Below are 56459 nucleotides of genomic sequence, written 5' to 3' on the forward strand. Positions count from 1 at the left end.
GGTCCGTGGCCCACCCGAGCACCTTCGGCCCGACCACGCCGAGCCCCACGCTGACCACCGCCAGCGCGATCACGGCGACGAGCTGGAGGCGCTGCGGGCGCAGCCGGCCCAGCAGCCGCCGGGCCGAGGGCCCGAAGTTCATCGACCGCTCGGCGGGCATCCCGATGTTCGCGTGCGGACCGCCGCGCTGCCCGCCGGGCGGCAGCCGCGTCGGCGTCCGCGCGTCGGCGGCCGGCTTCTGCTGCGGTACGGCGCTGCCGTGCCTGTCGCTCCGCTCGCTCACGCCGCCACCTCGCTTCGCTCCGCGGCGGCGCGAGGCGCCGCGCTGCTGTGCCTGATGGTTCGCTCGCTCCGCTCGCTCACGCGACCACCTCCGTGGTGTTCTGCGACGCCACGATCTCGGCGTACGTCGGGCAGGTGAGTAGCAGTTCGTCGTGTCGGCCGATCCCGACCACGCCCCCGTTCTCGAGCACGACGATCTGGTCGGCGCCGACGATGGTGGAGACCCGCTGCGCCACGATCACCACGGCGGCGTCCGCGGTGACGGGGCGCAGCGCCGCCCGCAGCCGCGCGTCGGTGCCGAGGTCGAGCGCGGAGAACGAGTCGTCGAAGAGGTAGATCTCCGGCCGCCGGACCAGGGCCCGCGCGATGGCCAGCCGCTGCCGCTGCCCGCCCGAGACGTTCGTGCCGCCCTGCGCGATCGGCGACTCCAACCCCTCGGGCATCGCCTCGACGAAGTCCCGCGCCTGGGCGATCTCCAACGCGTCCCAGAGTTCCGCGTCGGTCGCGTCCGGGTTGCCGTAGCGCAGGTTGCTCGCCACGGTCCCGGTGAACAGGTACGGCCGCTGCGGCACCAGCCCGATCCGGCGCCACAGCTCGTCCGGCGCCAGGTCCCGTACGTCGACGCCGTCGACCAGCACCGTGCCGGCGGTCGCGTCGACCAGCCGGGGGACGAGCGACAGCAGGGTGGTCTTGCCCGCGCCGGTGCTGCCGATGACCGCCGTCGTCGTCCCCGGCGTCACCCGGAACGACACGTTGCGCAGCACCGGCTCGGCCGCGCCCGGGTACTGGAACCCGACGTCGCGCAGTTCCAGCTCGCCCCGGGCCGTCACCTCGGTCACGGGGTGGGCGGCGGGCACCACGGAGGAGTCGGTGTCGAGCACCTCGACGATCCGCTCGGCGCAGACCGCCGCGCGCGGCACCATCATCAGCATGAAGGTGGCCATCATGACGGCCATCAGGATCTGCATCAGGTACTGCAGGAAGGCGGTGAGGGAGCCGACCTGGATCGCCCCGGCGTCCACCCGCTCGGCGCCGAACCAGAGCACGGCGACGCTGGAGACGTTGAGCACCAGCATCACCACCGGGAAGATCAACGCCATCAGGCGGCCGATGCGCAGGGCGGTCGCGGTGAGGTCGGCGTTCGCCGTGGCGAAGCGTTCCGTCTCGTACGGCTCCCGGACGAACGCCCGCACCACCCGGATGCCGGTGATCTGCTCGCGCAGCACCCGGTTGACCGTGTCGATGCGGGTCTGCATGAGCCGGAAGCCCGGCACCATCCGCCGGATGACCAGCCACAGGGCGACGGCCAGCACGGGCACGCTGACCAGCATCAGCCAGGAGAGCCCGACGTCCTCGCGCAGCGCCATCACCACGCCGCCGACGCTCATGATGGGCACGGCGACGAGCATCGTGCAGCTCATCAGCACGAGCATCTGCACCTGCTGCACGTCGTTGGTGTTGCGGGTGATCAGCGAGGGCGCGCCGAACCGGGCGACCTCGCGGGCGGAGAAGCGGTTGACGTGCGCGAAGACCGACGACCGGACGTCGCGGCCGAAGGCCATCGCCGCCCGCGCGCCGAGGTAGACGGCCGCGACCGAGCAGACGATCTGGACCAGGCTGACGGCGAGCATCCAGCCGCCGGTGCGCAGGATGTAGTCGGTGTCGCCCCGGGCCACGCCCAGGTCGATGACGTCGGCGTTCAGGCTGGGCAGGTAGAGCGACGCCATCGTGCCGACGAACTGGAGCAGCACCACCGCGGCCAGCGGCCGGTGGTACGGACGAAGGTGCGTACGCAGCAGCCGGGTCAACACGCCGGGCCCCCTTCCGGGGCGCCGTGCTCCCCGTTGCCGATGACCTCCAGGAGGAACTCGCGGATCACCGCCGCCTTCGCCGGGTCGGCGTCGACCGAGGTGAGTGGGGCGGCGGAGCGGATCACGGCGGCCAGGGCCTCGACCCGGGCCCGGCCGGCCGCCGTGATCGCGATCTTGACGCTGCGCCGGTCGCTCTTGTCGCGCTGCCGTTCGACGAGGCCCTCGCGGGCGAGGGTGTCGACGATGCCGGTGAGGGTGGCCGGCCGGACGAAGCAGTGCTCGGCGACCGTGCGGTGCGACAGTTCGCCGTGCTCGGCGAGGGTCATCAGGGTGACCATCCCGGCCTGGGTGAGGCCGTGCGCCTCGGCGAGGTAGCGGTTCCACCGCTGCCCGGTGACGTGCCCGGCGACCACGAGCAGTCGCCCGATCGGCACGTCCCGTAGCGTGATCAGTTCCATGGCCGATAGATTAGCGTCCTGAACGTCAGGCCCCAAACGAAATGGCGGCGGCCACGGCGACGAAGGAGACCTGTTCCACCGTGCGCGGGCCGAGGGGGGTCGCCGGCCTGCCGGCCAGGGTCAGCCCGCGCCGGGCCGCCGAGACGTTCGCCGGGAACATGGCCAGCATCAGCAGGGCCAGCCCGGCCGCGGCCCAGCGGGCGGTCGCCGGCACCAGCAGCCCCGCCGCGCCCACCAGTTCCAGCACCCCGGTGAGCGTCACCAGCAGGTCGGGTCGGGGCAGGTTGGGCGGCACCATCGCGATCATGTCCGCCCGGTAGGCGGGGGCGAAGTGCGCGACACCGGTCACCACGAACATCAGCGCCAGCCCCACCCGCAGCGCGGGGTGCCAGCCGTCGAGGGCGGCCACGCCGACCAGTCCGGCCAGTCGGGCGAGCGCGGTGCCGACCAGGAGTGCGATCAGCGGGGCCATCCGGTACCTCCTCGGGAGCAACTTGTCGCCGACAAGATTGCGGCCCGAGGTGTCATCTTGTCAATAGCAAGATACGATCGCGGCATGACCGGAACGCGCGGCTACCACCACGGCGACCTGCGTCGCGCCCTGCTCGCGGCGGCGGTGCGGGTGATCGAGGAGTCGGGCCCGGCGGCGCTGAGCCTGCGCGACCTGGCCCGCCGGGCGGGCGTCTCGCACGCCGCCCCCGCGCACCACTTCGGCGACAAGTCCGGGCTGCTCACCGCCCTCGCCGCCGAGGGCTTCGAGCTGCTGGCCGAAGCGTTGCACGAAGCCGGCGGCGACCTGCTCGACAGGGGCGTCGCGTACGTCGACTTCGCGGTCGGCCACCGCGCGCACTTCGAGGTGATGTTCCGTCCGGACCTCTACCGGCCCGACGCCGACGAGCTGGTGGCGGCCCGCCAGCGGGCCGGCGACGCCCTGCACTCGGGCGTCGCCGCGCTGCCCGGGGGGCGCCCGACGGCGGCGGACCCGCAGGGCGACGCGCTCGCGGCCTGGTCCATCGTGCACGGCTTCGCCACGCTCTGGCTCTCGGGCGCGCTGCCGCCCCGGGTCGGCGACGACCCCCGGGCGGCGGCCCGCGAGGTGATCCACCGCCTCTTCCCGAAGCCGCCCGCGCCGGTCCCGGGCCCGCCGGCACCCGCCGTGCCCTGACGGAGCCGGGCGCCCCGGCCGCCGACGGCGCGCCGCCGTCCACGCGCCCGGTGCCGCGCGGGGCCGGTCACCAGCTGGTGGGCAGCGGCATCCCCTCGGTGTAGCCGGCCGCGCTCTGCACGCCGACCAGGGCCCGCTCGTGGAACTCGGCGAGGTCCCGCGCGCCCGCGTAGGTGAAGGCGCTCCGCACCCCCGCGATGATCTCGTCGATCAGGTCCTCCACGCCGGGGCGGGCCGGGTCCAGGTACATCCGGGCCGAGGAGATGCCCTCCTCGAAGACCGCCTTGCGGGCCCGGTCGTACGCGCTGTCGTCGGCCGTCCGCGCGCTGACCGCCCGCGCCGAGGCCATGCCGAAGCTCTCCTTGTAACGCCGGCCGTCGGCGTCGGTGTAGAGGTCGCCGGGGGACTCGTAGGTGCCGGCGAACCAGGAGCCGATCATCACGTTCGAGGCTCCGGCGGCCAGCGCCAGCGCCACGTCGCGCGGGTGGCGTACGCCGCCGTCGGCCCAGACGTGCCGGCCGAGCTGGCGGGCTGCCGCGGCGCAGTCGAGCACGGCGGAGAACTGCGGCCGGCCCACCCCGGTCATCATCCGGGTGGTGCACATCGCGCCCGGGCCGACGCCGACCTTGACGATGTCGGCTCCCGCCCGCACGAGGTCGCGTACGCCCTCTGCGGTCACCACGTTGCCGGCCGCCACCGGGACCGCCGGGTCCAGCGCGCGCACCGCCCGCAGGGCGGTGATCATCCGTTCCTGGTGGCCGTGCGCGGTGTCCACGACCAGCGTGTCCACCCCCGCCTCCAGCAGCGCCGCCGCCTTGCCGGTCACGTCGCCGTTGATGCCCACCGCGGCGGCGATCCGCAGCCGGCCCCGGTCGTCCACCGCCGGCTTGTAGAGGGTCGCCCGCAGCGCGCCCTGCCGGGTCAGCACCCCGACCAGGCGCCCCTCGTCGTCGACCACCGGAGCGAGGCGGCGCCGGCCCGCCGAGAGCCGGTCGAAGCCGGTACGCGGGTCCGCGTCCGCCGGCACCGTGTGCAGCTCGGTGGACATCACGTGCCGGAGCTGGGCGAAGCGGTCCACGCTGACGGTGTCGGCCTCGGTCACCACGCCGACCGGCCGGCTCTCGTCGTCGATCACCACCACGGCGCCGTGCGACCGCTTCGGCAGCAGGTGGATCGCGTCGCCGACCGTGTCGGTCGGGCCCAGCGTGATGGCGGTGTCGTGCACGAGGTGCCGCCGCTTGACCCAGGCGACGACGTTCGCCACCACCTCGATGGGGATGTCCTGCGGGATGACCGCGATCGCGCCCCGCCGGGCGACCGTCTCGGCCATCCGGCGGCCGGACACCGCCGTCATGTTCGACACCACCAGGGGAATGGTCGTGCCCGTGCCGTCGCTGGTCGCCAGGTCGACGTCGAGCCGCGAGCCCACCTCGGAACGGGCGGGCGCCATGAAGACGTCGTTGTAGGTCAGGTCGTGCGCGGGAGCCGCGCCGTGTAGGAACCGCACCCCGCCATCATTCCCGCCCGCCGGCACCCGCGCGCCCGGCGGTAGCGGAAAACACCCCGGCCAGGTCGTACGCCCACCCGGTCAGCCCAGCACCAGCCCCACCGCGACCGCGGCCATCACGAGGGCGACCACGCTGTCGACCACCCGCCACGCCGCCGGGCGGGCCAGCACGGGCGCGAGCCGGTGCGCGGCGGCGCCGAGGGTGGTGAACCAGACCACGCTGGCGAGCGCCGCGCCCGCGCCGAAGACCCAGTGGTGCGGGTGCTGGCGGGCCACCCCGCCGAGCAGGAGGACGGTGTCGAGGTACACGTGCGGGTTGAGGTAGGTGAAGGCGAGGCAGGCCAGCACCGTCGCCCCGAGCGTGGCCGGCGGTCGGTCGGCGGGCGAGAGCGCGCCGGGGCGCAGCGCGCGGCGGGCCGCCAGCACGGCGTACCCGAGCAGGAACGCGGCGCCCAGCCAGCGGGCGGCGGCCAGGGCGGCGGGGTGTTCCGCCAGGGCGCCGCCCATCCCGGCGATCCCGACGCCGATGAGCAGCGCGTCGGAGCCGGCGCAGACGACGATCACGGGCACCACGTGCTCGCGGCGCAGGCCCTGCCGCAGGACGAAGGCGTTCTGCGCGCCGATGGCCGCGATCAGCGCGATCGCCAGGGAGAAGCCGGCGGCGGCGGAACCGGCCGGGGAGCTGCTGAGGATGTCGGGCACGACTCGACGCTACGAGGCGCAGCCGATGCAGCCCAGCTAAAGATTCTCATGACGGATAAGCTGGGCTTCATCATGCTCGACACCACGCAGCTCCGGACGTTCGCCGCGGTGGTCCGCGAGGGCAGCTTCGAGGCGGCCGCGCACGCCCTGCACGTCACGCCGTCGGCCGTCAGTCAGCGGATGAAGGCGTTGGAGCAGGCCGTCGGGCAGGTGCTGGTCCGCCGGACGAAGCCGTGCCGGGCCACCGACGCGGGCCGGCCGCTGCTGCGACTGGCCGGGCAGGTGGCCCTGCTGGAGCGGGAGGCGCTGGACGCCGCGCGCCCGCCGACGACGGGCGGTGCCGCCCCCACCCGGGTGACCGTCGTGGCGAACGGGGACTCGCTCGGCACCTGGTTCGTCGGCGCGCTGGCGCGGCTGCCCGCCGAGCTGGCGCTCCTGTTCGACGTACGCCGCGACGACGAGGACCACACGGCGGAGCTGATCCGCGACGGCACCGCGATGGCGGCGGTGACCGCCCAGCGCGAGGCCGTCCAGGGCTGCCGGGTGGAGCGGCTGGGCGCCATGCGGTACGTCGCGCTGGCCCGGACCGAGTTCGCGGCCCGCCACTTTCCCGACGGTCTCACCGAGGCGGCCCTCGCGACGGCGCCGGTGCTGGCTTTCGACCGCAAGGACCAGCTCCAGCAGAGGTTCGCCCGCACCGTGACCCGGCGTCGGATCGACCCGCCCGTCCACTACGTGCCGTCCTTCGACGGCTTCAACGAGGCCGTGCGGCTGGGGTTGGGCTGGGGGATGGTCCCCGAGCGGTTCGCCCGTGCCGACATCGCGGCCGGCCGCTGCGTCGACCTCGGCGTCGGGCGCCACCTGGACCGGCCGCTGTACTGGCAGCACTGGCGGGTGGACTCGACCACGCTGGACGCGCTGACCGCCGCCGTCCGCGCGGTCGCCGCCACCGAGCTGCGCTGACCCGCGCGCCGGCGGGCAGCGAGCCGGGGCCGGGCAGCGAGCCGGCGGGGCGCCCGCCGGGGATCAGGCGAGCGGCGAGCGCAGCCGGGCCGGCGATCGGGCGGTGACCCCGGGCAGGGTCAGGCGATGGTGCAGATCGCCGCGCCGGCGGTGATGACGGCGCCGACCTCGGCCGCGAGGCCGCTGACCGTGCCCGCCTTGTGGGCGTGCAGCGGCTGCTCCATCTTCATCGCCTCCAGCACCACGACCAGGTCACCCTCGGCGACGGTGTCGCCGTCGGCGACCGCGATCTTGACGATGGTGCCCTGCATCGGGGAGGTGAGCGCGTCGCCGCTGACCGCGACGCCGGCCTTGGCCCCGCCGCCCCGGCGGGCCGGCTTGCGTGCGGCGGGCGCGGCGGGCGTACCCCCGCCGAGGCCGGCCGGGAGGCTGACCTCCAGCCGCTTGCCGCCGACCTCGACCACGACGGTCTCGCGTTCGGCCGGCGCGTCGGCGGGGCCGGCGGCGGCGGTGAACGGCGGGACGGTGTTGTCGAACTCGGTCTCGATCCACCGGGTGTGCACGGTGAACGGCTCGGCGGTGAACGCCTCGTCGCGGACCACCAGCCGGTGGAACGGCAGCGCGGTGGCCATGCCCTCGACGACCATCTCGTCCAGGGCGCGGCGGGCCCGCTCCAGCGCCTCGGTACGCGTCTCGCCGGTGACGATCACCTTGGCCAGCAGCGAGTCGAAGTTGCCGCCGATCACGTCGCCGGCGGAGATGCCGGTGTCCACCCGGACGCCGGGACCGGAGGGCAGCCGCAGCGCGGTGACCGTGCCGGGAGCGGGCAGGAAGCTGCGGCCCGGGTCCTCGCCGTTGATCCGGAACTCGATGGAGTGCCCGCGCGGCGTCGGGTCCTCGGTGAACCGCAGCTTCTCGCCGTCGGCGATCCGGAACTGCTCGCGGACCAGGTCGATGCCGGCGGTCTCCTCGGTGACCGGGTGCTCGACCTGGAGGCGGGTGTTGACCTCCAGGAAGGAGATGGTGCCGTCGGCGCCGACCAGGTATTCCACCGTGCCGGCGCCGTGGTAGCCCGCCTCCCGGCAGATCGCCTTGGCGCTGTCGTGGATCTGGGCGCGCTGCGCGTCGGTGAGGAACGGCGCGGGGGCCTCCTCGACCAGCTTCTGGTGCCGGCGCTGGAGCGAGCAGTCCCGCGTGCCGACCACGATCACGTTGCCGTGCCGGTCGGCCAGCACCTGCGCCTCGACGTGGCGGGGCTGGTCCAGGTAGCGCTCGACGAAGCACTCGCCCCGGCCGAACGCGGCGACCGCCTCGCGGGTGGCCGACTCGAACAGGTGCGGGATCTCCTCCATGGTGCGGGCCACCTTGAGCCCGCGCCCGCCGCCGCCGAAGGCGGCCTTGATGGCGACCGGCAGTCCGTGGTCGACGGCGAACGCCAACACCTCGTCGGGGCCGCCGACCGGGTCGGGGGTGCCGGGCACCAGGGGCGCGCCGGCGCGCTGGGCGATGTGCCGGGCGGTCACCTTGTCGCCGAGGTCCCGGATCGCCTGCGGGGTGGGGCCGATCCAGGTCAGCCCGGCGTCGATGACGGCCTGGGCGAAGTCGGCGTTCTCGGAGAGGAAGCCGTAGCCGGGGTGGACCGCGTCGGCGTCGGCCTTCGCGGCGACCTCCAGCAGCTTGTCGATGCGCAGGTACGTCTCGGCGGCGGTGTCCCCGCCGAGCGCGTACGCCTCGTCGGCCAGCGTGGCGTGCAGGGCGTCCCGGTCGGAGTCCGCGTAGACGGCGACGCTGCCGAGGCCGGCGTCGCGACAGGCGCGGATGACGCGGACGGCGATCTCGCCGCGGTTGGCGATGAGTACCTTGCGCACCTTGCTGGCTCCTCCCGGAGGGTCACTGACCGGGAGTGTATCGGCCACCGTGGCGGCCCTAACGATCGCTCAGTGTGGGATGCCGCACTGTTCCCCGCGCCTTAGTCAAATTTGCTTATTACGCTCGTCCGGTGTCTGCCACGCGAATGATGATCCTCGGCCTGGTGCGCTGGATGCAGCCCGTGCACGGCTACGACGTGCGCCGCGAGCTGCTCAGTTGGAGCGCCGACAAGTGGGCGAACGTGCAGCCCGGATCGATCTACCACGCCCTGCGCAAGCTCACGCAGGAAGGGCTGTTGCGCGAGGTGGCCACCGAGCAGGTGGGCGCCCGTCCGGCCCGCACCACGTACGAGGTCACCCCGAAGGGGGAGGAGGAGTTCGAGTCGCTGCTGCGCGGCCTGTGGTGGCAGCTGCACGAGCCGCCGGACCCGTTCGCGGCGGCGTTCTCCTTCCTGCCCGCGATGCCGCGCGAGGAGGCGGCGGCTGCCCTGCGCAACCGGGCGAACCTGCTGCGTGCCGGTGTCGAGTGGATGCGTACGTCGTTGAGTTCTGGCTGGATGCGTGAGACCAAGCCGGTGCACGTGGGGTGGATGTTCGAGCTCTGGACGGCCCGCTCCGAGGCGGAGATCTCCTGGTGCGAGCGGATCGCGGAACGGATCGAGTCGGGGGTCTCGTACCTGCCGGAGGGGCTGGAGCGGGCGCAGGGGTGGGAGGGCTGGGAGGAGCGGCTGCCGCCCCACCCGTCGCCGGGGCCGTCGGCCGAGGCGTCGCCCGGGCCGTCGCCTGGGCCGTCGGTGGAAGAATAATCAACGTTGACCATAAGAGCTATATCGCGTTAGCCTGCCCGGGGCGCCACGGGGGAGCCTGCCGTCCGGCGTCGTCTCCGAGGGACAGGCAGGCGGCCGGTGGCACCGGCCCGGACGACCAGGAGCAGAGATGATCGAGACCAGAGGGCTGCGGAAGTCGTTCCGTTCCCGGGAGGGTCGCCAGACGAAGACCGTCGACGCGGTGCGCGGCGTCGACCTGAAGGTCGCCGAGGGGGAGATCTTCGGCTTCCTCGGCCCCAACGGCGCCGGCAAGACCACCACCCTGCGGATGCTGGCCACGCTGATCGAGCCGGACGGCGGCGAGGCCACCGTCGCCGGGGCCGACCTGCGCCGGGACCCGGCCGAGGTGCGCCGCCGCATCGGCTACGTCGCCCAGGGCGGCAGCACCTGGGACGAGTCCACCGCCCGGGAGGAGCTCGTCCTGCACGCCCGGATGTACGGCATCGGCAAGGCCGAGGCGCTGCGGCGGGCCGCCCGCGCCCTCGACGCCTTCCAGCTCAGCGAGTACGCCGACCGCAAGTGCAAGACCTACTCCGGCGGTCAGCGCCGGCGGGTGGAGATCGCCCTCGGCATCATCCACGGGCCGAGGATCGTCTTCCTGGACGAGCCGACGACGGGCCTCGACCCGCAGAGCCGGGCGCACATGTGGGACGAGATCCGCCGGCTGCGGGCCGACGGCATGACCGTCTTCATCACCACCCACTACCTGGAGGAGGCCGACGCGCTCTGCGACCGGATCGCGATCACGGATCACGGCGAGGTGGTCGCGGAGGGCACCCCGGCGGACCTGAAGCGCGAGATCTCCGGCGACGTCGTGCTGGTCGGGCTGGACGCCGCGGCCACCCCGCAGGCCGCGCAGCTGCTCGACGGCGAGCCCTACGTCAACAAGCTGGAGACCGTCGAGGAGGGCGGGCTGCGGCTCTACGTCGACGAGGGGGCGACCGCCATCCCGCAGATCCTGCGCCGCGTCGACACCGCCGGCCTCGGGCTCGACTCCATCGAGCTGCACCGGCCCAGCCTCGACGACGTCTTCCTCACCAAGACCGGCCGCTCGCTGCGCGAGTCCTGATCCGGAGACCGGAGAGACCTCATGAAACTCGCCCGTGACACCTGGCTGATCTTCCAGCGCCAGCTCCAGCTGCTGCTGCGCAACCCCGTCTGGGTCTTCGTCGGCGTCTTCCAGCCGGTGATGTACCTGCTGCTCTTCGCCCCGCTGCTCAAGCCGGCGCTGAACGCGCCCACCCAGGCGGAGGCCTACAAGATCTTCGTACCGGGCCTGCTGGTGCTGCTGGCCATCTTCGGTGGCCTGTTCCAGGGCTTCGGCCTGATCGCCGAGCTGCGCGCCGGGGTCATCGAACGCTCCCGGGTCACCCCGGTCAGCCGCCTCGCCCTGCTGCTCGGCCGTTCGCTGCGCGACGTGGTGTCGCTCATCGTGCAGGCGGTCATCATCACCCTGCTCGCGCTCCTGTTCGACCTGCGCGTCTCCCTCGTCGACCTGCTGCTGGCGTACCTCATGCTCGCCCTGATCGCGCTGATGACCTCGGCCGTCTCCTACGGCATCGCGCTCAAGGTCAAGAGCGAGGACGCGCTGGCCCCGCTGATGAACACCGTGGCCCAGCCCGTGCTGCTGCTCTCCGGCATCCTGCTGCCGCTGACCTTCGCCCCCGGCTGGCTCCAGGGCATCGCCGAGTGGAACCCGTTCTCCTGGGCGGTCGACGGCACCCGGGCCCTCTTCGCCGGCGACCTCGGCGACGACAAGGTCTGGCAGGGGCTGGGCATCATCGCGATCCTCGCCGCCGCCGGCGTCGTCTGGGCCGCCCGGCAGTTCGCCCGCAGCGTCCGCTGAGCGGAGGTCTCCCTTCCTGGCGGCGGGGAGAGCTGCCTCTCACCAGGGGCGGGGCGCCGGCCCGACGCTTGTAGCGTGTGGCCGGTGCCCCGCCTCACCCGTGACCGGCTCACCTGGCTGACCTACGCCCAGCTCGGGCTGTGGGGCTTCTTCCTCTACGGCTTCGGGCCGGTCGTGCCGCTGCTCCGCGACGAACAGGGCACCTCGGCCGCCGTCGCCGGCCTGCACAGCACCGGCATCGCCGTCGGCGCGCTGGCCGGCGGGGCGCTCTTCGCGCCCCTGGCCCGCCGGCTCGGCCGGGGCCGGACGATCTGGACCGGGCTGGCGGGCGTGGCGGCCGGCGTCGCCGCCCTGGGCCTCGTCCGCGCCCTGCCCGCCACGATCACCGCCGTCGCGGTGATCGCCACCTTCGGCATGCTGGTGATCAGCGGCGTGTCCGTGGTGCTCACCGACCGGCACGGCACCGGCGCGCCGGCGGCGCTGACCGAGGCCAACGCCGTGGGCGCCGGCGCCGGCATCCTCGCCCCGCTGCTCATCGGCGCCAGCGTGGACGCCGGGTGGGGCTGGCGACCGGCGATGGCCGTCGAGATCGGCCTGATCACGCTGGTCGCGCTCGCCGCCCTGACCTTCCGCGTACGCCTGCCGCGGCCCGCCCCCGCTGCCGCGGCTCCCGGTGCCCCGCCGCCCGGCGACCGCCCCGCTGCCGGCCGGACGGCCCCTGCCGCTGCCGGCGGCCCGACGGTCCCTGCCGCCGCCGACCTGACGGTCCCTGCCGCTGCCGGCCCGAGGGTCCCTGCCGCTGCCGGCCTCGGCTCGGCCAGGGGCGGCGGCGCGACTACCGGCCTCGGCTCGGCGACGGGTGCCGGCGCGGCTGCCGACGCCCACCGGTCGGGCCGGCGGCTGCCGGCGGCGTACTGGATCGCCTGGGTGCTCATGGCGGTCACCGGCTCGATCGAGGTCTGCCTGTCGCTCTGGACGGCCGACGTGCTCCGCTCGCACGCCGGGATGGCGGCCGGCACCGCCTCGGCCGCCGTCGCCGCGATCGTCTGCGGCATGTTCGTGGGCCGGCTCGTCGGGGGCCGGTTCGCACTGCGGTACCGGCCCGTGCCGCTGCTGCTGGCCGCGCTGGGCGTGTCGCTGGCCGGATTCGCGCTCTTCTGGATCGCGCCGGTCGGCTGGCTCGCCGTCACCGGCCTGGTCGTCCTCGGCCTCGGTAACGCCCTGCACTACCCGCTGGCGATCTCGATCGCGCTCGCCGTGGCCGGGCCGGCTGCGGACCGGGCGGCCGGCTGGGCGTCGTACTCGATGGGGGTCGGCTTCGGGATCGCGCCGGTCGCGCTCGGCTGGGTGGCCGACGGCGTCGGACCGCACCTGGCCTTCCTGCTGCTGCCCGGCTTCATCGCGGCAGCCGCGCTGCTCGCCGCCCGCCTGGGCCGCGCCCTGCGCCCGGCCGGCGAACCCGCCCCCACCACCCCCGCGACGACGAACGCCTAGGCACAGACAGACCTGACCCTGACAGGCCCCTGCCTGCCCGCCGAGTGCCGTTCCCCGAGACCTGGCTGGAAGGGTCCCTGCCTGCCCGCCGAGAGGCGTTTCCCCGCGATCTTGGTAGGAAACGGCCCTCATAGGGGCCTTTTCCTACCAAGATCGCGCGGGGCGAGTCCTGCCCGGTCAGGTCAGTGCACCCGGGCCAGGGTCAGGCCGTCGGCGATCGGGAGCATCACCGCGTCGACCCGGACGTCGGCGAGCACCTCGTCGTTGAACGCCGCGATGGCCCGGTCGTCGGCGTTCTGCGGGGCGATCACCCGGCCACCGCGCAGCACGTTGTCGACCGCGATCATCCCGCCGGGACGCATCCGGGGCACCAACTCGGCCCAGTAGATCGGGTAGCCGGTCTTGTCGGCGTCGATGAACGCGAAGTCCAGGTAGCGCTCGTGGGGCAGCTCGCGCAGCGTGTCGCCGGCCGGGCCGATGCGCAGCTCGATCCGGTCGTCCACGCCGGCGCGGGCCCAGTACCGCCGGGCGATGCCGGTGAACTCCTCCGAGATGTCGAAGCAGGTCAGCCGCCCGCCCTCGGGCAGCCCGCGGGCGATGGCCAGCGACGAGAGGCCCGTGAACGTGCCCACCTCGACGGCCTGCCGCACCCCGAGCAGCCGGGTGAGGAAGGTCAGGAAGGCGGCCTGCTCCGGCGCGACCTGCATCTGCGCGTCGTTCGGCAGGGCCGCCCGGGTCTCCTCGGCCAGGTCCCGCATGATCTCGTCCGGCGGCGCACCGTGCGCGACCAGGTACGCGTGCAGTTCCGACGTGAGCGGGATCGACTTGGTGGTCATGAACGGACGCTAGCCGAGCGGCTCGACCGTCTGGTTGCCGGGCGCGACCTTCGTCCACAGATCGGTGATCCGCAGGTCCAGTTCGGCGAGGAGGTTACGCAGCATCGGCAGGGAGAGCCCGATGACCGTGCTCGGATCACCCTCGATCCGCTCCACGAACGGCCCGGCCAGCCCGTCGATCGTGAAGGCGCCCGCCACGGCCAGCGGCTCGCCGGTGCCCACGTACGTGGCGATCTCGTCGTCGCTGATGTCGGCGAAGTGCACGACGGTGGAGGCGACGGCTTCGGCCCGCCGCCCCGCCTCGACGTCGATTAGGCAGTGCCCGCTGTGCAGCACGCCGCTGCGCCCGCGCATCCGCTCCCAGCGCCGGGTGGCGTCCGCCGCGTCGTCCGGCTTGCCGAGAATCTCCCCGTCGAAGGCGAGCACAGAGTCGCACCCGATCACCAACGTCCGCTGGTCGTCGGTCGGTCGCAGCCGGGTGAGTATGGCCTGCGCCTTCATTCGGGCCAGTTCCAGGCAGAGCTCCTCGGCCCGCTCGGTGACCACGAGGGATTCGTCGACGCCGCTGACCAGCACGTCCGGTTCGATCCCGGCGGCCTGGAGAATCTTGCGGCGGGCGGGGCTCGCCGAGGCGAGCACGAGGCGGAGCGGCATGGATTTCGGCACGTCGCCGACGTTACCGGCTGGCCGGGGTGACGACGTCTCGGGTGGGACGTGTCCACCCTTGCCCGCCCGTCTCCGTCGTCCGGGTGCTCAGCGACTGATGCGGGGCGGCGGGTCGTCGCCACGACGACGCCGACGGGCGATGAACGTCCACGCGCCGCCGGCAGCCACGATCGCGCCGAGGGTGACCAGACCGCGGGTCGTCGCCCCGCCGTCCCCGTCGTCCGCCGGCTCCGCTACCGCCGTCGTGGCCGAGGTGGTCTGCGTAGGCGCGCTCGCCGTCGCCGAACCAAACCCCAGCGGCGGTACGTCTGCCGTCAACGCCGCCACCAGATCGATGACCCCGTGGCCGTACTCGTCGTCCCGCCCCGGAGCGCCCTTGTCGATCGCGGTGGCGGTTAGCCTGTGCGCCACCTCGGAGGCTGGGAGGTACGGATACTTGGACCGAATCAACGCTGCCGCCCCCGCAACGATGGCAGTCGAGTCCGAGGTTCCCGTGCCTTTTCGGTATTTGCCGTCCATGCTCGTGCTGTAAATATTGACCGCTGGAGCAGTCAGATCAACTTCCGCGCCTGTTACCGATACCGGCGCATGCCGTCCGGCTTGGTCTATGCCACCAACCGCAACCACCCCAGGCTCCCGGGCAGGGTATGCAACGGTCCTGTCCGTCGGGATGTTGCCTGATCCGGCAACGACTACAACGTTGGACGCAAGCGCTTTTCTGACCGCCTGCGTAAGGCGGGGGCTAGTGTCGCCTCCACTGGATATGCTGATCACATCTGCGCCTTTGGAAACCGCGAACTCTATTCCTAAGGCCAAGTTGTCGGCGTCGCCAAGATTGTTGGCCGAAGACGACATGATCGGAAGAATTTTAGCCTTAGGGGCGATGCCGAGCGCGCCTGCATTTGATGCCTGACCGTGCGCGGCGATCAACCCTGCCATTCCGGTGCCGTGTCCATTTCGGTCCTGTTGCCCGCTGCCGCTTCCGCCAGGGATGACGTCTGTCCCGACGAGCAGGTTCTTGTGAAGGTCGGGATGCGGATCGACGCCGGTGTCTGGTACTGCGACAATGACGCCTTCTCCGCGAGTTACTTGATGCGCTTGGTCTACTTTCAGATAGCGCAAGTGCCACTGGTCGCCTCGGATGCGGTCGACACCGTGTGGCTGCTGTGGGCGATCCGAAATGACGTTTCCTGCGGCAGGAGAGGCTGACATCGACACGCTTAGCGTTAGCGTGCCGAGCGCTGCGCGAAGCTTCACCTGTTGAAGCCGATAGCCGGCCCTGGGTCGATTGGTCCCTCCTCGTCAGGTGGGCCTACGACTGGGGGAACTCCCTGATCTGTCTCCCATGGGTGGTCCGGATCCCAGCGACGCGCTTCCTCGGTATCCCGACGTCGTCCGCCCCGCCCAGACGTACCGTTCGGGCTGCCCATTCCTACCGCACTCCCGTGCGGAGTGCCCCCGATGGGGGGCATGCCATGATTACCCCCGAAACCCCGGCCTCCGCCGGGTCGGGAGCCTGCTCCGCCTGTCGGCGCGGTGCCCGCGCCGCCGCCGCCGATCACGCCGCCGATTGGATTCACCCGCCGTGGTTGATTGTTAACCGCCCCGGGGTGACCGAACCCTGTTCCGGGCGCTCCCCCGATCATGCCACTAGGTGGCATAGCCCGGCTTGGAGATGGTTGCATCGGGTGGGCTTGGTTGCCAGTGCCGTTGGGGATGGGTCGGCCCAAGGTGCCATTTTGCGGCGTCGTTGCGCTAGGTCGACTAACCCCTGTCGATAACGGAGGAATCCCTGCGCCGCCTGGATATGGATTCGGCGGTGCGAGTGGCGTAGTCGTTGGCAGTCCAGGGCTGGCTGGCGCCGGTGCCAGACCAGTGCCGGCACCGCCCAAAACGGGACCCATTCCCGGCGCGGTGGGGACTTGGACGGCTCGAACAGGTCCGGACGGCCGGCTGAGCGATGGTGAACCGGTTGACGTTGTCATCGGTAGCGGGACGATCGGTGGAATGGCCGGTGCGACCCCGCCGCCGTATACGTCTCCGGATGCAGGATCAATCCCGGGCCGTGGTGGCCTGACAGGTGGCGGCTTTTGGAGCATTACTTGGGCGTGTTGGAGTTCGTTGCTGAGGCCGTACATGATGCCGCGCGCCTGGACGTTGAGCCGTTCCAGGTCGGCGTCCGTGACCGGGCGGTCGGGGACCCGGCTGCCCATGGCCGCCTTCGGGTCGGCGAGCGTCGCCTCGTACGTCTGCTTCTCCTGGACCTTGACGGCGTACGCCTCGTAGATCTTCTTGAGCTCGGCGCGGGTGGCGCCGATGGCCTGCGTGGCGGCGGAGAGCACGGTGTAGTTGGCGCTGGCGGCGTCGTGCGTGCGCTGCACCTTGTCGATCAGCTCGTCCAGCTCGCGGATGTACGCCCGGGCGGCCTCGTTGGTTCCCGGGGGCCATGCCTCCGCCAGCCCTCGGCGGTATTCCTGGAGGCGGCTCAGGTGGGCCCGGGAGAGGTCGCAGACCTTGCGCCAGCCGGCGACCTGCTTCCAGTGGTTGGTGGTGTCGTGGTCCTGGAGGCAGGCCCACATGTTGGCGACGTCCATCAGCCGCCAGTCGGTGAGGGCGGACGTGCGGCCGCCGGTGCCCCGCTCGATCACGGCAGCACCACCGGCCTCTGCCCCTGCCCCGGCACGGGCTCCGGCCCGGTGGGATCGGGCAGCACCGGCGGCGCGCCGCGGGGCGCTGCGGCGGCCGGGTTGGCGAGGGCCCGCTCGACGTCGGTCACGCGCGCGGAGGCGAAGGCGTCGGACCCGGTGTAGTTGGTGGCGACGGTGCCGGCGGCGACGGCCAGGTGGCCGGTGGCGTCGCGGACGCCCCAGACCATGTCGGCGGTGGCCTGCTGGGTCTCGTGGTGCGCGTGCAGGAAGTTGACCAGCTCGATGAACGCGTCGGCCGGGTTGGGCACCGGTGCGGTCATGTCCTCGGCGATGTACGACAGGTGCGGGGCGTAGTTGCGTTCGACCTCGGCCTGGAGCTTGTCGGCGAACTCGCGGAGCTGGCGGATGTCCGCCTCGATGCCACCGTAGCCGCGGAGCCAGGACGGTGGACCGTCCTCCTCGGGGATCATCGGCCCTCCCTACCCGTCACTGCGCCGTTTCCCTGAGTGAGATTAATGGTTCCCCGGGCCTGTCGGCAGCCCCACCCCGGCACCCGGCGGCCGCCCTGCGCGCGTGCAGGGGCGCCGAGCTGCGGTGATCCGTACGGAAATGGTCAGCGGGGCAGGCCGGACGCCCGCCAGGCGCCGGGGCCGGCGGTCGCCGCTCCGGCGGGCCGGCCGGAGCGCGCCCAGGCGGACGCGGCGACCGGAGGGGTCGCGGCGGCCGGGCGGGACCGTACGACGATCGCGCCCACCAGCGCGGCCAGTTCCTCGGCGGTGGGGACCCCGCGGACGACCCGGAACAGCGGCTCTTCGGCAGACATGGCGCCAGCGTACGCGCCGGAGAGGTTGACCTGAACCGCACAGTGGCGTGCCGGCGGTGTGAGCGTCGTCGGCTCCGGGTACCGTCTGGGCGATGTCGAACGCGCTGCCCCAACTCGTCGCTGACCGATACCGGCTCCTTTCGCCGCTCGGTCAGGGCGGCATGGGTCGGGTGTGGAAGGCGCGCGACGAGGTGCTGCACCGGGACGTGGCGATCAAGGAACTCGTTCCGCCGCCCAGCCTCACCGACGAGGAGCGCCGCGAGATGCGGGAACGCTCGCTGCGTGAGGCCCGGGCCATCGCCCGGCTCAACCACATCAACGTGGTCCGCATCTTCGACGTGCTGCGCACCGACGGCGACCCGTGGATCGTCATGGAGTACGTGCCGTCGAAGTCGTTGCAGGACACCCTCGCCGAGGACGGCCCGGTGACGCCCGCGCGCGCCGTGGAGATCGGCCTGGGCGTGCTGGCCGCGCTGAAGTCGGCGCACAAGGCCGGCGTGATGCACCGCGACGTCAAGCCCGGCAACGTGCTGCTCGGCGACGACGGCCGGGTGGTGCTGACCGATTTCGGCCTCGCCACGATCCCCGGCGACCCGAACGTGACCCGCACCGGCATGGTGCTGGGCTCGCCCGCGTACATCTCGCCGGAGCGGGCCCGCGAGGGCACCGCCGGGCCGGAGGCCGACCTCTGGTCGCTGGGCGCCACCCTCTACGCGGCGGTCGAGGGCAAGTCGCCGTACGCGCGGCCGTCGGCGATCGCCACCCTGGCGGCGCTCGCCACCGAGCCGATGCCGCCGCCGAAGAACGCCGGGCCGCTCAAGCCGGTGCTCAACGGCCTGCTGCGCAAGGACCCCAAGGAGCGGATCACCGCCGAGGTGGCGGAGAAGCTGCTGCGCCGCGCGGGTGGCAAGCGCACGCGCACCATCCCGCTGCTCGACGGCGTACGCCGGCCGGGGCCGAACGGTCCGCGGGAGCCGCGCCCGCCGCTGGTGCCGGCGCCGCGACCGGCCGAGGGCGCGTCCGACAGGCCGGTCAGCCCGCCGGCGCCCCGCGCGCCGCAGGCGGCGGCCGGGGCCGGTGCGGCGGCGGCCGCCGAGGACGCGACCGCGGCGTCCTCCTCGGACCTCGCGCCGACCGCGAAGGTCGGACCGTCCAGCTCGGACACCGCCCCGACGGCGAAGGTCGACCCGCCGAAGCCGGCGCTCGACGACACGAAGGCCGAGCCGGTGCAGCCCGCGCCCCGGCGCCCGGCGAATCCCACCTCGGTGATGCCCGCGCCGGTGAGCCCGCCGTCCGGCCGGGCGACGGTCGTGGCGTCCGAGGGTACGAAGCCCGACAACACCCGCCGCAACATCCTGATTGGCGTGCTGGTCGCGCTGCTGCTGCTCGGCCTCGTGGTGATCGTGCCGATGCTGTCCGGCGGCGACGGCGGGGACGGCGGCGGCACCCCGCAGGCCGACCCGACCGGCGCCGCGACCACGCAGGGGCAGCCGCAGTCCTCCGCGCCGGCCCCGCCCACGAGCGCCGCGCCGAGCCCGACGCCCTCGGCCACCCCCTCCCCGACGCCGGACGCGCTGCCGGCGGGCTGGAAGCTGCACAAGGACCCGGCCGGCTTCGCGCTGCCGCTGCCAGAGGGCTGGGTGCGTCGACAGGTGGACCGCAGCACGGTCGTCTTCGACCAGTCCAACGGGCCGGGCGAGCTGCTCGTCCAGTGGACCAGCAGCCCCCAGGACGACGCGTACGCCGACTGGAAGAGGCAGGAGTCGGGTCGCAAGAGCCGCGTCAACAACTACCAGTACCTGAGCATCGAGCGCTGTGACTACTTCAAGACCTGCGCGGACTGGGAGTGGCTGGAGACCCGTGACGGCACCCGGATCCACGTCCGCAACCGGGGCTTCGTGACGGCCAGCAACCGAGGCTACGCCCTGCGCTGGGAGGTCGCCGCGAAGGACTGGCAGGCCAACCTGGCCAACTTCGACCGGATCGCCAAGGGCTTCGTGCCCGACCGCAAGGACTGACCCGCGGGATTCGCGCCCGTTGCGAGATCGACTCGCATGACCTTCCGCCGTACGGGGTATCTGACCTTCACGACGGAAGGGAGGGTACGACATGGGTTACCGACGGAGGGACGCCCGGCCCCGAGTGGCACTGTGGATGCTCGTGGCCCTCGGCGACATCGTCCTGCTGCTCGTCAGCGCCGGCCTGCCGGTGCTGGTCGCACTGCTCAGCGTCGTCACCGTCACCCTCGCCGGGGTGGGTGCCCGGCGATTCGTCCGGCGGGGCACGCTCGCCCGCGAGGACGCGGTGACCGTCCCCGTGGCGGCCCGACGGCGGGCCTGACGCCCACGAGACGCGGCGTGGCGGCAGCCGGACCAGTTGTCGACCGTACGGTGACAACCGATCCCGCTGCCGCCAACTGCCTCCCCAGGCGACTCAGGCTCAGGTGTTGTTGGCCAGCGCGATCAACCGGCTCCGGTCACCGTTCCAGTAGTTGCGGTCGACCCCGCCGCTGATCCCCGCGACGCTGCCCCGGTCGGTGTACTGCCAGAAGCTCCAGAACGGCGCCCCGGCCGGCAGCGTGCCGACCGTGCTCGACCAGCGGGCGACCCAGAGCGGGTGGTTCGCCCACGGGGCGGTCCAGCTGCCGGTGCACTGGTTCCACCAGCTCGTGGTGGTGTAGATGACCGCGTAGCGGCCGGTGCGGGAGCGGTAGGTGTTGAGGAAGTCCTGGACCCAGTTCCGCATGCCGGTCGTGCTCAGGCCGTAGCAGTAGCCCCCGGCGTACGGGTTGGCTTCGAGGTCCAGCGCGGCCGGGAGGGTCCGGCTGTCGGCGGACCAGGCGCCGCCGTTGGACGCCAGGTAGTTCGCCTGGACCGCCCCGGAGGAGATGTTGGGCCGGGCGAAGTGGTACGCCCCCCGGATGACACCGGCGTTGTAGGCGGCCACGTAGTTCGTGTTGAACCTCGGGTCCTTGTAGCTGGTGCCCTCGGTCGCCTTGATGAAGGCGAACTGGATGCCCGCGTTGCGGACGCTGGTCCAGTTGATGGCGCCCTGGTAGTGGGACACGTCGATGCCGGGAGTGGTGGCGGCGGACGCCGGGGCCGCGGTCGCGACGAGCCCCGCCGCCGCGGTGGCCAGGGTCGCGAGGGTGGCGGCCAGCAGCCGCCGCAGGGATGTTCCGGTACGGGTCATGGATGCCTCCAAGGACGCCGGACTTAATAGACGTTCATCTTTGGAGGTAAGTGCCCCGAATGGCAAGGGGGGGCTAAGGAAATCTTCATGGACGGTGGAAGTCGACCACCGTGCCGGGGTGCGTCGCGCCGCCTCAGCGCAGCGTGGCCGGATCGACGCGCCACCGGATCGGCTCGGCCAGGCTGAGCTCCTCGCCCGGCTTCGCGACCTGGTCCTCGACGTAGTGCGCGCCGTCCAGCCGGTGCAGCCGCAGCGAGTGGCCGGCCCCGTCCTGCTCGACCAGCAGGTACCACGGGATCCCGGCGATCGCGTAGAGCTGCATCTTGACCAACCGGTCGGCGGCCGCGTTTCCCGGCGAGACGATCTCGCAGACGAGGACGACCTCGCCCGCCTCGACGACGGTGCCCTCGTCGTCGGTGTCGGCCACCACCACGTCGGGGATGACGATGCGGTCGACGCCGAGCCGGACGTTCACCGCCTCGAAGACCGCGAGGGCCCCGGCGGCGTCGTCCAGGCTGTTGGCCAGCATTCGCGACACCCGCTGGTGCCGCTTGCTCGGGGCAGGGCTCACGATCAGGCTCCCGTCGAGCAACTCGATCCGGTTCGGCGTCTCGCCCATGGCGAGGTACTCGGCCTCGGTCCACAGACCGACGTGGGGTTCCAGGGGTGCCGCAGTCACCGGCGTCCACCTCCCGCTCCTGTCGCCACCGGATCAGCCTTCCACGATACGGACCGACGAGGACGCAGCGACACAGGTCGGGGCCGGTAGGCTCGCGCCCCATGGTGTCGATCGACGGGCTCGGCGGTCTCTGGGACAAGCTGTTCGCGGCGCAGCCGGACCCCCCGCCCCTGCTGGTGCTGCTGACCGCCGTCGTCGCGCTGGTGGTCGTCAGCACCCGCCTGCCCTGGCGGATCGCCCGCAACGCCATCACCATCGCCCACGAGGGCGGGCACGCGCTGGTCGCCCTGCTCACCGGCCGCCGCCTGCACGGCATCCGGCTGCACTCGGACACCTCCGGGCTCACCCTCTCCGCCGGCCGGCCCACCGGCCCGGGGATGATCCTCACCCTGCTCGCCGGCTACGTCGCCCCGCCGCTGGTCGGGCTGGCCGGCGCGTGGCTGCTCGGCGGCAACCGGATCACCCTGCTGCTCTGGGTCGCCGTGGCGCTGCTGCTGGCCATGCTGATCATGATCCGCAACGTCTTCGGCGTGGTGTCGCTGCTGGTCACCGGCGGGGTGGTGCTCGCCGTCTCCTGGTACGCCGAGCCCCAGGTGCAGGCGGCGTTCGCGTACGTCGGCGTCTGGTTCCTGCTGCTCGGCGGGGTGCGGCCGGTGGTGGAGCTGCAACGGCTGCGCGCCCGGGGGCGGATGCCCGCCTCCGACGCCGACCAGCTCGCCGGCCTCACGCCGCTGCCCGCGTTCTTCTGGGTCACCGTCTTCGCCCTGGTCAACCTGGTCGTCCTCGGCGCCGGCGCGCTGCTGCTCGCCGGCCCGATCCTCACCGAGGCCGGCCTGACCCCCTGACCCGGCCGCGTACGCCGGGAGCTGCGCGCATGGATCCCGGTCGGCGGGTCCGACGTGAGCGAGCTGGCGAAAATGATCGGCTGACCGGGCAACCGGCGGCACCGCCGGGAGCGTGTCCCCTGCGACCGTCACGGGGAGGTAGCAGGTGCCGGACGTCGACGGGTTCGACGAGTTCTACCGGGGCAGCCGGCAACGGCTGCTCGGCTTCGTCTACGCGCTCACCGGCGACCTCGCCGAGGCGCAGGACGCCGTGCAGGAGGCGTACATCCGGGCCTGGCAGCGCTGGTCGACGGTGAGCACGTACGAGGAGCCGGAGGCGTGGGTGCGGGTGGTGGCCAGCCGGATCGCGGTCAGCCGGTGGCGCAGCCTGCGCAGCCGGGCCCGCGCCTACCTGCGGCACGGCGCCAACGAGAGCGTGCCCGGCCCGGACACCGCCACCGTCGAGGTGGTCACCGCCCTGCGCCGGCTGCCCGAGGAGCAGCGCACCGCCATCGCCCTCTACTACCTGGTCGGCATGCCGGTCGCCGAGGTGGCCCGGCAGACGGCCGCCCCGGTGGGCACGGTCAAGGCCCGACTCTCCCGGGGGCGCGCCGCGCTCGCCGGGCTGCTCGCCGTCTCTGACCTGGAGGAGGCCGCCGATGCGTGACGAGATGACCTTCGTCGAGCAGGTGCACCGGGACCTGCGCGACGTCCGCTGGCCGGAGCCGGCGGAGATCCGCGCCCGGGCCCGCAGGCGCAGCAGGCGTACGGCGCTCGCGGCGGCGGTCGCGGTGCTCGCCGTCGCCTCCACCTCCGCCGTGGCGGTCGGGGACTGGTCCGGGCGGCGGGAGCTCTCCTCGGCGTCCCCGCCGCAGGCGGCCGTGCCGGCGGCCCGGGTCGAGATTCCCCCGGCGGCCCTGCTGCAACGGGACGACCTGTCGGCGCGGACGGGCGTCCAACTCAGCGAGGCCGGGCTGGGCGGCACCGTCGACGTGGGCGTGGGCCTGCGCCGGTGCGCGGCCAAGCGCAACAGCGGTGCGCCGGCGCAGGAGACCTGGGTGAGCCGGTCCCAGACGGTGCTGCGACCGACCCTCGGCGGCGGCGGGGGGCGGCTCGGCGACGTCCTGGTCGTCCAGGATCTGCACCGGTTGCGGGGCGACGGGGCCGCGCGGTTCTTCGAGGGGCTGCGCGGGCAGCTCGCCGTCTGCCGGGAGTGGCGGGAGGTGCGGTCGATCGAGTGGGGCGGCGAGTCCGTCACCGTCGAGGACGTGCACCGCTGGGAGGCGCCCCGGCGCGACTTCGCCGGGGACGAGTCGCTCCTGCTGCGCCACTCGGTCTCGGCGACCCTCGACCCGGTCGACGGGCAGGCGCCCGCCCAGCCGTCCGTGCCGGACGCGACCGTGGTGGTGCGGGTCGGCGACCTGGTGAGCGTGCTGATCCTGGAGCCGACCACCGAGGCCGAGCTGGTCCGCCTCGCCGGGCTGGCCGCGCGCCGCATGTGCGCCGCCGCCAATCCGTCCTGCTGACCCGCCCGGGGGTGGGTGGGTGCCCACCCCCGGCCCCGACGGTCAGAGCGGGATGTTGCCGTGCTTCTTCGGCGGCAGGGTCTCGCGCTTGGTGCGGAGCACCCGCAGCGCGCGGACGATCTGGGTACGCGTCTCGTGCGGCGGGATGACGCTGTCCACGTAGCCGCGCTCGGCCGCGATGTACGGGTTGGCGAGGGTGTCCTCGTACTCGGCGATCTTCTCGGCCCGCACGGCTGCCGGGTCCTCGGCGGCGGCCAGCTCGGAGCGGTAGAGGATGTTCACCGCGCCCTGCGCGCCCATCACCGCGATCTGTGCGGTCGGCCAGGCGAAGTTCAGGTCCGCGCCGAGGTGCTTGGAGCCCATCACGTCGTACGCCCCGCCGTACGCCTTGCGGGTGATCACGGTGACCTTGGGGACGGTGGCCTCGGCGTACGCGTAGATGAGCTTCGCCCCCCGGCGGATGATGCCGTCCCACTCCTGGCCGGTGCCGGGCAGGAAGCCGGGGACGTCCACGAAGGTCAGCACCGGGATGTTGAACGCGTCGCAGGTGCGCACGAACCGGGCGGCCTTCTCCGAGGCGGCGATGTCCAGGGTGCCGGCGAAGTGCATCGGCTGGTTGGCGACCACGCCGACCGGCCGGCCCTCGACCCGGCCGTAGCCGACGACGATGTTCTGCGCGTAGAGCGGCTGGACCTCCAGGAACTCGCCGTCGTCGAGGACGTGCTCGATCACCCGGTGCATGTCGTACGGCTGGTTCGCCGAGTCGGGGATCAGCGTGTCCAGCTCCCGGTCCTCGTCGGAGATGTCGAGGTCGCCCGGGGCGTCGAAGACCACCGGCTCGTCCAGGTTGTTCGACGGCAGGTACGACAGCAGCGCCTTGACGTAGTCGATCGCGTCCTGCTCGTCCGTGGCGAGGTAGTGCGCGTTGCCGCTGCGCGAGTTGTGCGTACGGGCCCCGCCCAGCTCCTCCATCCCCACGTCCTCGCCGGTGACCGTCTTGATGACGTCCGGGCCGGTGATGAACATGTGCGAGGTCTGGTCGACCATCACGGTGAAGTCGGTGACCGCCGGGGAGTAGACCGCCCCGCCGGCGCACGGGCCCATGATCAGGGAGATCTGCGGGATGACGCCACTGGCCCGTACGTTGCGGAAGAAGATCTCACCGTAGAGGCCGAGCGAGGCGACGCCCTCCTGGATGCGCGCGCCCCCGGAGTCGTTGATGCCGACGACCGGGCAGCCGATCTTCATCGCCAGGTCCATCACCTTGACGATCTTCTCGCCGAAGACCTCGCCGAGGGAGCCACCGAAGACGGTGAAGTCCTGGGCGAAGACGCAGACCTGCCGGCCGTCGATGGTGCCGTAGCCGGTGATGACGCCGTCGCCGTACGGGCGGGTCTTCGCCAGGCCGAAGTTGGTGGACCGGTGCCGGGCCAGCTCGTCCAGCTCGACGAAGGAACCCTCGTCGAGCAGCATCTCGATCCGCTCGCGGGCGGTCTTCTTGCCCCTCGCGTGCTGCTTCTCGACCGCGCGCGCCGACCCGGCGTGCACCGCCTCGTCGACCCGACGCTCCAGGTCGGCCAGCTTGCCCGCGGTGCTGTGGATGTTGATCCCGGTCTCGGTAGTCACCCTGGGAATATAACGATGGTTCAGGCCGCCGCCGCTGTGCAGTTCGCCTCAGCCCGACCCGCGACGCCCCCGGTCGGCCGGACGGGGGCGGCCGTAGGCTGACGGGATGCCGGGCTCGCCGTACACCGATCTGGACCGCCCGCCGCTGTCGGCGGCGCGGCTGCGGCGGGCGCTGGTCGCCCCGCACGGGCCGTGGGCCCGGCTGGAGCTGCGCGCCGAGACCGGCTCGACCAACGCGGACGTCGCCGAGGCGGCCCGGGCCGGCGAGCCGGAGGGCCTGGTGGTGGTCGCGGAGCGGCAGACCGCCGGGCGCGGTCGGCGCGGTCGGGTCTGGCAGTCGCCGGCCCGGGCCGGCATCGCCACCAGCGTGCTGCTCCGCCCGGGGGAGGCCGTCGCCGACCGCGGCTGGCCGCCCGCACCCCAGACGGGGTACGGCTGGTTGCCGCTGCTCGCCGGCGTCGCCCTGGTCGAGGCGGTGACCCGGCTGGCCGAGCTGGAAGCGGGACTGAAGTGGCCGAACGACCTGCTCGTCGGCGACGCCAAGTGCGCCGGCATCCTCGCCGAGGCGGTGCCGGGGTCCTCGCCGGCCCGGCCGCCCGCGATCGTGCTCGGCATCGGCCTCAACGTCACGCTCCGCGCCGACGAGCTGCCGGAGAACCCGACGGGGCTGCCGGCGACCTCCCTGCAACTGGCCGGCGCGGCGGCCACCGACCGGGACCCGCTGCTGCGGGCCCTGCTGCGCGGGGTCGCCGACTGGTACGGCGAGTGGCGCGCGGCCGGCGGGGACGCGGTCGCCAGCGGCCTGCGTGACGCCTACCTGGCGAGCTGCGCGACGATCGACCGGCAGGTACGCGTGCTGCTGCCCGGCGGTGAGGAGGTGACCGGCACCGCGACCGGCGTGGACGCCGACGGCCAGCTCCTGGTCGCCACCCCCACCGGCACCCGTGCCCTCGCCGCCGGCGACGTCCTGCACCTCCGCTGACCGCCGACTCCCGCCGCGCGGCTGATCCCTGCGGGTGAGGGGAGCGGTTACGGTCAGCGCGTCCGTTTCTGCGAGGAGGTTCCCGTGGCGTTCCCCGATGACGTGCTCACCGAGGACGAGCACGTCGTACTGCACCTGCACCCGCACTGGAAGGCGCTGATCCGGCCGGTCGCGGTGCTCGTGCTCGCCGTCGCGGCGGTGGTGGCCGGCATGGTCCTGCTGCCGTCCGGCGGGGGCGGCTCGATCGCGCTCGCCGTCATCGGCGGCCTGGCCCTGCTGGCGGTGCTGTGGCTGGCGCTCTGGCCGTTCCTGGTCTGGCGGAGCACCCACTACCTCTTCACCAACGAGCGGGTGCTGCTCCAGCAGGGGGTGCTCTCCCGCGACCGCCGGGACATCCCGCTGACCCGGATCAACGACCACGCGATGAACCAGCAGTTCGTGGAGCGCCTGCTCGGCTGCGGGACCCTGACCATCGAGTCCGCCGGTGAGCGCGGCCAGTCCGTCCTGCACGACGTGCCGAGGGTCGGCCAGGTCCAGACCAAGCTCTACGAGCTGGTGGAGGCCCACCACGACAAGCACTCCCTCGGCGACACCGAGATGCGCGACATCCTGGCGGACCTGCACGAGGGCAAGCCCCTGCGCGACCCGACCGCCTGAGACGCGGCAATCCGCTGCGCGACCCGACCTCCTGAGACGCCAGGGCCCCGGTCGGCCTGGCCCGGATCGGGCGGTCGGGCCGGTCGGGGCCGTGGTGGCGCGTGGGTCAGCGGCGTGGCGGGCGGCGGGTGCTGGCCTGCAGCTCGGCGGCCAGCTCCGCCTCCAGCTCCCGGTCGAGGGAGCCGCCGAGGCCGGCGTCGAGCGGGGCGGGGCGCCCCTGGACCGGGGCCCCCGGGCCCGCCGCCGGCGCGGGCTCGGCGCCGGGCGCGACGCGCGGGGCGGGCCGCGCGGAGCCCGGCGGTGGTTCGGACTCCTCCAGCTCGGAGATCGACTCGGCCAGCTCGGCCACCGGGTCCATCTCGGCCATCGTGTCCCACTCGTCGCGCGGGATGCTGTGCCACGTCTCGGCCGCGTGGGCCGGCGCCGGTTGGAAGACGAACGTCCGGTAGGACCAGAACCGGAACAGCGTCGCGAGCAGCACGCCACCGGTCTTGGCCACGTTGAGGGCCAGCAGGCTGGTCAGGCCCAAGCCGTACTTGGCGGCGGCCAGGACGCCCAGCTCGATGAGCAGGCCGGCGCCGTTGAAGAGGAAGAAGAGGGCGTACTCGCGCCGCATGGCTGATTTCGGCCGATCGCGGTACGTCCAGTGACGATTCATCAGATAAGACGTGATCGTCGCCACTACGGTCGCGATGACCGTCGCCTTCAGTTGACCATCGACGAAAACGGTCAGTGCGAGCGCATTGAACACGGCGTAATTGATTACGGTGTTGACGCCGCCGACGATTCCGAACTTGAGCGCCTCGTGGATGAACTTCTGCCAGCGCTCAGGCAGCAGACGGACAAGACGCATGCGGAACACCTTAGGGCAGTGGGCGGGGCCGGCAGGCTCCGGCCGGGACGGGGTGGGCGGTAGGTCACGCCCGGTGGTCTCGGTCGTGCTTCTCTTCCGGAACGGTCGGGGTTCCCGCTTCGACGAAGACGAACCGTCGGTAGGACCAGAACCGGAACAGCGTCCCGAGGCCGGTCCCGACGATGAAGCTGGCGATGTTGTCGGCCAGCGGGGTCTGGAACACCTCCGGCCAGATGCTGCCCAGGCCGTAGCGGCTGACCGCCAGGCAGGCCACGGCGATCCCCAGGCCGACGCCGTTGAAGAAGAAGAACAGCGCGTACTCGCGGGCCGGGTTGGAGCGCTTGCGGTGCCGCCACGTCCAGAACCGGTTGCCGACGAACGCGACGGACGCCGCGACCACCGTCGAGATGGTCTTCGCGGTGACCTGCTCGACGCCCCGCACGCTCGTCAGGTAGTTGAAGAGCGCGAAGTCGATCAGGAAGGCGATCCCGCCCACGGTGGCGAACTTGCTCAACTCGCGGACCAGGTGGCCGAAACGGTCCACCAGCGAGCGGACCAGACCCGGGCGGGTCTGCCGGGAGCCTGGCTCCCCGGTCATCGTCGCGGCCACGACGCGAGCCTACCGGCTCGGGACATCCCGCACGGGTAGCAACGGCGGACCGCCTGTGCGGGTGTGCGCCTGTGGACAGAGCGTAGCGGGACCGGGCGGCCCTCCGGGGCGGATCGCGGGTTCCGCCGACGGGACGCGGCCGACCCGGCCGGTGAGGTTTCCCCACAGGATTTGCGTGAAACTGCGCGTGAAAGCGGGTATTAGCTCGTGATGCCGCAGCGTGCCCGCACCTTGTGCAGTTCTTCACAACCAGTCCCACTGACTGGTGACCTCGCCCGGTTTACGCTGAGGCCAATCCCAGGTTTCCACGAAGGCGACGCATCGCGCCGTCAAGACTCGTGCATCCCATAGATCGGTCAGCGTCGACCACAAGGAGATGTGTCATGGTTGCTCCGGCTACCGTTCGGGGTATCGATCAGGCCCCGACGTCCCACCCCAAACTGCTCGCCTGGGTCCGTGAGGTCGCTGAACTGACCACCCCCGACCGCGTCGTCTGGGTGGACGGGTCCGACGAGGAGTGGCGCCGCCTCACCGACGAGCTGGTCGAGGCCGGCACCCTGATCCGGCTCAACCCCGAGAAGAAGCCCAACTCGTTCTACGCGCGCACCGACCCGACGGACGTCGCCCGGGTCGAGGAGCGCACCTTCATCTGCTCCGTCGACGAGGCGGACGCCGGCCCCACCAACAACTGGATGGCGCCGGCCGAGATGAAGCGGACGATGACGGAGCTGTACCGCGGTTGCATGCGCGGGCGCACCATGTACGTCATCCCGTTCTGCATGGGCCCGGTCGAGGCCGAGAGCCCCATGTTCGGCGTCGAGATCACCGACAGCCCGTACGTGGTCGCCTCCATGCGCATCATGACCCGGATGGGCGCCAAGGTCCTGGAGGCCATGGGCGACGACGCCGACTTCGTCCACGCGCTGCACTCCATCGGCGCCCCGCTCGCCCCCGGCCAGCAGGACGTGGCGTGGCCGTGCAACGAGACGAAGTACATCTCGCACTTCCCGGAGAGCCGGGAGATCTGGTCCTTCGGCTCCGGCTACGGCGGCAACTCGCTGCTCGGCAAGAAGTGCTACTCGCTGCGGATCGCCAGCGTGATGGGCCGCGACGAGGGCTGGCTCGCCGAGCACATGCTCATCCTCAAGATCACCTCGCCGGAGGGGAAGGTCTACCACGTCGCCGGGGCCTTCCCGTCGGCCTGCGGCAAGACCAACCTGGCCATGCTGGAGCCGACCGTCCCGGGCTGGAAGGTCGAGACCATCGGCGACGACATCGCCTGGATGCGCTTCGGCCCGGACGGCCGCCTCTACGCGGTCAACCCGGAGTACGGCCTCTTCGGCGTCGCGCCCGGCACCGACTGGAAGACCAACGCCAACGCGATGCGGACGCTGGACCGCGGCAACTCCATCTTCACCAACGTCGCCCTGACCGACGACGGGGACATCTGGTGGGAGGGCATGGGCGAGCCGCCGGCGCACCTGGTCGACTGGAAGGGCAACGACTGGACGCCGCAGAGCGACAGCCTCTCCTCGCACGCGAACAGCCGGTTCTGCACCCCGATCACCCAGTGCCCGATCCTCGCCGAGGACTACTACGACCCGAACGGCGTGCCGATCGACGCGATCCTCTTCGGCGGTCGCCGCCGGGACACCATCCCGCTGGTGACCGAGGCCCGCGACTGGGTGCACGGCGTCTACATGGGCGCGACGCTCTCCTCGGAGACCACCGCCGCCGCGTCCGGCGCGGTCGGCGTCGTCCGGCGCGACCCGATGGCGATGCTCCCGTTCATCGGTTACCACGCCGGCGACTACTTCCGGCACTGGATCGAGATGGGCAAGGGCACCGACGGCGACGAGTCGAAGCTGCCGAAGATCTACTACGTCAACTGGTTCCGCAAGGACCCGGAGGGCAACTTCCTCTGGCCGGGCTTCGGCGAGAACTCCCGGGTGCTCAAGTGGATCATCGAGCGGATCGAGGGGCGCGCCGAGGCGGTGGAGACCCCGATCGGCATGGTCCCGGCCCAGGACGCGCTCGACGTCGAGGGCCTGGACATGACCCCGGAGGACGTCCGGATCGCGCTGAAGGTCGACCCGGAGGAGTGGCGCGCGGAGCTCCCGATGGTCACCGAGTGGTTCGAGAAGTTCGGCGACAAGCTGCCAGGCGTGCTCTGGGCCGAGCTGGACGCGCTACGCGCCCGGCTCGACGCGGCGCCCCAGCGCTGAGCAGAGGTGTGACCGAGGCCCCGATCGGGCATCATCGGATCCCATGAGGACGGCCGCCGCGACCGAGGTCCGGCGGCCGTCCGCCGTCCGGGCCCTGACCACGCTGCTCGCACTGACCGCGGCGGCCACCGTCGTGGTCGAGCTGCTCAACTGGTGGTACGCCCCGGAGCAGGGCTTCGGGCTGGCGGTGCGGACGGGCTGGGCGATGCTCCGGTCGCTCGGCTTCCTGCTGCTGATCGGGCACGTCCGTCGGGGCCGGACGGTGGCCCGGCCGTTCGGACTGATCCTGGCGGTGACCACGGTCTTCGCGGTCGGCCGGCTGATCGTGCCCCGGCAGGGGGTGCCGCCGCTGCCGGGGCTGCTCGGGTTCGCCCTGCTCACCGTGCTCTGCGCCGCCGTGGTCTGGCTGCTCTACCGCTCACCCGCGGTGGCCGGGCACCTGGTCCGCCACCGGCCCCGGCTGGTCATCGACCGCGAGGGCATCTCCTGGCGGGAGACCCCGCCCCGCCGGCCGGAGGTCAGCGGTTGGCTGCTCACCAGCCGGGTCGCGGCGTTCACGTACAGCCCGCTCATGCTGGTGCCGGCGCTGGTCGCCGGCGGCGCGGTGCTGGACGACCGGCTGGCCGCCGTGCCCGCCGTGCTGGCCTGGTTCGTCGCCGGGATCGTGACCAGCTACGCGGTGCTCTTCTGCACCGCCTTCCTGATGCGCGGCAAGGGCTGGGCGCGCACGCTGCTGGTGGCCGTCACCGCGGTCGTGCTCGCCGTCGACCTGCCGCTGTGCTGGTGGCTGCTCGGCCCGGACGGACTGGTGCGCGACGGCGGCCCGCTGGTGGCTGCCGCCGGGCTGACGCTCTACGGCCTGTGGCGCGCCACCCGCGCCGAACGGCCCGCCCGGGCGGCATGAAGAGCCGGCACAGGGAGCCCGCACAGGGAGCCCGGAGAGGGACGTCGCGGGTCACCTCCGCACGCCGGGGGTATGACCCGCCGCGCAAAGGGAGAAGTGACCAGCCAGAGGCGGTGCCCGTGCGCGCTGTCGAGCTGCCCCGTCCATGGGACCGCCAGCGGCCACGGACCCGGGAACTCCCTGCCCCATCCGTGCGGGCAGCTCGACAGCGCCTGCACATCGGTGTTCGCGGGCCGCTCCGTCCGGGGTCGGCCCGTCGGCGAGGGCGGCGGAACCGGCGGCACTCCGGGAGCGATCGCCGGCTACGTGAACATCAGCGGGATCCTCATGGGCGCTGTCCGGAGCGGGATCCTCATGGGCGCTGTCCGGCGAGACCGAGCACTCGGCCCCCGCGACCGGGATCGGGACGACCGGTTCCTGCCCGGCGACCCGCGGTGACTTCCCACGGGGCCCGCGCGGCCGGTGCGGGTGCGGATCGGCGCTGGCAGCGCCGGCGGCACCGGGACGGCCCGGCCGACGTGCCGGGCGGGTTTCGGGGCGGCGCGCGTCTTCGGCGGCAGGATGGCCGGAGGAGCCGGACCGGCGGTGGGAGGCGACGCGGTGGACGACCAGTCCGTGGGCGACGAGTTCGACGTGGTGGTGGTGGGGGCCGGTCCGGCCGGGTCGGCCGCCGCGCTGGCGGCCCGGCGGGCGGGGGCGAGCGTGCTGCTGCTGGACCGGTCCGACTTTCCTCGGGACAAGGCGTGCGGGGACGGCATCGCCGCGCACGCGCTGGAGGTGCTGGACGAGCTGGGGGTGCCCGACGCGGTCGCCGGGCACGCGCCGCTGCCGGCGCTGCGGCTGGTCGGGCCGGGCGGCGGCACCGTGGCCCGGGCGCTGCCCCGGCCGGCGTACACCGTGCCCCGGATGGTCTTCGACGCCCGGCTGGTGGCGGCGGCGGTCGCGGCCGGCGCGCAGCTGCGCCGGCACGCGGTGCGGCGCGTCGAGGTCCGGGCGGACCGGGTGGTGCTCGACGGCGGGTTGGCGGCGCGGGCGGTGGTCGGCGCGGACGGCGCCGGATCCGTGGTCCGGCGGGCGCTCGGGCACCGGCCGAACCCCGACCGGCACCTGGCGCTCGCCATCCGGGGGTACGCCCCGGCGCTGCCCGGCCCGCCCGAGCAGCTCATCGTCACCTCGGCGCCGCGCTGGCCGGCGTACGCCTGGTCGTTCCCGATCGGGGACGGTCGGGCGAACGTCGGGTACGGGGAGGTGCTGCGGGGCGAGCCGCTGACCCGGGCGCACCTGGTCGACCGCCTGGGCGCGCTGCTGCCCGGCACGGACCCGGCCACGGTCACCGACCTGCGGGCGCACCACCTGCCGCTGTCGACGCACCGTCCCGCCCCCGGGCGCGGCCGGCTGGTGCTCGCCGGCGACGCGCTCTCCCTGATCAACCCGTTCACCGGCGAGGGCATCTTCTACGCGCTGCTCTCCGGCGCGCTCGCCGGCGCGGCGGCCGCCGGCTCGCCCGAGCAGGCCGCCCGGCGGTACGCGGCGACGCTGCGCCGCCGCCTCGGCACGCACCTGCGGCACAGCTCGCTCGCGGCGTGGTTGGCCCGACACCGGCAGGTGGTCGACGCGGCGGTCCGGGCGGCCCGCCGGGACGACCGGGTCTACCGGACGGTGGTCGAGCTGGGGCTGGGCGACGGGCGGCTCGACGCCCGCACGCTGGGCATGATCGGCGTCGGTCTGTCGGCGTGGGAGCGGACTCCGAGGCGGTGAACCGCCGCGAAGGTCGCTACGCTGCAAGGTGATGACTCTGCGGGACCTGATCTACTCGGTGTACGAGCGTCGCCTGACGGCGAAGCTCGCGGGCAAGCCGGTGCCCCGGCACGTCGGCGTGATGTGCGACGGCAACCGCAGGTGGGCCAGGGAGATGGGCTACGTCGACCCGAACGACGGCCATCGGATGGGCGCCGTCAAGATCAAGCACATGCTGGGCTGGTGCAACCAGGCCGGCATCGAGCATGTGACGCTCTACCTCCTGGCCACCGACAACCTGCGGCGCCCGGCCAAGGAACTCGACCCGCTGCTCCAGATCATCGAGGACCTGGTCGTCGAGCTGGCCGAGGAGGGCAATCCCTGGCGGCTGCGGATGGTCGGCGCGCTCGACCTGCTCCCGGCCTCGACCGCCGCCGCGCTGAAGGCCGCCGAGGAACGCACCCGGGACCGCAGCGGCGGGACCGAGGTCAACATCGCGGTCGGCTACGGCGGCCGGCGGGAGATCACCGACGCGGTGCGGTCGCTGCTGCTGGAGTACGCCGCCTCCGGCGGCACGCTGGAGGAGCTGGCCGAGGTGCTGGACGTCGAGCACATCGCCGAGCACCTCTACACCCGGGGCCAGCCCGATCCCGACCTGGTCATCCGGACCAGCGGCGAGCAGCGCCTCTCCGGCTTCATGCTGTGGCAGTCGGCGCACTCGGAGTTCTACTTCTGCGAGCTCAACTGGCCGGACTTCCGGCACATCGACTTCCTGCGTGCCCTGCGCTCCTACGCCAACCGCCAACGCCGCTACGGCGCCTGACCCCGGCCTCCGGGGCCTCACCCGGTCGGGTGGAACCGGCCCCGGTCGGGCGGGAGCGTCAGGTGAGGTGGCGGGTGGCGTCGGTGAGGAAGGCGCCGAGGGCGGCGGGGGAGTCCAGCGTCAGGTCGGCGGCCTCCGCGACCTCGTGGCCCGTCTCGGGGTTGGCGACGGCGACGCAGACGCCGAAGAAGTGCGGATCGGCGGCGGCCCGGGCCCGCAGCGCGGCGAACGCCTTGATGTCGGAGACGTCGTCGCCGAAGTACCAGGCGCCCTCGGCGTCCCGGACGATCTCGTCGATCACCATGCCCTTGTCGCGGTCGACCGGGGGCTTGAGCTCCAGCACCATCCGCCCGGCCTGGACCTTGAGCCCGAGCCGCTCGGCCTGGGCCCGGCCCCACCGCTCGACGGCCGCGCCGAGCTGCGGCGCGGTGCGCCAGTGCAGCGCCACGGAGAGCCGCTTGTACTCCACCAGCGTGCCCTCGGGCAGCTCGGCCCGGGCCAGGTCGGCCAGCTCGGCCATGGTCGGCACCCACGGCAGGGCCGCCGGCTCCGTCACGGTCTCGCCGCCGGAGTGGCTGTGCTCCAGCCCGTAGAGGCCGTACAGGTCGACGCCGGCGAGGCCGCCGAAATGGTCGCGGAGGAAGTCGACCGGGCGCGCGGAGACGATCGCGACCCGCCGGACTACCGGGGCCAGCGCCTCGATCGCGGCCAGCACCATCGGGGCGGGCCGGACGGCGGTGGGATCGTCGTCGACCGGCGCCAGGGTGCCGTCGAAGTCGAAGAAGAGGACGGTTCCGGCCGACCTCCCGGCGGTCGTCCGCCAGGCCTGGTCGGCGTCCAACGGGATCCTCGGCTGCTGGTTGCCCAGATTCAACGGCGGCACGCGCGTCAGCGTACCCCGGGCGGGGCGGCTCAATCCCCGGCCGAGAGGTGCCCCCGGCCGGCACCGGGGGCGCGCGGTCGGTGTGCGACAGGCCGACGGTCAGCGTTCGGCGGCTCCCCGTCCCCGCCGGCCGAACGGCACGACGGCGGCCTCCTGGCCGTGGTTGAGCAGGTAACCCTCGACGAATCCGCTGTTGCGGTCGCCGGTGCGTTCCTCGATCTCCGCCAGCCGGCCGACCAGGAAGTCGGTCAGGGCGCTGACCCGGTTGTCGAGCCGGTCGTGCAGCTCGGCGACCACGGCCAGGACCACCGCGGTGCCGGCGGAGGTGAGCGCGAGGAGGTTGACGAGCAGGGGAAGCTGCCCGCCGTTGACCGCCAGGGTCACCACGTTTCCGGTCACGCCCAGTGTCAGCGACACGGTGGCGATCACGACTGCCATCCACTTCAGGGTCATGGACAGACCCCTCCTTCTGTCCCGCAGGGCTGGGTTCGGCCTTGTCCCGTCCCCCCGCCGACGACGAGCCCAAGCAGTACGAGTACGGACGCTAGCGCGCCCGTTCCGGCCCCGGAGCGAAACGAATGAGTCTGACCTGCCGTTCTTTCGCCATCTGAGGAACTAGCCGGCCTGTTTCCCTCGTTTTCGGACGTCGACCGGAAGGGTGGGGCGGTACGCGAGATATCTGATGGTTTCCCGGATGTGGAACTTCTCCGCGTCGGAGACGTCGGGGTCCACGAGCCGACGCAGCAGCGCCTCCACGTCCGGGTCCATCGGCGGCGGGGTCGGGGCGCTGCGGGGGGTGGCCGCCCGTTCCCAGCCGAGCGCGGCGAAGGCGGTCGCGGGGCTGAGGCCGAGGCCCTCGCAGAACGCGACCACGCGCTCGGCCTCGGGGTCGCTCGCCCAGTCGCCCCGGACCCAGCGGTTGATGGTCTGCCGGGAGACGCCGGTGCGACGGGACACCTCGGTGCCGCTCCACGCCCGGGTGGCCCGGGCCTCGTCGAGCGCCCGCCGGACGAAGGTGGCGAAGGCGATCTTCCGTGCGTTGGCCGTCTCGGTCACCTGGTGACGGTACGACCATCCGGCCACCGGTGCGTGTCCTGGCACGCTGCTGTCACGCGGACGTGACGCGTTCGTCGAAGTGCCGGTAAACGATCCGGCACCGCTCTTGAGGGGTGTCACCTGGGCAGAATAGATGCCCGTAGAGGTCGCGGTAAACAGACGAAAAGCTGATACTGTCACGTCCATGGGACATTCTACGGTGTGTCACGTGCATGAGACGATCAGTGCTCACATGCGTCACGCCCCCGGCGCGAGGGGGGTGTGGTGACCGAGCTAGCCACCCGTGCCCAGGCCTTCGGCCTGATCGCGGAGGGGGTGGCCACGGGCCTGAGCGCGCCATGGCGGCTCTACCTCGCCCGGGGCTGCCGTTACCTGTCACTCAGCGTCGGCGACCGCACCGAGTGGGACGCCTGGCGTACCCACCTCGGCTGCCCCGAGGTCAGCGTCCGGGTGTACGACGCCGGCGGGGAGATCCGCCGCTCCTCGGTGGCCGAGGTCGTCCTCGACGGCTGCCGGATCAGCGTGGAGCTGGTCGAGGAGGTCAGCACCGACGACCTGGACCGGCTCCTGGTGGCCGAGCCCGCCCCGACCGAGCCGGAGGAGCGATGACCCGGGACCCGCGGCGCACCGGAGCCGCCGGATGAGCCCCTTCCTCGCCGTCTTCCTCGTGCTCGTCCTCGGCGCCACGAGCTACGCGGCCGGGCGGCTGCACGGTCAGCTCAGTTACCGGATCGGCTACCGGTTCGGCTACCGCCAGGGTTACTTCGACGGCGACCGGGGGGCCTGGAACCGGCGTCGCCGCGACGCCCAGGCCGCCATCGCGTCCGCCCTGGCCGGCCCGGCGCCCGCCACCACCACCCGGGTCACCGGCACGGTGGTCCGGCCCGGCACCACGTACACCGGCTCGTCGTTCTCGGCGCCGGTCGCCCCGGTCACCGGGCGGCAGCCGACCGGCACGCTGGTCCGGCGGACCGGTTGAGCCCCGGTCGACGGGGAGCCCGAGGCCCCGTCGACCGGAACCAGGCGCGGTGCGTCGTCCGCGGCGGACACGCACCGTCGGGACCACGTCAGACCGGTGACGGTGGTCCCGCCGGCCGGGGTGCGCGCAGGGGGCATGCATCCCGGCCGGTTCCGCCGCCGGCCGAGTTCACCCGCCGGTCCCCGGAGATCCACGTCCGCCCTCTAGCCCACGGGGGCCGACGCGGCTAGCGTCTAGGCATGGCACGGGGTTCTCCCGGGCCAGCCGGTCCGCCCGGATCTGCGACCTCGCACACGGGGTTCCGCATCCGACCCCGTGTCCCCGGGCACCGGAGGAGGCGGAACACGGGTGGCGGGTGCCCATCCGTCGGAGCAGGCCTGTGACGACTCGCCGTACGCCCGCCGGGACCGACCAGACCCCGGCCGCGACTGCCACGACCCGCCGCGCCACCCGGAGCCGCCGCAGCGCGTCCGCCGCTCCGGTCGGCAGCGAGGAGCCCCGACAAGCAGGCCAGGCGTTCGTCCTGGACACCTCGGTGCTCCTGTCCGACCCGGCGGCCTTCCACCGCTTCGCCGAGCACGAGGTGGTCCTGCCCCTCGTAGTCATCTCCGAACTGGAGGGCAAGCGACACCACCCGGAGCTGGGCTGGTTCGCCCGGCAGTCCCTGCGCATGCTGGACGAGCTGCGGGTCCGGCACGGGCGGCTGGACATCCCGGTGCCCGCCAACGACTCCGGCGGCACGCTGCGGGTGGAGCTCAACCACTCCGACGGCGGCGTGCTGCCGCCCGGGTTCCGCACCGACTCCAACGACGCCCGGATCCTCTCCGTCGCGTTGAACCTCGCCGCCGAGGGGCGGGAGGTGACCCTGGTCAGCAAGGACATGCCGCTGCGGGTCAAGGCCGCCTCGGTGGGCCTGCGGGCCGACGAGTACCGGCACGGCCAGGCCAGCGACCCCACCTGGACCGGGATGGCCGAGCTGGAACTCGCCGAGGAGCAGATCGGCCGGCTCTACGCCGGCGACGCGCTCGACCTGGACGCCGCCGCCGGGCTGCCCTGCCACACCGGCCTGGTGCTGCACTCGGGCCGGGGCTCGGCGCTCGGCCGGGTGCTGCCCGACAAGACCGTACGGCTGGTGCGCGGCGACCGGGAGGCGTTCGGGCTGCACGGCCGCTCGGCGGAGCAGCGGATCGCGCTCGACCTGCTGCTGGACGAGTCGGTCGGCATCGTCTCGCTGGGCGGGCGGGCCGGCACGGGCAAGTCGGCGCTGGCCCTCTGCGCCGGGCTGGAGGCGGTGATGGAGCGCCGCCGGCACAAGAAGGTCGTCGTCTTCCGCCCGCTCTACGCCGTCGGCGGCCAGGAGCTGGGCTATCTCCCCGGCTCGGAGTCGGAGAAGATGTCGCCCTGGGCGCAGGCCGTCTTCGACACCCTCGGCGCGGTGGTGCACGAGAACGTGCTGGACGAGGTCACCTCGCGGGGGCTGCTGGAGGTGCTGCCGCTGACGCACATCCGGGGCCGCAGCCTGCACGACGCCTTCGTGATCGTGGACGAGGCGCAGTCGCTGGAGCGTGGCGTGCTGCTGACGGTGCTCTCGCGGATCGGCCAGGGCTCCCGGGTGGTGCTCACCCACGACGTCGCCCAGCGGGACAATCTCCGCGTCGGGCGGCACGACGGGGTGACCGCGGTGATCGAGGCGCTGAAGGGCCATCCGCTCTTCGCCCACGTCACCCTCAGCCGTTCGGAGCGCTCGCCGATCGCCGCGATGGTGACCGATCTGCTGGAGGACATCCCGCGATGACGGCCGTTCTGTAGGGTTTTGTCCGCATTCTCTTTGTGGCGCAAGTCACAATCGAGGCTCTTGGTTTCCCATGAGTCCCACCGTGCGCGATGGTGTCCCACGAGCGCCCACGTACCGAGAAGATCGTTGGTGATCGTTCGTCACAGGACACGCCAGCCTCCACCGGGGTACGTCGGCTGCGACCGGCACCGGGTCGGGGCGCTCGCGACGCGAGACGCATCCCACCCGGGGTGCCACCCGCGCCGTGTCCTTGCACCCGACGAAGGGACCACTTCGTGAGTCGGCTGTGGAGCCGGTTCGGCGCCCGTACGGCCGCTGTCGCGCTGCTCTCCGTGGGCGTCGCTGGCGGTGTCTACCTGGGTGAAGACCGACAGACCCAGCAGCAGGGCCTGACCGCACAGGTCGGTGCCGCTGTCGAGCAGGCCGAGACCGAGTACCAGCAGGAGCGGCAGGCCGCCCAGCAGGTGCAGTCCGCGAAGCAGCGAGCCGCCGAGTACCAGGCGAAGCTGCGCGCCGCCGCGGCGGCCAAGGAGGCCGCCAAGCGGGCCCGCGAGGCCGAGGCCGCCGCCGCGTCGCGGAAGAAGGCCCGCGAGGCCGCCGCCAAGGCCGCGGCCGAGAAGGCCGCCGAGAGCAAGCCGTACGAGGGGCCGATCCCGGCGTCCTGTGCCGAGTTCAGCGGCAACCGCGAGGTCGGCTGCGCGCTCATGGTGAAGGCGGGCTTCGGGATGGACCAGTTCCCCTGCCTGAACAAGCTCTGGGACAAGGAGAGCGGCTGGAACCACAAGGCCCGCAACCCCTCGTCCGGGGCGTACGGCATCCCGCAGGCGCTGCCGGGCAGCAAGATGGGCTCCGTCGCCGACGACTGGCAGACCAACCCGGCGACCCAGATCAAGTGGGGCCTCGGCTACATCGAGGGCCGCTACGGTTCGCCCTGCAAGGCCTGGGCGCACTCCCAGGACGTGGGCTGGTACTGACCGACCCTTCGAGGGCGGGGTGTGTGGGCGTCCACACACCCCGCCCTCGTCGTTCCGGGTACGGATCGCCGCAGAAGTGGCGGCTTCGCCCGTCACCTGATAGCTCTTGACGGGTGACCCTGCACCCGGGAAGCGGCGACCCGCACCGGTTCGGCACCGAGGCGTTCTACGCCGCGCTCGGCCGGGCCTTCGTCGCCATGTGCGCGGTGGTGCCGTTCCTCTTCCTCATCGAGGCCCTCGACCAGGGGCTCGCGTTCGGCCTCGACGCCACGGCCGGGATCATCCCGAAGCGCATCGACGGGCTCGACGGGGTCTTCTTCTCGCCGTTCCTGCACCACGGCTTCGACCACCTCTACAGCAACAGCATCCCGCTGATCCTGCTCGGCACCTTCGTGCTCGCCGCCGGCGCCCGCCGCTTCCTCTGGTCGACGCTCGTCATCATCCTGGTCAGCGGGCTGGGGGTGTGGTTCACCGGCTCGTCGACCTCCGTGGTGGTGGGCGCGAGCGGGGTCATCTTCGGCTACCTGGGCATCCTGCTGACCCGGGGCATCGTCGAACGGAGCTGGTGGAACTTCGCGGTCTTCCTGCTCGTCGGCCTGCTCTACGGCTGGCAGCTGGTCGGCATCCTCCCCACCGACGAGCGGATCTCCTGGCAGGGCCACCTGTTCGGGCTGCTCGGCGGGGTGGTCGCCGCGATCATCTTCCGGCGTCGCCGGGGCGACCTGGGCGGCCCCCACCGCTCGGAGTCCACGCTCACCATGCCCTGAGCGCCGACGCGCCGCCACCAGCTGAGCACGGGACGTCCTTGCCCGGGCGTAGCGCCGGCCCTACCGTCGGTGTCAGCACGCGTTGATCCGTGAGCGGAAAGCGACGGTACGCCCATGCGCGAGGTCGATGTCGCGGTGATCGGGGCCGGCCCGGCCGGACTGTTCGCGGCGTACTACGCCGGATTCCGCGGGCTCTCCGTCGCGGTCGTCGACGCGCTGCCCGAGCCCGGCGGCCAGATCACCGCCTTGTACCCGGAGAAGCTGATCCACGACGTGGCCGGCTTCCCGGCGGTCAAGGGGCGGGACCTGGTGGCCAGCCTCGTCGCCCAGGCGGCTCCCTTCGACCCGTGCTACCTGCTCGGCACCCGCGCCGAGAAGCTCTCGTACGCCGACGAGCGCCCGGTGCTCGGTCTCGCCGGGGGCCAGCAGCTGCGGTGCGGGGCGGTGGTCGTCACCGGTGGGCTGGGCAGCTTCACGCCCCGCCCGCTGCCGGTGGCGGAGCACTTCGCCGGCGCCGGAATCGTCTACTTCGTACCGCAGCCGACCGAGCTGGCCGACCGGGACGTGCTGATCGTCGGCGGCGGCGACTCCGCCTTCGACTGGGCGTCGACGCTCCAGCCGCTGGCCCGCTCGGTGACGGTGGTGCACCGGCGGGAGAAGTTCCGGGCGCACGCGGCCACCGTCGCCCGGGTGCTCGGGCTGCCGGTGCGCGTGATCGTCAACGCCGAGGTGACCCGGCTGCACGGCGACGGCGCGGTGACCGGCGCCGAGATCACCGTACGCGGTGGCGCGGCGGAACTGCTGCCGGTGGACACGGTGGTGGCCGCCCTCGGCTTCACCGCCGACCTCGGCCCGCTGGCCGAGTGGGGGCTGCGGCTGGACCGCCGGCACATCGTGGTCGACAGCGCGATGGCGACGAACCTGCCCCGGGTCTTCGCGGCGGGCGACATCACCGAATATCCGGGCAAGGTGCGGCTGATCGCGACCGGCTTCGGCGAGGCCGCCACGGCGGTCAACAACGCGGCGGTGGCCATCGACCCGAGCGCGCACCTGTTCCCCGGGCACTCGTCCGACGGCACCTGACGTACCGTCACCGGATACTGCCCCGCCCGTGGCCGGATCGAGATCGGTGGCTGCGACCGTGGGCCGATGAGCGCTCCGCCCCCGCACCGCGACGGCGCGCCGGCCGCCCTGGCCTGGCTGGGCCACCCCGCGACGGTCGCGGCCCTCGTCCTCCTCGTGGCCAACGACCACCTGCTCAAGGCGGCCTTCCCCGGTCTCGTGACCGGGAAGCTCAGCGACGTCGCCGGGTTGCTCCTCGCGCCGCCGCTGGTCGCGGTGCTGCTCACCCTGGTGGCCTCCCGGCTGCCGGCCCGCGTCGCCGTCGCGCTCGGCCTCGGGCTCGTCGCGGCCGGATTCACCGCGGTCAAGTCCATCGGGTACGCCGCCGCCGGCGCCTCGGCGCTCTGGAGCGCCGTCAGCGGGCCGTCGCTGGTCCGGGCGGACCGCACCGACCTGCTCGCCCTGCCGGCGCTGGCCCTCGCCTGGTGGGTCTGGTCCCGGGCGCGGCGGGAGCCGGTACGACGGCGCTCCGCCCGGCTGGTCCGGCTGCTGGTGCTGCTGCCGGCGGCGACGCTGGCGGTGGCAGCCACCAGCCCCGTCCACCACCCCGACGCCGTCCGGGCGGCGGTCCTCGACGAACGGTTGGCGGCCGGTGTCGGCCACGGCTACGCCGACAAGGTGTTCGACAGCGTGCCCACGTGGCGGGTGAGCGACGACGCGGGGGCGACGTGGCGCGACCCGACGCGGGGCGAGGCCGAGGCGTTGACCGGTGCGAAGGGGCCGGTCGCCGGTGCCGTCAGCCGGGGCTGCTCGACCGCCACGCCGACGCGCTGCTACCGCCCGGTGCCCGGCCGGCTCGCCGTGGAGCAGAGCGACGACGCGGGTCGCAGCTGGCGTCCGGCCTGGGGCGCGACCGAGGCGCAGCGCGCCGTCCTGCGCCGGCAGTACCCGGACCCGGGGCCGCGCGGGGAGCGGATCGCGACGCAGGAGCTGACCGTGCGGGACACCGGCGACGGCCGGCACGTCGTGTTGGTGGCCAACGGCCGGGACGGTTTCGCCGTGCGTCGGCCCGACGGGAGCTGGGAGCGGCTCGGCTTCGTCGGCACGGAGGCGGCTGGCGGATACCCGTTCGCCGGGCGGCCACCGGCGTTCGGCCGGAGCACCCCGGCGGACCGGGGCGACGATCCGCTCCTGTCCCTGCTCCTGGGGCTCACGCTGGCCGGGTCGGTGCTCGCCGTGTCCGGTGTGCGGGCGGGTCTGCGGGCCGGCACCAGCCGCTTGCGGCCGACCTGCCTGGCCGCGCTCGGTGTCACCGCCTGGGCGCTGCTGGCCGTGGTCTGGTCGGGTGCGCTGCTCTTCGCGGAGGCGGGTGTCGTCGCCCTGCTCGCGGTCCTGCTCGGTGTGCTGCTGCTCTCCGTCCGTGCGCCGGCCGAGCCGTCGGGGCGGTGGACGCTGGAGGTGCTGCTGGCCGCCGCGCTGGCCCTGGCGCTGGCCGCGCTGCCGCTGGTCGGCTGGCTCTACGGACGGCCCGCGCACACCGGCACGGCGCTGCTGATCGCCGTGGCGGCCACCGTGCCGGGGCTGCTGCTGGGCTGGCGGGCGGCCCGGCTGGTCACCGCGCCCGCCCACCCGGTCGACCCGCCCTGGCCGGCCGCCCCCGCCGGGCCGCCCCGCTGATCCGTGCCGATTGCGCGGCGGGCCGGCCGGCACGGTGTCCGTGCCGGCCACGGTCGAACACGCGGGGCGTCCGCGCCGGCCACGGTCGGGCCCACAGGGCGTCCGCGCCGGGCACGGTCGGGCCCGCAGGGCGTCTGCGTCGGCCACGGTCGGGCGGGCGGCGGAAGGTCAGCGGGGCGGACGGGGCGCGGTCGGCGCGAGGGCGGCGACGCCGACGGCGACCATGGTCAGCGCCGCGCCGAGCAGGGTGACGAGGCCCGGGCGGGAGGCGGCCGTGGGCAGCAGCAGGTCCAGCAGCACCGCGCCGACGATCTGCCCGGCGATGGTGGCCAGGCCGAGCAGCAGCACGCCGGTGAACCGGACGATCGCCGCGGCGATCGCGATGAACACGATCCCGATCGGCCCGCCCAGGTAGAGCCACGGCTCCGCCGGCGCGCCGCCCGCCGGCCAGCCCCGGATCGCGACGTCGACGGCGAAGGTGACCAGCAGGGCCACCGTACCGACGCTGAAGTTGACCAGCGTGGCGGTCAGCGCGCTGCCGGCGGCCGTGCGCACCCGGCCGTTGACCGCCTGCTGCCAGGCGATGCCCACCCCGGCGATCAGCGGCAGCAGGGCCAGCCCGAGGGTGCCCGGGTCGCCGAGCCGCTCGCCGACGGCCAGCAGGACCGCGACCACGGTCAGCGCCGCCCCGGCCAGCCGTCGGCCGGTGACCGGCTGGGGGCCGCTCGGGCCGACCCCCGCCCGGTCGACGGCCAGGCTGCTGCCGGACTGGCCGGCCACCACCGCGACCGTGAAGACGGCCACGCCGAGGGTGCCGATGGTCAGCCCCTGGGCGGCGACCAGGAGCGCGCCGCACGCCCCGCCGAGGCACTGCCACGGCCGCAACGTGCCGTCGGTGAGCGCGCCGCGCAGGGCGACCAGGCCCCGCCGCCCACCCGGGGTGGCGGGGACCAGCACCAGCAGCACCACCAGGCCCAGCCCGAACGAGACCACCGCGGCGGCGATCCCGTCGGCCAGGCGTACGCCCAACTCGCCGTTGATCCGGGACTGCACGGCCACGGCCAGCCCGGAGGCGGTCGCGAGGCCCACGCCGGTGATCCGGCGGGCCGCCGACGGGGTCGGCGGGGCCAGCGTCCCGGCGACGCTCACTCCTGCTCGGCCAGCGGGCGGCCGTCGAAGTCGACCGCCGAGTAGAGGGCGAGCTTCTCCAGCCGGTGGTACGAGTCGATCACCCGGATCGTGCCGCTCTTCGAACGCATGACGATCGACTGCGTGTACGCGCCGCCGGCCCGGTAGCGGACGCCACGCAGCAGGTCGCCGGAGGTGACGCCGGTGGCCACGAAGAAGCAGTTGTCCCCGGTGACGAGGTCGTCGGTGCTCAGCACCCGGTCCAGGTCGTGCCCGGCGGCGAGCGCCTTCTCCCGCTCCTCGGCGTCGCGCGGCCAGAGCTTGGCCTGCATCGCCCCGCCCATGCACTTCAGCGCGCAGGCGGAGATGATGCCCTCGGGGGTGCCGCCGATGCCCATCAGCACGTCGACGTCCGACTCGCCCCGGGCCGCCGCGATGGAACCGGCGATGTCCCCGTCCGAGATGAAGCGGATGCCCGCCCCGGCCCGGCGGATCTGCGTGACCAGGTCGTCGTGCCGGCTCCGGTCCAGCACGCAGACCGTGACCTCGGAGACGTCGGTGCCCTTGACCTTGGCGATCCGGCGCAGGTTCTCGGCCACCCCGGCGTTGATGTCCACCACGTCGGCGTACGCCGGTCCGACGGCGAGCTTCTCCATGTAGAAGACCGCGCTCGGGTCGAACATCGCACCCCGCTCGGACACGGCGAGCACCGCCAGCGCGTTCGGCATGCCCTTGCTCATCAGCGTGGTGCCGTCGACCGGGTCGACCGCGACGTCCACCTCCGGGCCGGTGCCGTCGCCGACCTGCTCGCCGTTGAAGAGCATCGGGGCGTTGTCCTTCTCGCCCTCGCCGATCACCACGACGCCCCGCATGGGGATCGAGTTGATCAGCTTGCGCATCGCGTCGACGGCGGCTCCGTCGCCGCCCTCCTTGTCGCCCCGACCGACCCAGCGACCGGCGGCCATCGCCGCGGCCTCGGTGACCCGGACCAGGTCGAGGGCGAGGTTACGGTCGAGATCCTGTGGGATCCGCGTCCTGGTGTTCGTCATGACGGCTCCTCCTCGCGACGTTGCGGGGCGGCAGGGTGCGGCGTCGCCGCTGCCGGCTTTGTCGCTGATCCTCACACGATGGCTCACCCCGCGCGGGATCGGGGCGGTGATGGCCCGGATACGGCCGGTCGGGCAACTGCGAAGATGGCGGGGTGGAAGCCGCACAGCCTGCCGATCGCGTACCCGCCGACTCGACGCCGCCGGACGGCCAGCCGCCCGTCGCTCCGGCCGGGGCCACCGCCGTACCCGAGGGGGAGCCGGCGCTGGTCGAACCCGCCGGCGCGCCCGGGGCGACGCCGCCCGGCGGCGTGGCGGAGACGGGCGAGCACCCCGCGCCGCCGCCCGCGGTCGACACCCGCAAGTCGGAACGCTCGCCCAAGGACATGGCGATCTCGCTGCTCGTGCTGCTGATCCCGATCGCCCTGCTGCTCGCCTTCTACCGGGGGTTCCTCGGCGGCGACCAGCCGACGACCGTCGACCCGGCGCCCGCCCTCGAGTCGGCGCGGGCCGCCAACGCCTTCCCCGTGAGCGAGCCGGTGGAGCTGGGCGACGGGTGGCGCCCGGTCAGCGCGAACTTCCAGACCGTCGAGGGCGGGGCCAGCCTGCGTCTCGGTTATCTGACCCCCGAGGGGCGGGGCGCCCAGCTGGTGCAGAGCAGCGTGCCGCCGGAGCGGCTGCTGCCGACGGAGCTGACCGCCGAGGGGCAACCGCAGGGCCAGACGGAGCTGGGCGGGCGCACCTGGCAGCGGTACACCGCCCGCGGCAACGAGCAGGCGCTGGTCCTGCTCGAACCGAACCGGACCGTGATCGTGGCCGGCGACGCCCGGGACAACGAGCTGCGACACCTGGCCGGGGCGATCCGGTAGCCGCCTGCACGGCTGCCCCCCGGGTGTCGGTCGCATCGGCTACGCTGCCCCGGCTCACTGCCCGGCGGCCCACGGCCGCCGGGTGCTTACCGTTTCGCGAAGAGAGACAACTGTGAACATTCGACGGTGGAGCGTCGGCGTGCTCGCCGCCACCCTTCTGGTTTCCGGCCTGACGGCCTGCAAGTCGGACACTTCGGAGTCCGCCGCCGGCGGCTCGTCCGCGTCGTCCGCGCCGGCCGTGCCCGCCGACCCGAAGGAGGCGCTGCTCGCCTCCACCAAGGAGATCGAGAAGGGTAACTTCACCTTCACGCTCGCCGGCGCCGGGCTGAGCGGCAAGGGCCTGGTGCACAAGCCCAGCAACAGCGCGCAGTTCAGCATGAAGTTCGACGACGGCTCCGGCGCGTCGATGGGCATGGAGCTGATCTTCATCCAGCCCGAGAGCTGGGTGATGATCGACCTCGGCGAGCTGGGCAACATGATCCCGGGTGCGGAGAAGATGAAGGGCAAGTACCAGCACCTCGACCAGTCCAAGGTCAAGGGCGCCGGCGAGCTCAGCCGCTACATGGAGGAGGTCGACCCGGCCGGCAGCGCGGTCCTGACCAAGGGCATCACCGAGGTGCAGAAGACCGCCGAGGGCAGCTACACCGGCAAGCTCGACGCGTCGGCCGCGACCGAGTCGTCCGCCGTGGACGCCGACATGGTCAAGGCCCTCGGCGCGCAGGCCAAGTCGCTGCCCTTCACCGCCAAGCTGGACGCGGAGGGCCGGCTCACCGAGCTGGTCATCTCGGTGCCGGCCGCCGGTGAGACCAAGGCGCACGACATCAAGGTCACGTACGCGGACTACGGCAACGCCACCGCCGCGCAGAAGCCGGCGGCCGACAAGGTGGTCGAGGCCTCCCCGGAGACCTACGAGATGTTCAAGAAGTAGCACCGGCACACGGAACGGGGCGGCCTCGGCCGCCCCGTTTCCGCGTTCCGGGTCACCCGAGCGGGGCAACCGGACATCCCGGTGATTGTGCGACGCGGCGACAGGGAACAGGAGTGGAGCGAACCCCGGTCGGTCGCCGCGGCGACCGGCCCCAGGGGCTCGCGCGGCGCAGCCGACGTGGTGCGTCGCCCGGTTTCCGGCCGCCGCCAGGTGCGTCGGGTGACCCTCGTGGGAGACACGTATGACTGTTCGACGCCTGAGCGCCGGCCTGATGGCCGCCGCCCTGTTCACTCCCGGCCTGGCTGCCTGCAACGCTTCCGGGACCCCGACGGCGGGCTCGTCCGCCTCCCCGGCCGTCTCGGCCTCCGGCACGCCCGCGGCCTCGGGTACGCCCGCGGCCTCCGGCAGCGCGGCCCCGGTGCCCGGCGACGCCAAGCAGGCACTGCTGGCCTCGACCCGCGAGATCAGCAACGGCAACTTCCGGTTCACCATGTCCGGTGTCGGCTCGACGGCCGAGGGTCGGGTGCACGAGCCCACCCAGAGCGCCGAGATGCGGGTGACGATCGGCAAGCCGACCGACGACCTGTTCATGAAGCTCGACCTCGTCCACTACAAGCCGGACAGCTGGGTGAAGGTCGAGCTCGGCGGCACGACCGCCAAGAGCGTGCCGGGCGTGCAGAAGCTGAACCTCGGCAAGTACCAGCACCTAGACCAGACCCGGATCAAGGGCAACCGCAACCTCGGCTTCGACTTCGACAAGGTCGACCCCGCCGGCAGCGAGGTGCTGACGCAGGGCATCACGGAGGTGCGTCAGACGGGCGAGGGCGAGTACGCCGGCACCATCGACGTGTCGAAGGCGGCCGAGGCGGGTTCGGTGGACCCGACCGTGATCACGGCCCTCGGGGCGCAGGCGAAGTCGGTGCCGTTCACCGCGAAGCTCGACCCGCAGGGCCGGCTCAGCGAGATGGTCATCCAGATCCCGGCCGCCGGCCAGACGAAGGCGCAGGACATCCGGATCACGTACTCGGACTACGGCAGCGCCACCGCCGCGCAGAAGCCGCCGGCGGACCAGGTGGTCGAGGCGCCGGCCGAGTTCTACAACCTGTTCAACTGACCCCGACCCCAGCCCCGTCGATCATGCGGTTGTGGTGGGTGACAGAGGGCGCGAAACGCCCTCTACCGCCCACCACAACTCCATGATCGACGCGCGGTTGGGGCGGGGTGGGTCAGGAGGCCGGGTCCTGGCGGGCGGCGTCGATGCGGGCGCGGGCGCCGTCGAGCCAGCGCTGGCAGGTCTCGGCGAGCTTCTCGCCGCGCTCCCAGAGCGCCAGCGACTCCTCCAGCGTGGTGCCGCCGGTCTCCAGCCGCTCGACCACCGACGCCAGCTCGGCGCGGGCCTGCTCGTAGCTGAGCCGTTCGTCCTTCTTCTCGTCAGTCATCGCTGCCATCCCACCACATCGTGATCCCCGTCCCGCTCAGCCGTCGACCGTCGCGGCCAGCTCGCCGTCGGCGAGGCGTACCCGGAGCGGGTCGCCCTCGCCGACCTCGGACGCGGCGCGGACGACCTGACCGTCGGCGCGCTGGACGATCGCGTAGCCCCGGTCGAGGGTGGCGGCGGGGGAGAGGGCGCGCAGCCGGGCCAGGGTGTGCCGCAGGTCGTCGTCGGCGGCGGCGAGCCGGTGGTCCAGGCAGCGCCCGGCCCGCTGGCGCAGCCCGGTCAGGTCGGCGAGCCGCTGGTCGACCATCACCTGCGGGCGGGCCAGCACCGGCCGGGAGCGCAGCCCGTCGAGCCGGTGCGACTCGCGGTCCACCAGGTTGCGCACCGCGCGTTCGAGGCGGTGCCGGGCCTGCCGGATGACGCGCACCTCCTCGGTGAGGTCGGGCACCACGCGCTTGGCCGCGTCGGTCGGCGTCGAGGCCCGCACGTCGGCGACGTAGTCGACCAGCGGCGTGTCGGTCTCGTGGCCGATCGCGCTGACCACGGGTGTGCGGCAGGCGAAGACCGCCCGGCAGAGCGCCTCGTCGGAGAAGGGGAGCAGGTCCTCGATGCCGCCCCCGCCCCGGGCGATGACGATCACGTCGACGGCCGGGTCGGCGTCCAGCACCTTGAGCGCGTCGACGATCTGCGGGACGGCGCTCGGCCCCTGCACGGCCACGTTGACCGTGCGGAACTCCACCGCCGGCCAGCGCCGGCGGGCGTTGGTCAGCACGTCCCGCTCGGCGGCCGAGGCGCGGCCCGTGATCAGCCCGACCCGGTTGGGCAGGAACGGCGGCCGGCGCTTGCGCGCCCGGTCGAACAGCCCCTCCGCCGCCAGCAGCTTCTTGAGCTTCTCCAGCCGGGCCAGCAGCTCGCCGAGGCCGACCTGCCGGATCTCGTCGGCGCGCAGGCTCAGCGTGCCCCGGGCGGCGTAGAACTCCGGCTTGGCGTGCAGCACCACCCGCGCGCCCTCGCGCAGCTCCGGCGCGCCGACGTCCAGGACGTCCCGGTTGGTGGTGACCGTCAGGCTCAGGTCGGCCGACGGGTCCCGCAGGGTGAGGAAGACGGTGCTGGCGCCCGGCCGGCGGCTGATCTGCGCCACCTGCCCGTCCACCCACACCCAGCCCAGCCGGGCGATCCAGGCGCCGACCTTCTGGCTGACCACCCGGACCGGCCACGGCTCCTCGGACGTGCTCCGCCCCACCTCGCCTGTGCTCACGCGCCCACCCTACGGCCCGCCCCGGACAGTCCCGCGCGGCTCGTCCGTGGCGTCGTGGTGGCCGTCGCGTCCCGCGTCGTGCTCCGCAGCGGCACGTACGATGGGCGGGTGACTCAGGTTGAAGCGACGTCCCGGACCGGCAAGCGCGTGATCCTGGCCAAGCCCCGCGGCTACTGCGCGGGCGTGGACCGCGCGGTGCAGACCGTGGAGGAGGCACTCAAGCTCTACGGCGCCCCGATCTACGTGCGCAAGCAGATCGTGCACAACAAGCACGTCGTGCAGACCCTGGAGGCCCAGGGCGCGATCTTCGTGGAGGAGAACGAGGAGGTGCCGGAGGGCGCCACCGTCATCTTCTCCGCGCACGGGGTGGCCCCGGAGGTCTACGAGCAGGCCCGCACCCGCTCGCTGCGGGCGATCGACGCGACCTGCCCGCTGGTCACGAAGGTGCACCAGGAGGCGAAGCGGTTCGCCGCCGAGGACTACGACATCCTGCTGATCGGCCACGAGGGGCACGAGGAGGTCATCGGCACCTCCGGCGAGGCCCCCGAGCACATCCAGCTCGTGGACGGCCCGGAGGACGCCGACAGGATCACCGTCCGCGACCCGAACAAGGTCGTCTGGCTCTCCCAGACCACCCTCTCGGTCGACGAGACGCTGGAGACGGTGGCCCGGCTCAAGAAGCGGCTGCCGATGCTCCAGTCGCCGCCCAGCGACGACATCTGCTACGCCACCTCCAACCGGCAGCACGTGGTCAAGGAGATCGCGCCCGAGTGCGACGTGGTGATCGTCGTGGGCTCGACCAACTCCTCCAACTCCGTACGCCTCGTCGAGGTCGCCCTGGACGCCGGGGCGCGCGCCGGTCACCTCGTCGACTTCGCGCACGAGATCGACGACGCCTGGCTGGAGGGGGCGCGCACGGTGGGCCTGACCTCGGGCGCCAGCGTCCCCGACCAGCTGGTCCAGGAGGTGCTCGCCCACCTCGCCGCGCGCGGCTTCACCGACGTCGACGAGGTGGTGACCGCCAACGAGCGGCTGACCTTCTCGCTGCCGCAGGAGCTCAAGCGGGACATGAAGGCCGCCGCCGCGGCCCGCGGCTGAGCGGACGGGAACGGCGGGCGGCCCCGCTGCGTCAGACTCGGGTATGAGGACTCTTCGGCTCGCCGTCTCCGCGCTGGCCGTCTGCGTGGCGCTGAGCGCCTGCGGCGGCCAGGACGGTGCCGGCGACACCCCCACCCCGACCCCGACGGGAGCACAGCCGGTGACCAGCCCGCCCAGCCCGGATCCGAGCAGCCCCGCAGTCCCGCCGACCCCCGGCGACCCGGTGGACCCGACGGGGCCGGCCCTGCCCCCGCCCACGAGGCCCGGCGGCGGGCCGACGAAGCCGCCGCCGGTCGGCGGGGCCACGCTGACCGGGACCGTCACCGCCGGCGTGGAGCCCAACTGCCTGCTGCTCGACAACTACCTGCTGATCGGCGGCCCGCGTGACCTGCTGAAGCCGGGCGCGAAGGTCACGGTCACCGGCCGGGTCCAGCGGGACCTGCTCACGACCTGCCAGCAGGGCACGCCCTTCCTGGTCGAGACCGCCCGCCGCGGCTGACCCGGACGGGCCCGGGCCCGTCCGGTCGTGGTCGCGCGCGGAACGTCCCGAGCCCGTGTGCCGCGGCACTGATCACCGAAACGGGCGGAGCCCGCCCCCGGGTGGGGGCGGGCTCCGGTGTTCCGGTGCGGGACGGGTCAGTTCACGGTGCCGATGGAGACGGCGCCGCGGCCGACGACCGCGCCCTCGGTGGTCACCACGGACAGCTCACCGAAGAGCGCCCGACCGGCGACCGGGGTGGACTGGGCGGTCACCGTACCGGTGAGGGTGGCGGTGGCGCCGTGGGCCAGGTCGAGCGGGGTGGCGGGCGCCGAGAGGCTGCCCAGCGCCGCCGCCGAGAACGAGTCCCGGTAGTCGTACGCGGTGCTGCCACCGGCCCCGTCCACGGCGTAGCCCTCGACGACCACCCGGTAGGTGCCCGCCGGCGGGTTGTTGAGGGTCACGGCCTCCTCGGAGTCGCCGTCGGCGGCCCGACCGACCTCCGCGGTGCCGCGGAAGACGTAGAGGTCGAGGTCGGCCGCGGCGCTGGCCGGGTTGCCGATCCGGGCGGTGAAGCGGGTCGCGCCCGCCGGCACCTCCACGGTGTACTCCTGCGACGCGCCCTCGGCGATGGTCGGCCGCTCAGCGTGGACGCTGGAGAGCGGGCCGCCCTGGCCGGTCACCGCGACCGGGCCGAAGGTGTTGGTCAGCGACCAGGTCACCGGGGTCGCCGCACCGGCGGTGACCGACGGCAGCTCGACCACGGCCGGCTCGACCGCGACACCCTGCACCCGCGCCGTGAGCTGGAACGGGTTGTTCAGCGACGGCGAGGTCCGACGGGACTCCACCTCGATCTCCCAGACCCCGGCGATCGGGTTCTGGTAGTCGCGCTCCTGCGGCTTGCAGGCGTTGGCGTCGGAGAAGTTGGTGTAGCAGGCGAGGCTGGAGGTGCTCTCCACCGGGACGCCGTACGGGTTGAAGGCGATGAACCGGGTCTGCGAACCGGTGGCGATGCCGGAGAGGTTCACCTGGAGGGCGCCCGTGCCCGGCGGAACCGTCACGAAGTACGAGGTGAAGCTGTTCCGGTCGACCGAGCCCTCGGCCGAGAAGGAGAAGTCCGGCTTCTGCACGTCGTTGGAGGCGACGACGACGGTGGAGACCTCGAAGTCGACGACCGAGGTGGCCGGGTCGTCGATCGTCATGATCGCGCCGTGCGCGCCGGCGGTGGCGGGCTTGGCGGTGACCGAGATGGTGACGGTCTTGTTCAGCGGGAGCGGGACGGTCTTCGGCGCCTTGAAGGTGCCGTCGTTGCCGCGCAGGCCCACGTCGTGCTTCACGGTGCCGGCCGGCCCGCTGGTGCGGGTGACCTGGACCTGGTAGCTCTTCGACTGGCCGACCCGCTGCCCACCCTCGGCGGAGGCGCAACGGTTGTAGAGGCCGGTGCCCCGGTTCGGGGTGCTCAGCTGACCGGACAGGACGGTGCAGACCGGAGCCTCGGAGGTGTAGGAGCGCGTCTCCACGCCCTTGCGCAGCAGCTTCCACGCGCCCGGCACGTTGAACATGCCGTAGCCCTGGCCGTACGTCGGGACGTCCTTGATCGGCTTGGCCGAGCTGTAGATCGCCCGGCGCAGCGCGGCCGGAGTGACGCCCTTGTCGGTCGCCTTGGCGGCCGACAGCAGCAGCGCGGCGGCGCCGGCGGCCTGCGGGGAGGCCATCGAGGTGCCGTTCAGCATCGCGTAGCCCGGGGGCAGCGCGTAGCCGGCCTCGGGGACCGCGTTGCCGAGCTGCCAGGTCGGGGCGGTGGAGATGGCCGAGCCGGGGGCGGCGATGTTCGGCTTGAAGCCGCCGTCCTCACGCGGGCCACGGGAGGAGAAGTTGAACAGCGCGTTCTTCTTCTTCACCACGGAGCCGTAGTTGGCCAGCCAGGTGTCCCTGCTGATGCTCGCCGCGACGCTGACCACGTTGGCGGAGGCCGACGGGTCGCCGATGGTGTTCAGGCCCGGGCCGGAGTTGCCGGCCGAGATGAACATCTGCACGCCGTAGGTGGTGATCAGGTTGTTGTAGAGCTCGGCGCGGGCGTTGTTGCCGTCGTTCAGCGCCGGCAGGCCGCCGATCGACATGTTGATCACGTCGACCTTGCGGTTGATCACCAGGTCGGCCATGCCGGTGGTGAGGGCGGCGTAGGTGCAGCCGCCGCCCCACGAGCAGGCCCGGGCGGAGACCAGCTTGGCACCGGGCGCGGCACCGTCGAAGGCGCCGTTGCCGAGCATGTCGTTGGCGGCGGTGATGCCGGCGACGTGGGTGCCGTGGGTGCTCTCGACGATGCCGATGTTGACGTAGTCCACCAGGCCGGGGCCGCCGACGGGGGCGGTGTCCACGTCCTCGCGGTACTCGACCACGAACGGGATCCGCTCGGCCACCGGGGTGGCCGGGTTGTCGGTGCCGAAGTGGTTGACGTCGAACTTCTCCTTGTACGGCCGCATCACGGCGTCGTCGGTGAAGTTGTTGTTCTGGTTGACGTCCACCCAGATGTTGTTGGTGGCCGGGTCGTAGAGGATGCCGAACGTGTCGGTCCGGTCCCCGTCGCGGTTGACGTCACCGGCCGGGTCGCTGGCGGCCGTGATCGACTCGCTGAACCGGTTGAACCGGTAGCTGCCTGCCGGGGCCGTCCACGTCGCGCCGCCGGAGGTGAACGTCGGACCGGTCACCGCGGTGAGCATCGGGCGCCAGGTGGCGTCCTCGAACGGGTCCGTGGCGGTGACCCAGTCGACGATCTTCCGCTCGCCGGTGGTGGTCTTCTGCAGCGCCGGGTGGCCGAGGTCCACACCGGAGTCCATGATGCCGATCGTGACGCCGCGGCCGTCCCACTGGGGGTTGTCCGCCACGAAGTCGACCGCGCCGATCTCGTTCGTCGGCATGTAGGGGTTGGCGGCCTGGGTGTCGGCGCCGGGACCGGGCAGGGTTGCGGCCTGCTTCGCCGCCTTCTTGCCGGAGGGGGCGACCTCGGGCGTCGGGTCGGGCAACTGGATGGTCTCGTCGAGGTCCACGGCGGAGACGCCGGGCAGCGTGGCCGCCTTCACCACCTTGGCGGTGGGGACCTTGGCCAGGACGTAGCCGATGCTGTCGTACCGCTCGGTGACGGCGGCACCCAGGTTCTTGAGGTCGGCGGCGACGTCCTTCGCCTCGCCCTTCTTGGTGGCCACGATCAGCGTGACGGTCGGGGCCTTCTTCGCCTCCGCCTCGGCGAGCAGCTTGGCGTCGTGCGAGCCCAGTGCCTCCACGGGGGTGGCCTGGGACGCGTCGGGTGCGGCGGTGGGCGCGGCGCCCGCGGTGGCGGCGCCGCCAGCCACGGTCACGGCGCTGGCCGCCACGACCGACGCGAAGAGCGCGGCGGATGTCCGCCGGCTCAGGTTTCGGGGTTTGCTCACGTTCTCTTTCCTCCAGAGAACAGGGCCCTCAGATGCAGGGCACGCGTGAGGCGAATCCTTCGCGCTGCCGCTGGTCACTGTCACTACCGCCGAGTTCGTTGTGACCACTTCGTGACATGGGTGGATGTCCATTGTCACATCGGTGGTGGTAGGTATCGGCCGTCAGTCCAGTGTCGACCGTCCGGTCGTCGGCTCGGCCTCGGCGGTTTCGAGCAGCTCAGGAGCCTGCGGCTGACGAGGGGTCAGCTCAACCTGCGCCGGTGCGGCCAGCTCCTGGTCGGAGACCCCCAGCTCGGCGAGCTTGCGGGCGCTGACCAGCACGCGCGCCTCCAGCGACCCGACCGCCCGGTTGTACGCGGTCACCGCGCCGCCGAGCGACGCGCCGAGCTTGCCGACGTGCTCGCCCAGGGTCGACAGTCGCCCGTAGAGCTCCCGGGCGAGCGAGTGCACCGCCACCGCGTTGCGCGCCAGCGCCTCCTGCCGCCACGAGTAGGCGACCGTACGCAGCAGCGCGACCAGGGTGGCCGGGGTCGCCAGCACCACGTTGCGGGCGAACGCGTGCTCCAGCAGCGTCGGGTCGCGTTGCAACGCGACGTCGAGGAACGGGTCGGCCGGCACGAAGAGCACCACGAACTCCGGCGTGCTGTCGAACGCGGCCCAGTAGGTCTTGGCGGCCAGCGCGTCCACGTGCGCGCGCAGGTGCTTCGCGTGCGCGTCGAGGTGCGTGTTCCGGCCCCGCTCGTCGCGGGCCTCCATCGCTGTCAGATAGGCGTCGAACGGCGCCTTGGCGTCCACCACGACCGACCGGCCGCCGTGCAGCCGGACCACCAGGTCGGGGCGGACCCCCTGGTGGTCGGTGGCGGCGGTGACCTGTTCGGAGAAGTCGCAGTGCTCCAGCAGGCCGGCCGCCTCGACGATCCGGCGCAACTGGTGCTCGCCCCAGCGGCCCCGCACCTGGGGTGCCCGCAGGGCCGCCACCAGCTGTTTCGTCTCGGTACGCAACTCGCCCGAGACCGTGCTCATCGCACGGACCTGCTCGCGCAGCTCGGCGTACGCGTCGA

At 73.0% G+C, this 56459-nt stretch carries 55 protein-coding genes (2 of these 55 cut by a window edge); 29 read left to right on the top strand and 26 right to left on the bottom strand.

From position 1 onward, the window contains the following. The 4 genes from AB0G08_RS09300 to AB0G08_RS09315 form a co-directional block, all read right to left on the bottom strand. A protein-coding gene (locus AB0G08_RS09300) for an ABC transporter ATP-binding protein (protein WP_358085592.1) crosses the window boundary here: on the bottom strand, positions 1–160 show its beginning. 1790 nt of this gene lie to the left of the window's left edge; the window shows 160 of its 1950 coding nt (coding positions 1–160); it begins with the start codon at positions 158–160; its stop codon lies beyond the left edge, outside the window. Between the two features lie 199 nt (positions 161–359). After that, complete coding sequence (locus tag AB0G08_RS09305; protein WP_358085410.1) at positions 360–2093, bottom strand: ABC transporter ATP-binding protein; 1734 nt, start codon at positions 2091–2093, stop codon at positions 360–362. Beyond that, a complete protein-coding gene (locus AB0G08_RS09310) occupies positions 2087–2551 on the bottom strand; it encodes a MarR family transcriptional regulator (protein ID WP_358085412.1) in 465 nt (154 codons plus the stop codon). The genes AB0G08_RS09305 and AB0G08_RS09310 overlap by 7 nt, the downstream gene beginning before the upstream one ends. Positions 2552–2576: 25 nt before the next feature. Continuing rightward, complete coding sequence (locus AB0G08_RS09315; RefSeq protein ID WP_358085414.1) at positions 2577–3023, bottom strand: DoxX family membrane protein; 447 nt, start codon at positions 3021–3023, stop codon at positions 2577–2579. Positions 3024–3107: 84 nt separating this feature from the next. On the opposite strand from AB0G08_RS09315, the gene AB0G08_RS09320 reads away from it, so the two are divergent. Beyond that, the gene (locus AB0G08_RS09320) at positions 3108–3716 is read left to right on the top strand and encodes a TetR/AcrR family transcriptional regulator (RefSeq protein ID WP_358085416.1); all 609 of its coding nucleotides are present in this window, start codon (positions 3108–3110) and stop codon (positions 3714–3716) included. 67 nt (positions 3717–3783) lie between these two features. Here AB0G08_RS09320 and AB0G08_RS09325 read toward each other — a convergent pair whose 3' ends face one another. Beyond that, positions 3784–5223, bottom strand: a complete 1440-nt coding sequence (locus tag AB0G08_RS09325; protein WP_358085419.1) for a GuaB1 family IMP dehydrogenase-related protein — start codon at positions 5221–5223, stop codon at positions 3784–3786. Positions 5224–5304: 81 nt separating this feature from the next. Then, complete coding sequence (locus tag AB0G08_RS09330) at positions 5305–5925, bottom strand: LysE family transporter (protein ID WP_358085422.1); 621 nt, start codon at positions 5923–5925, stop codon at positions 5305–5307. A 72-nt stretch (positions 5926–5997) separates the two neighbouring features. Here AB0G08_RS09330 and AB0G08_RS09335 point away from each other — a divergent pair, with 72 nt between their 5' ends. Beyond that, a complete protein-coding gene (locus AB0G08_RS09335; protein ID WP_358085595.1) occupies positions 5998–6888 on the top strand; it encodes a LysR family transcriptional regulator ArgP in 891 nt (296 codons plus the stop codon). A gap of 119 nt (positions 6889–7007) precedes the next feature. Here AB0G08_RS09335 and AB0G08_RS09340 read toward each other — a convergent pair whose 3' ends face one another. Next, on the bottom strand, positions 7008–8756 hold the full coding sequence (locus tag AB0G08_RS09340) for a biotin carboxylase N-terminal domain-containing protein (protein WP_358085424.1): 1749 nt from the start codon (positions 8754–8756) through the stop codon (positions 7008–7010). A 131-nt stretch (positions 8757–8887) separates the two neighbouring features. On the opposite strand from AB0G08_RS09340, the gene AB0G08_RS09345 reads away from it, so the two are divergent. The 4 genes from AB0G08_RS09345 (at position 8888) to AB0G08_RS09360 (ending at position 12923) form a co-directional block, all read left to right on the top strand. Beyond that, positions 8888–9562, top strand: coding sequence for a PadR family transcriptional regulator (locus tag AB0G08_RS09345; RefSeq protein WP_358085426.1), 675 nt, complete (start codon positions 8888–8890; stop codon positions 9560–9562). Between the two features lie 130 nt (positions 9563–9692). Next, positions 9693–10652, top strand: coding sequence for an ATP-binding cassette domain-containing protein (locus tag AB0G08_RS09350; protein WP_358085429.1), 960 nt, complete (start codon positions 9693–9695; stop codon positions 10650–10652). A gap of 21 nt (positions 10653–10673) precedes the next feature. Beyond that, complete coding sequence (locus tag AB0G08_RS09355; protein ID WP_358085431.1) at positions 10674–11429, top strand: ABC transporter permease; 756 nt, start codon at positions 10674–10676, stop codon at positions 11427–11429. An 84-nt stretch (positions 11430–11513) separates the two neighbouring features. Then, positions 11514–12923, top strand: a complete 1410-nt coding sequence (locus tag AB0G08_RS09360) for an MFS transporter (RefSeq protein WP_358085434.1) — start codon at positions 11514–11516, stop codon at positions 12921–12923. Positions 12924–13105: 182 nt separating this feature from the next. On the opposite strand, the gene AB0G08_RS09365 is transcribed toward AB0G08_RS09360, so the two are convergent. From AB0G08_RS09365 to AB0G08_RS09385, 5 genes are all read right to left on the bottom strand, one after another. After that, positions 13106–13759 carry an O-methyltransferase gene (locus tag AB0G08_RS09365; RefSeq protein ID WP_358085436.1) on the bottom strand — a complete coding sequence of 218 codons (654 nt, stop codon included), beginning with the start codon at positions 13757–13759 and terminating at the stop codon, positions 13106–13108. Between the two features lie 9 nt (positions 13760–13768). Further along, positions 13769–14425, bottom strand: a complete 657-nt coding sequence (locus tag AB0G08_RS09370; protein ID WP_358085438.1) for a Maf family protein — start codon at positions 14423–14425, stop codon at positions 13769–13771. Positions 14426–14512: 87 nt separating this feature from the next. Beyond that, positions 14513–15682 (bottom strand): type VII secretion-associated serine protease mycosin, encoded by a 1170-nt coding sequence (gene mycP, locus AB0G08_RS09375; protein WP_358085441.1) that lies wholly within the window; start codon positions 15680–15682, stop codon positions 14513–14515. Positions 15683–17069: 1387 nt separating this feature from the next. Next, a complete protein-coding gene (locus AB0G08_RS09380) occupies positions 17070–17543 on the bottom strand; it encodes a hypothetical protein (protein WP_358085444.1) in 474 nt (157 codons plus the stop codon). Between the two features lie 143 nt (positions 17544–17686). Beyond that, positions 17687–17896, bottom strand: coding sequence for an acyl-CoA carboxylase subunit epsilon (locus tag AB0G08_RS09385; RefSeq protein WP_358085446.1), 210 nt, complete (start codon positions 17894–17896; stop codon positions 17687–17689). A 92-nt stretch (positions 17897–17988) separates the two neighbouring features. Between AB0G08_RS09385 and AB0G08_RS09390 the strand changes: the two genes are divergently transcribed. Next, positions 17989–19914, top strand: a complete 1926-nt coding sequence (locus AB0G08_RS09390) for a protein kinase (protein ID WP_358085449.1) — start codon at positions 17989–17991, stop codon at positions 19912–19914. A gap of 91 nt (positions 19915–20005) precedes the next feature. Next, entirely contained in the window at positions 20006–20236 is a 231-nt protein-coding gene (locus AB0G08_RS09395) for a hypothetical protein (protein ID WP_358085452.1), read from the top strand. A 99-nt stretch (positions 20237–20335) separates the two neighbouring features. Here the strand turns inward: AB0G08_RS09395 and AB0G08_RS09400 are convergent, their stop codons facing one another. Together AB0G08_RS09400 and AB0G08_RS09405 are read right to left on the bottom strand one after the other, a co-directional pair. Further along, a complete protein-coding gene (locus AB0G08_RS09400) occupies positions 20336–21088 on the bottom strand; it encodes a GH25 family lysozyme (RefSeq protein WP_358085455.1) in 753 nt (250 codons plus the stop codon). A gap of 133 nt (positions 21089–21221) precedes the next feature. Continuing rightward, on the bottom strand, positions 21222–21767 hold the full coding sequence (locus tag AB0G08_RS09405; RefSeq protein ID WP_358085458.1) for a Uma2 family endonuclease: 546 nt from the start codon (positions 21765–21767) through the stop codon (positions 21222–21224). Between the two features lie 101 nt (positions 21768–21868). Here AB0G08_RS09405 and AB0G08_RS09410 point away from each other — a divergent pair, with 101 nt between their 5' ends. The 3 genes from AB0G08_RS09410 to AB0G08_RS09420 all read left to right on the top strand — a co-directional run bounded on the left by AB0G08_RS09410 (position 21869) and on the right by AB0G08_RS09420 (position 24117). Next, positions 21869–22612 carry a M50 family metallopeptidase gene (locus AB0G08_RS09410; protein WP_358085461.1) on the top strand — a complete coding sequence of 248 codons (744 nt, stop codon included), beginning with the start codon at positions 21869–21871 and terminating at the stop codon, positions 22610–22612. A gap of 145 nt (positions 22613–22757) precedes the next feature. Continuing rightward, positions 22758–23258 carry a SigE family RNA polymerase sigma factor gene (locus tag AB0G08_RS09415; protein WP_357083360.1) on the top strand — a complete coding sequence of 167 codons (501 nt, stop codon included), beginning with the start codon at positions 22758–22760 and terminating at the stop codon, positions 23256–23258. Beyond that, on the top strand, positions 23251–24117 hold the full coding sequence (locus AB0G08_RS09420; RefSeq protein WP_358085464.1) for a hypothetical protein: 867 nt from the start codon (positions 23251–23253) through the stop codon (positions 24115–24117). Before AB0G08_RS09415 ends, AB0G08_RS09420 begins: the two co-directional genes overlap by 8 nt. 42 nt (positions 24118–24159) lie before the next feature. Here AB0G08_RS09420 and AB0G08_RS09425 read toward each other — a convergent pair whose 3' ends face one another. Beyond that, on the bottom strand, positions 24160–25743 hold the full coding sequence (locus AB0G08_RS09425) for an acyl-CoA carboxylase subunit beta (RefSeq protein ID WP_358085466.1): 1584 nt from the start codon (positions 25741–25743) through the stop codon (positions 24160–24162). A 106-nt stretch (positions 25744–25849) separates the two neighbouring features. On the opposite strand from AB0G08_RS09425, the gene AB0G08_RS09430 reads away from it, so the two are divergent. Together AB0G08_RS09430 and AB0G08_RS09435 are read left to right on the top strand one after the other, a co-directional pair. Further along, positions 25850–26725: a biotin--[acetyl-CoA-carboxylase] ligase gene (locus AB0G08_RS09430; protein ID WP_358085469.1), complete on the top strand. Its 876-nt coding sequence runs from the start codon at positions 25850–25852 to the stop codon at positions 26723–26725. An 84-nt stretch (positions 26726–26809) separates the two neighbouring features. Then, positions 26810–27382: a PH domain-containing protein gene (locus AB0G08_RS09435; protein WP_358085472.1), complete on the top strand. Its 573-nt coding sequence runs from the start codon at positions 26810–26812 to the stop codon at positions 27380–27382. Positions 27383–27488: 106 nt separating this feature from the next. On the opposite strand, the gene AB0G08_RS09440 is transcribed toward AB0G08_RS09435, so the two are convergent. Together AB0G08_RS09440 and AB0G08_RS09445 are read right to left on the bottom strand one after the other, a co-directional pair. Continuing rightward, the gene (locus tag AB0G08_RS09440) at positions 27489–28235 is read right to left on the bottom strand and encodes a GtrA family protein (RefSeq protein WP_358085598.1); all 747 of its coding nucleotides are present in this window, start codon (positions 28233–28235) and stop codon (positions 27489–27491) included. A 64-nt stretch (positions 28236–28299) separates the two neighbouring features. Continuing rightward, a complete protein-coding gene (locus AB0G08_RS09445) occupies positions 28300–28833 on the bottom strand; it encodes a GtrA family protein (RefSeq protein ID WP_358085601.1) in 534 nt (177 codons plus the stop codon). A gap of 395 nt (positions 28834–29228) precedes the next feature. Here AB0G08_RS09445 and AB0G08_RS09450 point away from each other — a divergent pair, with 395 nt between their 5' ends. From AB0G08_RS09450 to AB0G08_RS09465, 4 genes are all read left to right on the top strand, one after another. Beyond that, positions 29229–31070 carry a phosphoenolpyruvate carboxykinase (GTP) gene (locus AB0G08_RS09450; protein ID WP_358085474.1) on the top strand — a complete coding sequence of 614 codons (1842 nt, stop codon included), beginning with the start codon at positions 29229–29231 and terminating at the stop codon, positions 31068–31070. A 43-nt stretch (positions 31071–31113) separates the two neighbouring features. Then, a complete protein-coding gene (locus AB0G08_RS09455) occupies positions 31114–31974 on the top strand; it encodes a hypothetical protein (protein WP_358085477.1) in 861 nt (286 codons plus the stop codon). A gap of 585 nt (positions 31975–32559) precedes the next feature. After that, on the top strand, positions 32560–33732 hold the full coding sequence (locus AB0G08_RS09460) for a geranylgeranyl reductase family protein (protein ID WP_358085480.1): 1173 nt from the start codon (positions 32560–32562) through the stop codon (positions 33730–33732). Positions 33733–33763: 31 nt separating this feature from the next. Then, positions 33764–34534 carry an isoprenyl transferase gene (locus tag AB0G08_RS09465; RefSeq protein ID WP_358085483.1) on the top strand — a complete coding sequence of 257 codons (771 nt, stop codon included), beginning with the start codon at positions 33764–33766 and terminating at the stop codon, positions 34532–34534. 58 nt (positions 34535–34592) lie between these two features. Here the strand turns inward: AB0G08_RS09465 and otsB are convergent, their stop codons facing one another. The 3 genes from otsB to AB0G08_RS09480 all read right to left on the bottom strand — a co-directional run bounded on the left by otsB (position 34593) and on the right by AB0G08_RS09480 (position 36473). Further along, the gene (otsB, locus tag AB0G08_RS09470) at positions 34593–35417 is read right to left on the bottom strand and encodes a trehalose-phosphatase (RefSeq protein ID WP_358085485.1); all 825 of its coding nucleotides are present in this window, start codon (positions 35415–35417) and stop codon (positions 34593–34595) included. A 99-nt stretch (positions 35418–35516) separates the two neighbouring features. Continuing rightward, complete coding sequence (locus AB0G08_RS09475) at positions 35517–35870, bottom strand: hypothetical protein (RefSeq protein WP_358085487.1); 354 nt, start codon at positions 35868–35870, stop codon at positions 35517–35519. 162 nt (positions 35871–36032) lie between these two features. Continuing rightward, positions 36033–36473 (bottom strand): XRE family transcriptional regulator, encoded by a 441-nt coding sequence (locus AB0G08_RS09480; protein ID WP_358085490.1) that lies wholly within the window; start codon positions 36471–36473, stop codon positions 36033–36035. Between the two features lie 264 nt (positions 36474–36737). On the opposite strand from AB0G08_RS09480, the gene AB0G08_RS09485 reads away from it, so the two are divergent. The 7 genes from AB0G08_RS09485 (at position 36738) to AB0G08_RS09515 (ending at position 43727) form a co-directional block, all read left to right on the top strand. Next, positions 36738–37082, top strand: coding sequence for a hypothetical protein (locus AB0G08_RS09485; protein WP_358085493.1), 345 nt, complete (start codon positions 36738–36740; stop codon positions 37080–37082). A 31-nt stretch (positions 37083–37113) separates the two neighbouring features. Further along, a complete protein-coding gene (locus AB0G08_RS09490) occupies positions 37114–37452 on the top strand; it encodes a hypothetical protein (RefSeq protein WP_358085496.1) in 339 nt (112 codons plus the stop codon). Between the two features lie 379 nt (positions 37453–37831). Further along, on the top strand, positions 37832–39247 hold the full coding sequence (locus AB0G08_RS09495) for a PhoH family protein (RefSeq protein ID WP_358085498.1): 1416 nt from the start codon (positions 37832–37834) through the stop codon (positions 39245–39247). Positions 39248–39522: 275 nt separating this feature from the next. Continuing rightward, complete coding sequence (locus tag AB0G08_RS09500; protein WP_358085501.1) at positions 39523–40221, top strand: lytic transglycosylase domain-containing protein; 699 nt, start codon at positions 39523–39525, stop codon at positions 40219–40221. Between the two features lie 113 nt (positions 40222–40334). Further along, on the top strand, positions 40335–40988 hold the full coding sequence (locus AB0G08_RS09505) for a rhomboid family intramembrane serine protease (protein ID WP_121396582.1): 654 nt from the start codon (positions 40335–40337) through the stop codon (positions 40986–40988). A gap of 114 nt (positions 40989–41102) precedes the next feature. Then, the gene (locus tag AB0G08_RS09510) at positions 41103–42071 is read left to right on the top strand and encodes an NAD(P)/FAD-dependent oxidoreductase (RefSeq protein WP_358085506.1); all 969 of its coding nucleotides are present in this window, start codon (positions 41103–41105) and stop codon (positions 42069–42071) included. A gap of 66 nt (positions 42072–42137) precedes the next feature. Next, the gene (locus AB0G08_RS09515) at positions 42138–43727 is read left to right on the top strand and encodes a hypothetical protein (protein ID WP_358085509.1); all 1590 of its coding nucleotides are present in this window, start codon (positions 42138–42140) and stop codon (positions 43725–43727) included. A 168-nt stretch (positions 43728–43895) separates the two neighbouring features. Here AB0G08_RS09515 and AB0G08_RS09520 read toward each other — a convergent pair whose 3' ends face one another. Then, positions 43896–44876: a DMT family transporter gene (locus tag AB0G08_RS09520; RefSeq protein WP_358085512.1), complete on the bottom strand. Its 981-nt coding sequence runs from the start codon at positions 44874–44876 to the stop codon at positions 43896–43898. Continuing rightward, a complete protein-coding gene (gene glpX, locus AB0G08_RS09525) occupies positions 44873–45904 on the bottom strand; it encodes a class II fructose-bisphosphatase (protein ID WP_357873245.1) in 1032 nt (343 codons plus the stop codon). The genes AB0G08_RS09520 and glpX overlap by 4 nt, the downstream gene beginning before the upstream one ends. Positions 45905–46056: 152 nt before the next feature. On the opposite strand from glpX, the gene AB0G08_RS09530 reads away from it, so the two are divergent. The 3 genes from AB0G08_RS09530 to AB0G08_RS09540 all read left to right on the top strand — a co-directional run bounded on the left by AB0G08_RS09530 (position 46057) and on the right by AB0G08_RS09540 (position 48812). Further along, positions 46057–46770, top strand: coding sequence for a DUF4245 family protein (locus AB0G08_RS09530; protein ID WP_358085515.1), 714 nt, complete (start codon positions 46057–46059; stop codon positions 46768–46770). Positions 46771–46882: 112 nt separating this feature from the next. Beyond that, the gene (locus tag AB0G08_RS09535) at positions 46883–47698 is read left to right on the top strand and encodes a hypothetical protein (RefSeq protein WP_358085517.1); all 816 of its coding nucleotides are present in this window, start codon (positions 46883–46885) and stop codon (positions 47696–47698) included. A 241-nt stretch (positions 47699–47939) separates the two neighbouring features. Beyond that, positions 47940–48812 carry a hypothetical protein gene (locus tag AB0G08_RS09540; RefSeq protein WP_358085520.1) on the top strand — a complete coding sequence of 291 codons (873 nt, stop codon included), beginning with the start codon at positions 47940–47942 and terminating at the stop codon, positions 48810–48812. A 112-nt stretch (positions 48813–48924) separates the two neighbouring features. Here AB0G08_RS09540 and AB0G08_RS09545 read toward each other — a convergent pair whose 3' ends face one another. Both AB0G08_RS09545 and xseA read right to left on the bottom strand, forming a co-directional pair. Next, complete coding sequence (locus tag AB0G08_RS09545; protein WP_358085605.1) at positions 48925–49137, bottom strand: exodeoxyribonuclease VII small subunit; 213 nt, start codon at positions 49135–49137, stop codon at positions 48925–48927. A 36-nt stretch (positions 49138–49173) separates the two neighbouring features. Next, positions 49174–50340 carry an exodeoxyribonuclease VII large subunit gene (gene xseA / locus AB0G08_RS09550; protein WP_358085609.1) on the bottom strand — a complete coding sequence of 389 codons (1167 nt, stop codon included), beginning with the start codon at positions 50338–50340 and terminating at the stop codon, positions 49174–49176. A 162-nt stretch (positions 50341–50502) separates the two neighbouring features. Here xseA and AB0G08_RS09555 point away from each other — a divergent pair, with 162 nt between their 5' ends. Together AB0G08_RS09555 and AB0G08_RS09560 are read left to right on the top strand one after the other, a co-directional pair. Beyond that, a complete protein-coding gene (locus AB0G08_RS09555) occupies positions 50503–51492 on the top strand; it encodes a 4-hydroxy-3-methylbut-2-enyl diphosphate reductase (protein WP_358085523.1) in 990 nt (329 codons plus the stop codon). A gap of 43 nt (positions 51493–51535) precedes the next feature. Beyond that, positions 51536–51991, top strand: coding sequence for a hypothetical protein (locus AB0G08_RS09560; RefSeq protein ID WP_358085526.1), 456 nt, complete (start codon positions 51536–51538; stop codon positions 51989–51991). Positions 51992–52128: 137 nt separating this feature from the next. Here the strand turns inward: AB0G08_RS09560 and AB0G08_RS09565 are convergent, their stop codons facing one another. Together AB0G08_RS09565 and AB0G08_RS09570 are read right to left on the bottom strand one after the other, a co-directional pair. After that, entirely contained in the window at positions 52129–55398 is a 3270-nt protein-coding gene (locus AB0G08_RS09565; RefSeq protein WP_358085529.1) for a S8 family serine peptidase, read from the bottom strand. Positions 55399–55560: 162 nt separating this feature from the next. Continuing rightward, positions 55561–56459 carry the 3' portion of a DNA recombination protein RmuC gene (locus AB0G08_RS09570; protein ID WP_358085533.1) on the bottom strand. Its footprint extends 280 nt past the window's final position, so the window shows 899 of its 1179 coding nt (coding positions 281–1179); the start codon falls outside the window, past its right edge; the stop codon is at positions 55561–55563.

This window comes from Micromonospora sp. NPDC023644, from assembly GCF_040640115.1.
In the GTDB taxonomy this organism is placed as follows: domain Bacteria; phylum Actinomycetota; class Actinomycetes; order Mycobacteriales; family Micromonosporaceae; genus Micromonospora.

Bases quoted from the DNA above. Each gene is read 5' to 3' on its own strand.
- AB0G08_RS09395 (WP_358085452.1), top strand. From the start codon at position 20,006: ATGGGTTACCGACGGAGGGACGCCCGGCCCCGAGTGGCACTGTGGATG.
- AB0G08_RS09560 (WP_358085526.1), top strand. From the start codon at position 51,536: ATGAGGACTCTTCGGCTCGCCGTCTCCGCGCTGGCCGTCTGCGTGGCG.
- AB0G08_RS09440 (WP_358085598.1), bottom strand. From the start codon at position 28,235: ATGCGTCTTGTCCGTCTGCTGCCTGAGCGCTGGCAGAAGTTCATCCAC.
- AB0G08_RS09445 (WP_358085601.1), bottom strand. From the start codon at position 28,833: ATGACCGGGGAGCCAGGCTCCCGGCAGACCCGCCCGGGTCTGGTCCGC.
- AB0G08_RS09515 (WP_358085509.1), top strand. From the start codon at position 42,138: ATGAGCGCTCCGCCCCCGCACCGCGACGGCGCGCCGGCCGCCCTGGCC.
- AB0G08_RS09355 (WP_358085431.1), top strand. From the start codon at position 10,674: ATGAAACTCGCCCGTGACACCTGGCTGATCTTCCAGCGCCAGCTCCAG.
- AB0G08_RS09315 (WP_358085414.1), bottom strand. From the start codon at position 3,023: ATGGCCCCGCTGATCGCACTCCTGGTCGGCACCGCGCTCGCCCGACTG.
- AB0G08_RS09335 (WP_358085595.1), top strand. From the start codon at position 5,998: ATGCTCGACACCACGCAGCTCCGGACGTTCGCCGCGGTGGTCCGCGAG.
- AB0G08_RS09455 (WP_358085477.1), top strand. From the start codon at position 31,114: ATGAGGACGGCCGCCGCGACCGAGGTCCGGCGGCCGTCCGCCGTCCGG.
- AB0G08_RS09410 (WP_358085461.1), top strand. From the start codon at position 21,869: ATGGTGTCGATCGACGGGCTCGGCGGTCTCTGGGACAAGCTGTTCGCG.
- AB0G08_RS09430 (WP_358085469.1), top strand. From the start codon at position 25,850: ATGCCGGGCTCGCCGTACACCGATCTGGACCGCCCGCCGCTGTCGGCG.
- AB0G08_RS09385 (WP_358085446.1), bottom strand. From the start codon at position 17,896: ATGTCTGCCGAAGAGCCGCTGTTCCGGGTCGTCCGCGGGGTCCCCACC.
- AB0G08_RS09450 (WP_358085474.1), top strand. From the start codon at position 29,229: ATGGTTGCTCCGGCTACCGTTCGGGGTATCGATCAGGCCCCGACGTCC.
- AB0G08_RS09365 (WP_358085436.1), bottom strand. From the start codon at position 13,759: ATGACCACCAAGTCGATCCCGCTCACGTCGGAACTGCACGCGTACCTG.
- AB0G08_RS09400 (WP_358085455.1), bottom strand. From the start codon at position 21,088: ATGACCCGTACCGGAACATCCCTGCGGCGGCTGCTGGCCGCCACCCTC.
- AB0G08_RS09350 (WP_358085429.1), top strand. From the start codon at position 9,693: ATGATCGAGACCAGAGGGCTGCGGAAGTCGTTCCGTTCCCGGGAGGGT.
- AB0G08_RS09420 (WP_358085464.1), top strand. From the start codon at position 23,251: ATGCGTGACGAGATGACCTTCGTCGAGCAGGTGCACCGGGACCTGCGC.
- AB0G08_RS09390 (WP_358085449.1), top strand. From the start codon at position 17,989: ATGTCGAACGCGCTGCCCCAACTCGTCGCTGACCGATACCGGCTCCTT.
- AB0G08_RS09540 (WP_358085520.1), top strand. From the start codon at position 47,940: ATGACTGTTCGACGCCTGAGCGCCGGCCTGATGGCCGCCGCCCTGTTC.
- AB0G08_RS09465 (WP_358085483.1), top strand. From the start codon at position 33,764: ATGACTCTGCGGGACCTGATCTACTCGGTGTACGAGCGTCGCCTGACG.
- AB0G08_RS09510 (WP_358085506.1), top strand. From the start codon at position 41,103: ATGCGCGAGGTCGATGTCGCGGTGATCGGGGCCGGCCCGGCCGGACTG.
- glpX (WP_357873245.1), bottom strand. From the start codon at position 45,904: ATGACGAACACCAGGACGCGGATCCCACAGGATCTCGACCGTAACCTC.
- AB0G08_RS09310 (WP_358085412.1), bottom strand. From the start codon at position 2,551: ATGGAACTGATCACGCTACGGGACGTGCCGATCGGGCGACTGCTCGTG.
- AB0G08_RS09320 (WP_358085416.1), top strand. From the start codon at position 3,108: ATGACCGGAACGCGCGGCTACCACCACGGCGACCTGCGTCGCGCCCTG.
- AB0G08_RS09380 (WP_358085444.1), bottom strand. From the start codon at position 17,543: ATGATCCCCGAGGAGGACGGTCCACCGTCCTGGCTCCGCGGCTACGGT.
- AB0G08_RS09490 (WP_358085496.1), top strand. From the start codon at position 37,114: ATGAGCCCCTTCCTCGCCGTCTTCCTCGTGCTCGTCCTCGGCGCCACG.
- AB0G08_RS09475 (WP_358085487.1), bottom strand. From the start codon at position 35,870: ATGACCCTGAAGTGGATGGCAGTCGTGATCGCCACCGTGTCGCTGACA.
- AB0G08_RS09545 (WP_358085605.1), bottom strand. From the start codon at position 49,137: ATGACTGACGAGAAGAAGGACGAACGGCTCAGCTACGAGCAGGCCCGC.